This is a genomic window from Pseudosulfitobacter sp. SM2401, from assembly GCF_042932805.1.
GTDB lineage: Bacteria > Pseudomonadota > Alphaproteobacteria > Rhodobacterales > Rhodobacteraceae > Ascidiaceihabitans.
The window spans coordinates 2,113,200-2,169,330 of the sequence record NZ_CP170633.1; the positions used below are offsets into that span (position 1 = coordinate 2,113,200).

Annotated in this window: 55 protein-coding genes, 1 tRNA gene and 2 pseudogenes (2 of these 58 only partly in view); 38 read left to right on the plus strand and 20 right to left on the minus strand. The window is 54.3% G+C overall.

The genetic code is table 11. From position 1 onward, the window contains the following. From ACFIO0_RS10450 to ACFIO0_RS10475, 6 genes are all read left to right on the plus strand, one after another. On the plus strand, window positions 1-366 hold the end of the coding sequence (locus tag ACFIO0_RS10450) for a LysR substrate-binding domain-containing protein (RefSeq protein WP_390910341.1). Its footprint begins 576 nt before the window's first position; the window shows 366 of its 942 coding nt (coding positions 577-942); its start codon lies beyond the left edge, outside the window; it ends in the stop codon at window positions 364-366. Window positions 367-465: 99 nt separating this feature from the next. Continuing rightward, the gene (locus ACFIO0_RS10455; protein WP_390910342.1) at window positions 466-2,025 is read left to right on the plus strand and encodes an ABC transporter substrate-binding protein; all 1,560 of its coding nucleotides are present in this window, start codon (window positions 466-468) and stop codon (window positions 2,023-2,025) included. A gap of 79 nt (window positions 2,026-2,104) precedes the next feature. After that, on the plus strand, window positions 2,105-3,082 hold the full coding sequence (locus tag ACFIO0_RS10460; protein WP_390910343.1) for an ABC transporter permease subunit: 978 nt from the start codon (window positions 2,105-2,107) through the stop codon (window positions 3,080-3,082). Next, window positions 3,079-3,948, plus strand: coding sequence for an ABC transporter permease subunit (locus ACFIO0_RS10465; RefSeq protein ID WP_390910344.1), 870 nt, complete (start codon window positions 3,079-3,081; stop codon window positions 3,946-3,948). Before ACFIO0_RS10460 ends, ACFIO0_RS10465 begins: the two co-directional genes overlap by 4 nt. Beyond that, entirely contained in the window at window positions 3,945-4,919 is a 975-nt protein-coding gene (locus ACFIO0_RS10470) for an oligopeptide/dipeptide ABC transporter ATP-binding protein (protein WP_390910345.1), read from the plus strand. The genes ACFIO0_RS10465 and ACFIO0_RS10470 overlap by 4 nt, the downstream gene beginning before the upstream one ends. After that, window positions 4,916-5,875, plus strand: coding sequence for an oligopeptide/dipeptide ABC transporter ATP-binding protein (locus tag ACFIO0_RS10475; protein ID WP_390910346.1), 960 nt, complete (start codon window positions 4,916-4,918; stop codon window positions 5,873-5,875). The genes ACFIO0_RS10470 and ACFIO0_RS10475 overlap by 4 nt, the downstream gene beginning before the upstream one ends. Before the next feature lie 82 nt (window positions 5,876-5,957). On the opposite strand, the gene efp is transcribed toward ACFIO0_RS10475, so the two are convergent. Next, window positions 5,958-6,521, minus strand: a complete 564-nt coding sequence (gene efp / locus ACFIO0_RS10480; protein ID WP_390910347.1) for an elongation factor P — start codon at window positions 6,519-6,521, stop codon at window positions 5,958-5,960. A 218-nt stretch (window positions 6,522-6,739) separates the two neighbouring features. On the opposite strand from efp, the gene ACFIO0_RS10485 reads away from it, so the two are divergent. Further along, window positions 6,740-7,060 carry a DUF6280 family protein gene (locus tag ACFIO0_RS10485; RefSeq protein WP_008228933.1) on the plus strand — a complete coding sequence of 107 codons (321 nt, stop codon included), beginning with the start codon at window positions 6,740-6,742 and terminating at the stop codon, window positions 7,058-7,060. A 77-nt stretch (window positions 7,061-7,137) separates the two neighbouring features. On the opposite strand, the gene ACFIO0_RS10490 is transcribed toward ACFIO0_RS10485, so the two are convergent. The 4 genes from ACFIO0_RS10490 to ACFIO0_RS10505 all read right to left on the minus strand — a co-directional run bounded on the left by ACFIO0_RS10490 (window position 7,138) and on the right by ACFIO0_RS10505 (window position 11,006). Then, window positions 7,138-7,716, minus strand: a complete 579-nt coding sequence (locus tag ACFIO0_RS10490; protein WP_390910348.1) for a cobalamin biosynthesis protein CobQ — start codon at window positions 7,714-7,716, stop codon at window positions 7,138-7,140. An 81-nt stretch (window positions 7,717-7,797) separates the two neighbouring features. Continuing rightward, window positions 7,798-8,739, minus strand: coding sequence for a hypothetical protein (locus tag ACFIO0_RS10495; RefSeq protein ID WP_390910349.1), 942 nt, complete (start codon window positions 8,737-8,739; stop codon window positions 7,798-7,800). A gap of 136 nt (window positions 8,740-8,875) precedes the next feature. Next, entirely contained in the window at window positions 8,876-10,273 is a 1,398-nt protein-coding gene (locus ACFIO0_RS10500) for a TolC family outer membrane protein (RefSeq protein WP_390910350.1), read from the minus strand. Window positions 10,274-10,352: 79 nt separating this feature from the next. Further along, on the minus strand, window positions 10,353-11,006 hold the full coding sequence (locus ACFIO0_RS10505) for a methyltransferase domain-containing protein (protein ID WP_390910351.1): 654 nt from the start codon (window positions 11,004-11,006) through the stop codon (window positions 10,353-10,355). A 145-nt stretch (window positions 11,007-11,151) separates the two neighbouring features. On the opposite strand from ACFIO0_RS10505, the gene ACFIO0_RS10510 reads away from it, so the two are divergent. Then, a tRNA-Cys gene (locus ACFIO0_RS10510) sits at window positions 11,152-11,225 on the plus strand. Window positions 11,226-11,299: 74 nt separating this feature from the next. Here the strand turns inward: ACFIO0_RS10510 and ACFIO0_RS10515 are convergent. Beyond that, window positions 11,300-12,163, minus strand: coding sequence for a tyrosine-type recombinase/integrase (locus tag ACFIO0_RS10515; RefSeq protein ID WP_390910352.1), 864 nt, complete (start codon window positions 12,161-12,163; stop codon window positions 11,300-11,302). Window positions 12,164-12,475: 312 nt separating this feature from the next. On the opposite strand from ACFIO0_RS10515, the gene ACFIO0_RS10520 reads away from it, so the two are divergent. Beyond that, window positions 12,476-13,408 (plus strand): IS5 family transposase, encoded by a 933-nt coding sequence (locus ACFIO0_RS10520; RefSeq protein WP_390910353.1) that lies wholly within the window; start codon window positions 12,476-12,478, stop codon window positions 13,406-13,408. A gap of 467 nt (window positions 13,409-13,875) precedes the next feature. Here ACFIO0_RS10520 and ACFIO0_RS10525 read toward each other — a convergent pair whose 3' ends face one another. Both ACFIO0_RS10525 and ACFIO0_RS10530 read right to left on the minus strand, forming a co-directional pair. Then, window positions 13,876-14,103: a DUF1127 domain-containing protein gene (locus ACFIO0_RS10525; RefSeq protein ID WP_390910354.1), complete on the minus strand. Its 228-nt coding sequence runs from the start codon at window positions 14,101-14,103 to the stop codon at window positions 13,876-13,878. Continuing rightward, window positions 14,093-14,317, minus strand: a complete 225-nt coding sequence (locus tag ACFIO0_RS10530; RefSeq protein WP_390910355.1) for a DUF1127 domain-containing protein — start codon at window positions 14,315-14,317, stop codon at window positions 14,093-14,095. The genes ACFIO0_RS10525 and ACFIO0_RS10530 overlap by 11 nt, the downstream gene beginning before the upstream one ends. Window positions 14,318-14,448: 131 nt before the next feature. On the opposite strand from ACFIO0_RS10530, the gene ACFIO0_RS10535 reads away from it, so the two are divergent. Then, the gene (locus tag ACFIO0_RS10535) at window positions 14,449-15,360 is read left to right on the plus strand and encodes a LysR substrate-binding domain-containing protein (RefSeq protein WP_390910356.1); all 912 of its coding nucleotides are present in this window, start codon (window positions 14,449-14,451) and stop codon (window positions 15,358-15,360) included. 288 nt (window positions 15,361-15,648) lie between these two features. Continuing rightward, window positions 15,649-17,139 (plus strand): DUF1963 domain-containing protein, encoded by a 1,491-nt coding sequence (locus tag ACFIO0_RS10540; RefSeq protein ID WP_390910357.1) that lies wholly within the window; start codon window positions 15,649-15,651, stop codon window positions 17,137-17,139. 377 nt (window positions 17,140-17,516) lie between these two features. On the opposite strand, the gene ACFIO0_RS10545 is transcribed toward ACFIO0_RS10540, so the two are convergent. Then, window positions 17,517-18,374: a LysR substrate-binding domain-containing protein gene (locus ACFIO0_RS10545; RefSeq protein WP_390910358.1), complete on the minus strand. Its 858-nt coding sequence runs from the start codon at window positions 18,372-18,374 to the stop codon at window positions 17,517-17,519. 85 nt (window positions 18,375-18,459) lie between these two features. Between ACFIO0_RS10545 and ACFIO0_RS10550 the strand changes: the two genes are divergently transcribed. Further along, entirely contained in the window at window positions 18,460-19,482 is a 1,023-nt protein-coding gene (locus tag ACFIO0_RS10550) for a permease (protein ID WP_390910359.1), read from the plus strand. A gap of 26 nt (window positions 19,483-19,508) precedes the next feature. Here ACFIO0_RS10550 and ACFIO0_RS10555 read toward each other — a convergent pair whose 3' ends face one another. Continuing rightward, complete coding sequence (locus tag ACFIO0_RS10555; protein ID WP_390910360.1) at window positions 19,509-20,663, minus strand: alpha/beta hydrolase; 1,155 nt, start codon at window positions 20,661-20,663, stop codon at window positions 19,509-19,511. A 194-nt stretch (window positions 20,664-20,857) separates the two neighbouring features. On the opposite strand from ACFIO0_RS10555, the pseudogene ACFIO0_RS10560 reads away from it, so the two are divergent. The 4 genes and pseudogenes from ACFIO0_RS10560 (at window position 20,858) to ACFIO0_RS10575 (ending at window position 24,088) form a co-directional block, all read left to right on the plus strand. Continuing rightward, window positions 20,858-22,049: pseudogene (locus ACFIO0_RS10560) on the plus strand (IS3 family transposase). 342 nt (window positions 22,050-22,391) lie between these two features. Further along, window positions 22,392-23,132 (plus strand): hypothetical protein, encoded by a 741-nt coding sequence (locus ACFIO0_RS10565; protein WP_390910361.1) that lies wholly within the window; start codon window positions 22,392-22,394, stop codon window positions 23,130-23,132. Between the two features lie 37 nt (window positions 23,133-23,169). After that, the gene (locus ACFIO0_RS10570) at window positions 23,170-23,385 is read left to right on the plus strand and encodes a hypothetical protein (RefSeq protein WP_390910362.1); all 216 of its coding nucleotides are present in this window, start codon (window positions 23,170-23,172) and stop codon (window positions 23,383-23,385) included. 37 nt (window positions 23,386-23,422) lie between these two features. Next, entirely contained in the window at window positions 23,423-24,088 is a 666-nt protein-coding gene (locus ACFIO0_RS10575) for a hypothetical protein (protein ID WP_390910363.1), read from the plus strand. Here ACFIO0_RS10575 and ACFIO0_RS10580 read toward each other — a convergent pair. Then, on the minus strand, window positions 24,078-24,917 hold the full coding sequence (locus ACFIO0_RS10580) for an EamA family transporter (RefSeq protein ID WP_390910364.1): 840 nt from the start codon (window positions 24,915-24,917) through the stop codon (window positions 24,078-24,080). The two genes, ACFIO0_RS10575 and ACFIO0_RS10580, sit on opposite strands and share 11 nt — an antisense overlap. Window positions 24,918-25,669: 752 nt before the next feature. Here ACFIO0_RS10580 and ACFIO0_RS10585 point away from each other — a divergent pair. Continuing rightward, window positions 25,670-27,202, plus strand: a complete 1,533-nt coding sequence (locus ACFIO0_RS10585; protein WP_390910365.1) for a sulfatase-like hydrolase/transferase — start codon at window positions 25,670-25,672, stop codon at window positions 27,200-27,202. A gap of 22 nt (window positions 27,203-27,224) precedes the next feature. On the opposite strand, the gene ACFIO0_RS10590 is transcribed toward ACFIO0_RS10585, so the two are convergent. The 3 genes from ACFIO0_RS10590 to ACFIO0_RS10600 are packed head-to-tail and all read right to left on the minus strand — an operon-like array spanning window position 27,225 to window position 30,733. Then, window positions 27,225-28,694, minus strand: a complete 1,470-nt coding sequence (locus ACFIO0_RS10590; protein WP_390910366.1) for a M81 family metallopeptidase — start codon at window positions 28,692-28,694, stop codon at window positions 27,225-27,227. Window positions 28,695-28,715: 21 nt separating this feature from the next. Further along, entirely contained in the window at window positions 28,716-29,609 is an 894-nt protein-coding gene (locus ACFIO0_RS10595; protein ID WP_390910367.1) for an SIS domain-containing protein, read from the minus strand. Beyond that, window positions 29,606-30,733, minus strand: a complete 1,128-nt coding sequence (locus ACFIO0_RS10600; protein WP_390910368.1) for an FAD-dependent oxidoreductase — start codon at window positions 30,731-30,733, stop codon at window positions 29,606-29,608. The genes ACFIO0_RS10595 and ACFIO0_RS10600 overlap by 4 nt, the downstream gene beginning before the upstream one ends. Window positions 30,734-31,124: 391 nt before the next feature. On the opposite strand from ACFIO0_RS10600, the gene ACFIO0_RS10605 reads away from it, so the two are divergent. The 6 genes from ACFIO0_RS10605 to gabT all read left to right on the plus strand — a co-directional run bounded on the left by ACFIO0_RS10605 (window position 31,125) and on the right by gabT (window position 38,729). Next, window positions 31,125-33,164, plus strand: a complete 2,040-nt coding sequence (locus tag ACFIO0_RS10605; RefSeq protein WP_390910369.1) for an ABC transporter substrate-binding protein — start codon at window positions 31,125-31,127, stop codon at window positions 33,162-33,164. Window positions 33,165-33,280: 116 nt separating this feature from the next. After that, entirely contained in the window at window positions 33,281-34,285 is a 1,005-nt protein-coding gene (locus tag ACFIO0_RS10610) for an ABC transporter permease subunit (RefSeq protein WP_390910370.1), read from the plus strand. A 5-nt stretch (window positions 34,286-34,290) separates the two neighbouring features. Beyond that, the gene (locus ACFIO0_RS10615) at window positions 34,291-35,433 is read left to right on the plus strand and encodes an ABC transporter permease subunit (RefSeq protein WP_390910371.1); all 1,143 of its coding nucleotides are present in this window, start codon (window positions 34,291-34,293) and stop codon (window positions 35,431-35,433) included. Then, window positions 35,430-36,431, plus strand: coding sequence for an oligopeptide/dipeptide ABC transporter ATP-binding protein (locus tag ACFIO0_RS10620; protein ID WP_390910372.1), 1,002 nt, complete (start codon window positions 35,430-35,432; stop codon window positions 36,429-36,431). Before ACFIO0_RS10615 ends, ACFIO0_RS10620 begins: the two co-directional genes overlap by 4 nt. Continuing rightward, a complete protein-coding gene (locus ACFIO0_RS10625) occupies window positions 36,428-37,423 on the plus strand; it encodes an oligopeptide/dipeptide ABC transporter ATP-binding protein (protein WP_390910373.1) in 996 nt (331 codons plus the stop codon). The genes ACFIO0_RS10620 and ACFIO0_RS10625 overlap by 4 nt, the downstream gene beginning before the upstream one ends. Before the next feature lie 22 nt (window positions 37,424-37,445). Continuing rightward, on the plus strand, window positions 37,446-38,729 hold the full coding sequence (gene gabT / locus ACFIO0_RS10630; protein ID WP_390910374.1) for a 4-aminobutyrate--2-oxoglutarate transaminase: 1,284 nt from the start codon (window positions 37,446-37,448) through the stop codon (window positions 38,727-38,729). A gap of 132 nt (window positions 38,730-38,861) precedes the next feature. Here gabT and ACFIO0_RS10635 read toward each other — a convergent pair whose 3' ends face one another. Further along, the gene (locus tag ACFIO0_RS10635) at window positions 38,862-39,140 is read right to left on the minus strand and encodes a hypothetical protein (RefSeq protein WP_390910375.1); all 279 of its coding nucleotides are present in this window, start codon (window positions 39,138-39,140) and stop codon (window positions 38,862-38,864) included. A gap of 104 nt (window positions 39,141-39,244) precedes the next feature. Between ACFIO0_RS10635 and ACFIO0_RS10640 the strand changes: the two genes are divergently transcribed. Next, a complete protein-coding gene (locus ACFIO0_RS10640) occupies window positions 39,245-39,505 on the plus strand; it encodes a hypothetical protein (protein ID WP_390910376.1) in 261 nt (86 codons plus the stop codon). A gap of 247 nt (window positions 39,506-39,752) precedes the next feature. Further along, window positions 39,753-40,691, plus strand: coding sequence for an aldo/keto reductase (locus ACFIO0_RS10645; protein WP_390910377.1), 939 nt, complete (start codon window positions 39,753-39,755; stop codon window positions 40,689-40,691). Here the strand turns inward: ACFIO0_RS10645 and ACFIO0_RS10650 are convergent. After that, window positions 40,688-40,831 carry a hypothetical protein gene (locus tag ACFIO0_RS10650; protein WP_390910378.1) on the minus strand — a complete coding sequence of 48 codons (144 nt, stop codon included), beginning with the start codon at window positions 40,829-40,831 and terminating at the stop codon, window positions 40,688-40,690. The genes ACFIO0_RS10645 and ACFIO0_RS10650 overlap by 4 nt on opposite strands. 371 nt (window positions 40,832-41,202) lie before the next feature. Here ACFIO0_RS10650 and phnC point away from each other — a divergent pair, with 371 nt between their 5' ends. The 7 genes and pseudogenes from phnC to ACFIO0_RS10685 all read left to right on the plus strand — a co-directional run bounded on the left by phnC (window position 41,203) and on the right by ACFIO0_RS10685 (window position 47,484). Next, on the plus strand, window positions 41,203-42,018 hold the full coding sequence (phnC, locus tag ACFIO0_RS10655) for a phosphonate ABC transporter ATP-binding protein (protein WP_390910379.1): 816 nt from the start codon (window positions 41,203-41,205) through the stop codon (window positions 42,016-42,018). Window positions 42,019-42,113: 95 nt separating this feature from the next. Beyond that, on the plus strand, window positions 42,114-43,025 hold the full coding sequence (phnD, locus tag ACFIO0_RS10660) for a phosphonate ABC transporter substrate-binding protein (RefSeq protein WP_390910380.1): 912 nt from the start codon (window positions 42,114-42,116) through the stop codon (window positions 43,023-43,025). A 66-nt stretch (window positions 43,026-43,091) separates the two neighbouring features. Further along, on the plus strand, window positions 43,092-43,964 hold the full coding sequence (gene phnE / locus ACFIO0_RS10665) for a phosphonate ABC transporter, permease protein PhnE (protein ID WP_390910381.1): 873 nt from the start codon (window positions 43,092-43,094) through the stop codon (window positions 43,962-43,964). Further along, window positions 43,961-45,274 (plus strand): phosphonate ABC transporter, permease protein PhnE, encoded by a 1,314-nt coding sequence (phnE, locus tag ACFIO0_RS10670; protein WP_390910382.1) that lies wholly within the window; start codon window positions 43,961-43,963, stop codon window positions 45,272-45,274. The genes phnE (ACFIO0_RS10665) and phnE (ACFIO0_RS10670) overlap by 4 nt, the downstream gene beginning before the upstream one ends. Continuing rightward, complete coding sequence (locus tag ACFIO0_RS10675) at window positions 45,274-45,915, plus strand: SDR family NAD(P)-dependent oxidoreductase (RefSeq protein WP_390910383.1); 642 nt, start codon at window positions 45,274-45,276, stop codon at window positions 45,913-45,915. Before phnE (ACFIO0_RS10670) ends, ACFIO0_RS10675 begins: the two co-directional genes overlap by 1 nt. Then, window positions 45,912-46,541, plus strand: a complete 630-nt coding sequence (locus ACFIO0_RS10680) for a chloramphenicol acetyltransferase (protein ID WP_390910384.1) — start codon at window positions 45,912-45,914, stop codon at window positions 46,539-46,541. Before ACFIO0_RS10675 ends, ACFIO0_RS10680 begins: the two co-directional genes overlap by 4 nt. 70 nt (window positions 46,542-46,611) lie before the next feature. Next, window positions 46,612-47,484: pseudogene (locus tag ACFIO0_RS10685) on the plus strand (lysophospholipid acyltransferase family protein). A 44-nt stretch (window positions 47,485-47,528) separates the two neighbouring features. Here the strand turns inward: ACFIO0_RS10685 and arsJ are convergent. The 3 genes from arsJ to ACFIO0_RS10700 are packed head-to-tail and all read right to left on the minus strand — an operon-like array spanning window position 47,529 to window position 50,637. Beyond that, window positions 47,529-48,797, minus strand: coding sequence for an organoarsenical effux MFS transporter ArsJ (gene arsJ / locus ACFIO0_RS10690; RefSeq protein WP_390910385.1), 1,269 nt, complete (start codon window positions 48,795-48,797; stop codon window positions 47,529-47,531). Further along, window positions 48,794-49,792 (minus strand): ArsJ-associated glyceraldehyde-3-phosphate dehydrogenase, encoded by a 999-nt coding sequence (locus ACFIO0_RS10695; RefSeq protein WP_390910386.1) that lies wholly within the window; start codon window positions 49,790-49,792, stop codon window positions 48,794-48,796. Before ACFIO0_RS10695 ends, arsJ begins: the two co-directional genes overlap by 4 nt. Further along, window positions 49,789-50,637, minus strand: a complete 849-nt coding sequence (locus ACFIO0_RS10700; protein ID WP_390910387.1) for a helix-turn-helix domain-containing protein — start codon at window positions 50,635-50,637, stop codon at window positions 49,789-49,791. Before ACFIO0_RS10700 ends, ACFIO0_RS10695 begins: the two co-directional genes overlap by 4 nt. Window positions 50,638-50,867: 230 nt before the next feature. On the opposite strand from ACFIO0_RS10700, the gene ACFIO0_RS10705 reads away from it, so the two are divergent. Continuing rightward, window positions 50,868-52,085 carry a glycerophosphodiester phosphodiesterase family protein gene (locus ACFIO0_RS10705; protein WP_390910388.1) on the plus strand — a complete coding sequence of 406 codons (1,218 nt, stop codon included), beginning with the start codon at window positions 50,868-50,870 and terminating at the stop codon, window positions 52,083-52,085. 95 nt (window positions 52,086-52,180) lie between these two features. On the opposite strand, the gene phnF is transcribed toward ACFIO0_RS10705, so the two are convergent. Continuing rightward, a complete protein-coding gene (gene phnF / locus ACFIO0_RS10710) occupies window positions 52,181-52,903 on the minus strand; it encodes a phosphonate metabolism transcriptional regulator PhnF (protein WP_390910389.1) in 723 nt (240 codons plus the stop codon). An 81-nt stretch (window positions 52,904-52,984) separates the two neighbouring features. Between phnF and phnG the strand changes: the two genes are divergently transcribed. The 5 genes in view from phnG to phnK are tightly spaced (at most 1 nt apart) and all read left to right on the plus strand, a layout consistent with a single transcriptional unit that may run on beyond the window. Next, a complete protein-coding gene (phnG, locus tag ACFIO0_RS10715) occupies window positions 52,985-53,440 on the plus strand; it encodes a phosphonate C-P lyase system protein PhnG (RefSeq protein WP_390910390.1) in 456 nt (151 codons plus the stop codon). Then, window positions 53,440-54,042: a phosphonate C-P lyase system protein PhnH gene (gene phnH, locus ACFIO0_RS10720; protein ID WP_390910391.1), complete on the plus strand. Its 603-nt coding sequence runs from the start codon at window positions 53,440-53,442 to the stop codon at window positions 54,040-54,042. The genes phnG and phnH overlap by 1 nt, the downstream gene beginning before the upstream one ends. 1 nt (window position 54,043) lies before the next feature. Then, window positions 54,044-55,132, plus strand: a complete 1,089-nt coding sequence (locus ACFIO0_RS10725) for a carbon-phosphorus lyase complex subunit PhnI (protein ID WP_390910392.1) — start codon at window positions 54,044-54,046, stop codon at window positions 55,130-55,132. Further along, window positions 55,129-55,995, plus strand: coding sequence for an alpha-D-ribose 1-methylphosphonate 5-phosphate C-P-lyase PhnJ (locus ACFIO0_RS10730; protein WP_390910393.1), 867 nt, complete (start codon window positions 55,129-55,131; stop codon window positions 55,993-55,995). Before ACFIO0_RS10725 ends, ACFIO0_RS10730 begins: the two co-directional genes overlap by 4 nt. Further along, window positions 55,992-56,131: the beginning of a phosphonate C-P lyase system protein PhnK gene (phnK, locus tag ACFIO0_RS10735; RefSeq protein ID WP_390910394.1), read on the plus strand. Its footprint extends 631 nt past the window's final position; only the first 140 of its 771 coding nucleotides appear in the window; its start codon is at window positions 55,992-55,994; the stop codon falls past the right edge of the window. The genes ACFIO0_RS10730 and phnK overlap by 4 nt, the downstream gene beginning before the upstream one ends.

Here is a 56,131-nt window from a genome sequence, read left to right on the forward strand (position 1 = left end):
CCGATGGTTGCCTTGGATCTGCCTGCCGCCAAATCCTATTTCGAAGAGATGTTTCAAATTCAGGGGCTTGTGCCAAACGTGGCGCACACGACCCAGTCTTCAGCGGTTCTGCGCGGTATGGTGGCGGGGCAGTTTGGCTATTCGATTCTGAACATTTGCGGCCCGAATGACCGCGACAAGCATGCAGGATACGCCGCACTGCCCATAAATGGGGCAGTCAAGACGCAGACCTTTGGTCTTGCCTATTCGGCCGTGCTGCAACAATCCACGATCGTCGATGCTGTCATCAAAATTTGCGAAGTCCTTGCAGCGAAACAGAAATTTTCTCACTTGCTGTTGGAACCCACGTCAGAAGTTGACCAGTAAGCGCATATTTTGCCGCTTTACCCAACACAAAACACTGTTTTCTGTACTTAAGAGCCTCGCTAGCCTTTGTATTAATAAAAATTTAACGGGAGTTTAAACATGACAGTTATGACACGCCTGATGGGTGCCGCAGCGATTGCAGCCTCTTTTACAATGGCCGCACCGATGGTGCATGCCGAGGGTGGCACGCTTGTGATCGCCTCGACCCAAGTGCCGCGCCATCTGAACGGCGCCGTGCAATCGGGCATCGCCACCGCGATCCCGTCAACGCAGATTTTTGCATCCCCCATTCGCTATGACGAAAACTGGGAACCACAGCCCTATCTGGCGTCCAGCTGGTCGATTGCTGACGACGGCATGAGCGTCACGTTGAATCTGGTTCAGAACGCCACATTCCACGACGGCAAGCCTGTCACATCCGAAGACGTCGCGTTTTCGATCATGACCACCAAGGAAAACCACCCGTTCAAATCCATGTTTGACCCCGTCGAAACCATCGACACGCCGGACGCGCACACGGTTGTGATCAACCTGTCCAAACCACACCCTGCGTTGCTGTTGGCGCTGTCGCCTGCCCTCGCGCCGGTGTTGCCAAAGCACATTTACGGTGACGGCCAAGACGCCAAATCGCACCCAGCGAACTCGGCACCTGTCGGCTCTGGCCCCTTTATGCTCGAAGAATTTACCCCGGGCGAAGCGGTTGTGATGAAAAAGAACCCGACCTTCTTTATGGACGGGCGCCCCAAGCTGGACGAGATCATCATTCGCATCATCAAAGACCCGTCCGCATTGCTGATCGCGATGGAAAACGGCGAGGCGGATATGTACCCGTTCATGGCGGGCAGCCAAGAGATCAAGCGCATGGAAAAAGCCGACAACATCGGCGTGACCACCGATGGCTATGCCGCTGTTGGCCCATTGAACTGGTTGGCCTTCAACATGGCGTCACCCAAACTATCAGACGTGCGCGTGCGCCAAGCGATTGCCTATGCGGTTGATCGCGAATTCATCACCAAAGCGCTGCACCGTGGTGTGTCGACCGCGCAGCGCGGGCCGATCATCGAAAGCTCTCCGTTCTTTGACGAAACGATCCCCGCCTATGATGTCGATCTGGACAAAGCCAACGCACTGATGGCCGAGGCTGGCTTCGCTGACGGCATGGAACTGACGATTGACTACATTCCGGGCCCCAAAGAGCAGCAGCAATCGGTTGCGGAATACATGAAATCGCAGCTGAAAAAGATCGGCATCGCGATCACTGTGCGCGCCGCACCTGATTTCCCGACATGGGCGGGTCGCGTTGGTGGGCACGACTTTGAACTGTCCATGGACGTCGTGTTCAACTGGGGCGATCCGGTCATCGGTGTGCACCGCACCTACCTGTCCGACAACATCAAAAAGGGCGTGATCTGGTCAAACACCCAGCAGTATAAAAACGCCAAAGTGGACGAACTGTTGAATGCCGCCGCGGTCGAACTGGACCAGGGCAAACGCGCAGCGCTTTATGCGGAATTCCAGCAAACCGTTGCGACGGATCTGCCAGTCTACTGGATCAACGCGCTGCCCTACCACACGGCCTACGACAAAAAACTGCAAAATGTCCCGTCCGGCATCTGGGGCACAATGCACCCGATGGACATGGTGGAATGGGGCGAATAATCGCGACTTAAAAACACCTGCGGTGGCGTGATCGATTTGCGCCACTGCTGTGATCCTGGACCCGCATCAAGGACCAAAAATGACCATCTCCTACCTTCTGCGACGCATCGGATACGGGCTGCTGTTGATGCTGGGCGTCGTGATCCTGAACTTTTTCCTGATCCGTCTTGCGCCCGGTGATCCTGCCGTTGTCATTGCTGGTGAAATGGGCGGTGCGACCGAGGAAATGCTGGAAAGCATCCGCGAGGAATACGGGCTTAACAAACCGATCTTTACCCAACTCTGGATCTATGTGTCTGGCATCGCAACGGGCAATCTGGGCGAGAGTTTCTTCTTTAATCAACCGGTTTCGAAACTGATTGGCCTGCGCATCTGGCCCACCATTTTGCTGGTCATCACTGCGCAGATCCTATCCATTTCAATCGGCGTGTTTATGGGCGTGATCGCCGCGCGCAAACCCAACGGCATCTTGTCGGGGATCGTGTCGATCTTTGCGACCATCGGTTACGCCGTGCCGGTGTTCTGGACCGGTATTATGCTAATCATCCTGTTCGCCTCCGTCATCCCGATTTTCCCTGTTGAGGGTATGCAATCGGTCAAGCTGCGCGACGCTGGTTTCGTGGTCAAAACCCTCGACATTGCCCACCATCTGGTGCTGCCGGCGTTCACTCTGGCGATCATTTATCTTGCCCAATACGCCCGCCTGTCGCGCGCCTCGATGCTCGAGGTTCTCGGCTCTGATTACATCCGCACGGCGCGGGCAAAAGGCGCGTCCGAAGCGTCGGTTTTGTTCAAACACGCCTTGCGCAATGCCGCCCTGCCGATCCTGACAGTGGCCGGTTTGCAGTTCGGAAACCTGATCTCTGGCGCGCTGCTGGTCGAAACCGTGTTCAACTGGCCCGGCATGGGGCGCCTCGCGTTCGACAGCATCTTGCGCCGCGATTATCCGACCATTTTAGGCGTGCTGTTTTTCGCCTCCGCCATGGTGGTCGTCGCCAATATCATCACCGACATCAGTTATCGTTGGGCCGATCCGCGCCTTAGGGGCAAATCATGAACGACACACCCGAATTCAAACCCGAAAGCCCCGGTCTTGAGGCGTGGCGCATGTTCCGGCGCAACATCCCTGCGGTGTTCGGGTTGGTCCTGCTGATCGTGATTTTTCTGGCAACTTTGTACGGTGCCCTGATTTACAACGGCGATCCGTTTGACATCGTCTGGGCCCCCCATGAGATGCCCGGTGCGACGCCAGAGTTTCCGCTTGGGACCGACTATCTGGGGCGCGATATTATCGCAGGCTTGCTTACGGGTGGTGGACCGACGCTGGCGGTGGGCGCCGCTGCTGCGGCCCTCACCATGTTTATCGGCATCTCACTGGGCGCGCTTGCGGGTTACTACGGTGGTTGGGTCGATAACCTATTGATGCGGTTCACTGAATTCTTCCAAGTCTTACCCGCGTTGTTGTTCGCTATGGTCCTTGTCACGCTGTTTTCACCGTCGTTGTGGACCATCGCATTTGCCATCGGCGTCGTCAGTTGGCCGCAGACCGCACGGCTGACGCGGGCTGAATTCCTCAAGATCAAGGAACTGGAATACGTCACGGCCGCACGTGCCATTGGTGCGCGCAACAAACGCATCATCTGGAAGGTCATCCTACCCAACGCAGCCCCGCCTTTGATCGTGTCGGCGACCCTCACGATTGGCGTTGCGATCCTGTTTGAGGCCGGCCTTAGCTTTCTCGGTCTTGGCGATCCCAACGTCATGTCGTGGGGCCTGATGATCGGGGCCAACCGCGAATTCATCCTGGAGGCATGGTGGCCTGTCACCTTCCCCGGCCTCGCGATTTTCTTGACAGTTTTTGCCGTATCCTTGGTCGGTGACGGCCTGAACGACGCCTTTAACCCAAAGCTGAGACAACGATGAGCCCGCTATTAGAAATCAACGATCTGGCCGTCACCTTTGCGACGCGCCACGGCGAAGTCACCGCGCTGGATTCCGTATCGCTGCACGTGAACGAAGGCGAAACGCTGGGCATTGTCGGTGAATCGGGGTGCGGTAAATCGATCACGGCGCTGTCCGTCATGGGCCTGATCCCGCAACCGCCTGGCCGGATAAAAACCGGATCAATCAAGCTGGCGGGCGAAGAATTCGTGGGGGCCACCCCTGCCCGTTTGCGCCAAATGCGCGGCGCTGAGGCCGCGATGATTTTCCAAGAACCGATGACGTCGTTGAACCCCGTTTTCACCGTCGGGGACCAGATCGCCGAGGCGATAACCCTGCACCAGAACACCAGCCGCGACCGCGCGTTCAAGGATGCAATTGCCTTGCTGGACCGCGTCGGCATTCCTGAACCCGACAAACGTGCGCGTGATTATCCGCACCAGTTGTCCGGCGGCATGCGCCAGCGTGTGATGATCGCCATGGCCGTGTCGTGCCGCCCCAAATTGCTGATCGCAGATGAACCGACAACCGCATTGGACGTCACCGTACAGGCGCAAATCTTTGATTTATTGAACGAAATCCAACGCGATTTTGGGGCGGCCATTTTGTTGATCACTCACGACATGGGCGCAATTGCCGAAATGGCCGACCGCGTGTCGGTGATGTACGCAGGCCGGGTCATTGAAACCGCGACTGCGGATCAGGTGCTCGACACCCCGCAGCACCCCTATGCGCGCGGCTTGATCGATTGTATTCCGGCGCTTGGTAAATCCGAAACGGGTCTCAAGGAAATTCCCGGCGTCGTGCCGCCTTTGCACAGGCTGGGCGCGGGGTGCGCCTTTGCGCAGCGCTGCGATCACGCCCAAGCGCGGTGCCTGCGCGAAAAGCCGAAATTGATCAACCACGGCCACCACCCGGCGGCCTGTCACGGGGTCGAGGAGGCGCGCTTATGACCACTCTGCTCGACGTTCAGAACCTGACTGTACGCTTTGCTATGCCGCGCCCGTCGCTATTCGCGCCGCGCCCGCATCTTGAGGCTGTGCGCGCCGTGTCGTTCACCCTGCAAAAGGGTCGCGCGCTGGGTATCGTCGGCGAAAGCGGATCGGGCAAAACCACCGCTGCGATGGCCACGATCAGGCTGACGCAATCCTCTGCCGGCAAGATGCTGTTCGAGGGTGACGACCTGTTGCAGCTGGATGACGAAACAATGCGCCAGCGCCGCCGCGACATTCAGCTGATTTTCCAAGACCCTTATTCGTCGCTCAACCCGCGTGCCCGCGTTGGTGACATTGTGCGCGAACCGCTAGACCTGATGGACATTGGAACACCGGATGAACGTATGGCCCGCGTGCGTGAATTGTTCGCGCTGGTTGGTCTGCGCGAAGATCAGCTGAGCCTGTTTCCCCATCAATTTTCTGGCGGTCAGCGGCAGCGCATTTCGATTGCCCGAGCATTAACAACCAATCCAAAACTGCTGGTTTGTGACGAACCGGTTTCCGCGTTGGATGTCGCGATCCAAGCGCAAATCCTGAACCTACTGGCAAAGCTGAAAACCGATCTGGGCCTCAGCTATTTGTTCATCAGCCATGATCTGGGTGTCGTGCGCCATGTCTGCGATGATGTGGCAGTGATGTATCTGGGCAAGATCGTGGAACAGGCCCCGGTAGAGCAGTTGTTCGAGGCCCCGCAACACCCCTATACCCAAGCGCTGTTGTCTGCGGCCCCATCACTGAAACGACGCAAATCCCAAGGCTACACGCGGGCGCTCAATATCTCTGGTGACCCGCCCAGCCCGATCAATCCGCCCAAAGGCTGTGCATTCGCAGAGCGGTGCCCCAAGGCGCGCAGCCTGTGCCGTGATGACCGCCCGCAGATGACAAACGGCGTGGCCTGCCATTTTCCGGGCTAGGGTTTAAACCGCAAAGCTAGACACAAAAGTGGCCCATCCAAACGGACAGGCCAGATATCGTCACAGCAGATGTCAAAGCGATTTAGGCGCGCTCGGAATATTCCATGGTTTCGGTGTTTACGACGATGTCTTCGTCGACGCCCACAAACGGTGGCACCATAACTTTGACGCCATTGTCCAACACTGCAGGCTTGAACGAATTGGCCGCGGTTTGGCCTTTTACAACAGGCTCGGTTTCGACAATTTTGCAGATCACTTTCTGCGGCAGACGCGCGTTCAGTGCTTCTTCTTCGTGGAACTCCACAACGATGGTCATGCCATCTTGCAAGAACGGGCGGCGTTCGCCCAGCAGCTCTGCCGGCAATTGCACCTGTTCGTAGGTTTCCATGTCCATCACGGTTAGCAAACCGTCATCTTCGAACAAAAACTGTTGGTCTTTTTGTTCCAGACGCACCCGCTCGACTTTGTCAGCACTGCGGAATCGTTCGTTCAATTTCGATCCGTTGCGCAGATTCTTCATCTCGACCTGAGCAAAAGCGCCGCCTTTACCTGGCTTTACGTGGTCCACTTTTACAGCGGCCCAAAGACCGTCGTTGTGCTCCAGTACGTTTCCGGGGCGAATTTCGTTTCCGTTAATTTTGGGCATTGTGACAAAACCATGGCAAAAGGTTGATGAAAGATTGACGATCCCTATATCTGGGTAAGCGGCCTTGGGCAAGACAACGATACGGTAGGAAAACTACGTAAGATATGCATCAAATGCATAGGTGTCATGCAAAAACAGGGTATCCGAATCGGTTAGAATACGTCATAAGAAGCTTCACGCCGAAAAGACAAGAGCAAGAATAATTGAAAGGACGACGAATGAAAGACTTCGTTGACGGCACTGCCTTTAACAACGAACAAGGTAATCGTGCACGTAAACTATTTGCAGCTGTTGTACTGGCTGCATTGGACGACGCCATCGCCGACGACAAGAAATACGGCAATGGTCCAGAACAAATCGCCCGTTGGGCACGCTCGCGCGATGGTCGCGAAGTGCTTAGCTGCGCGGGTATCGACCCAAACGAGCGGGTTGTAACTGGTCTTATGGACTTTGTAGGCAAAGGTGTACGTACGTCCGTCGCCCTGTCACGCGAAGAAAGCGAACGTCGCAACGCCGCTCAGCAGGCTGAAGCAGCGTAAGACACACAGTTTAAGACTGCCACAGAAAACGCGCCCTCTGCTCGGGCGCGTTTTTCTTTTGGACCACGTGATTTTTTCTAGCTGTCTATGAAAAAGAACAGCCATTGGCGCACGATCCAAAGCTCTGCAAACAGTAGAACCGCGCACAGCACCAGTGCCCAGACGGGCAATCCACGCCGCCACAGCACCCATGTGCCGACGCACGCAAGCGCCGCTTCGATCGGGGCAAGCCAGCCCGCGCCGTGGTTACGGTCCCAATAGCTTAGCGGGCTTTCGAATATCCAAGACGTCGCCGGCCAGAAATGCGCACGCCCGTCGTCGTGGTGCAGCGGAAAATCCAACGCCAAATGCAGCAACGCGGCCCCGCACAAAGCAATGGCCCAAGTACTGCGTCGCCAGAGCGCGAAGGCAAGCAGCGCGCCCCACACGAACACAGAGTTGTCGATGGCAAAGACCGTTTGCCAGGCGCGTGAAAAATACAGTTCTCCGAAGACAATCTGCGGCGGAATATCCAGAAGAATCAGCGACACCCCGGCCATCACATACAGCGACAGATCAGGCAGCATCGCCCCCGCAAAAGCGGCCAACAAAATGCGCGAGGTTGCAGGCCGGCCAAAAACGGCTGCACCGATTAATAAATGTGCTGGGGTGTTCATCTGGAAAAAACGCGTCCGTGCTGTTCGTACAGGCCAACCCTGTCTTGCGTAGCACGCAAAGTCCATTGATGTCGTGCGGGGTTATTCCAGTTCTTGGGCGGCCAACGCGCGATGGATTTCGCGGCGCACAAGTTTGCGCACGTTGCGTGTGATCCGTTCGCCCAATGCGCCTTGCAGTTCTTCGCGCACAATGTCGCTGACAAGATCGCGCAAAGCGTCTTCGTCCAGAAAGTCTTCTGGTGATGCGAACACGTCGCTGTCAATTGCAGCATCTGCCGGGTCTTCAACGGTACTCGTGTCTTCCCACGTCATTGAAGGCGCTTCGGTGCCGGAATAGTCGCTGTCGCCGGTGTCGTCCGGTTCCCATTGATCATCGGTGCGCCCAATCACGGTCTCAAGCGCTGCGATCTTGGCGCTGAGCGTTGCGGCGCTGGAAATTTCTTGCATCGCATCGACGGGTTCGGCAACTGGAATGTCTTCGAATGTTTCTTGGGCCACGAATTCGTCGATGTTTTCGGCCTCGGGCGTGTTTTCTGACATCAGTTCGTCGGGCATATCGGGTGCGGTTTCGACATAATCCGGAACAAGCACCAGAACATCCGGGGTGTCTTGCTCGCCTAAATCCTCTTGGACGTGTTCTGCCACATCTTCGGATTGGGCATCATCATGTTCAACGTCACTTTCAGAGGCATCAAGCGCGTCAACTGCGTGTGCTTCATCTGATGTGTCATTGTCATCATCAGCGTCCGTAACCTCATGAAACTGGGCCGTTTCGAGGGTTTCATCTTCAACGGATGCAGGGTTTTCTGCGTGATCAGGTTCAACCTCAGGCGCGTGTTCAACATGGGCTTTTTGCGGGGCCGGTTTAATATGCTCGGCGACGCGCAGCGCTGGCGTCAGGACCAAACGATCGCTGGCATCAGGTTTTTCAACGGCAGCAGGGCTGCGTTTTTCTTCGGAAACCAAACGGCGGATAGACGAAAGGACGTCTTCCACTTCTGCATTGGAAACGGGATCTGACATATTATTTTACCACTATAGCCTCGCCTCCTTCTTACAGGGGGCAACAGATTCGAACAATGGGTCGTGAAAATTGTGGCGATTATTCTGCAAGACCGTTTCGACACAGATCAAAACCAGCCAAAATGCTGCCCGCGCTTTAGTCTTTTTGCAGCGCGCGCAGAACTTTATCCAGCTTTTGCCCCTGTTTGCTTCGTACAGCCGGCGCGTCTTTGACCAGATTGTAATAGGCGGTGGGGTCGTATTGCTGAACGTTCAAGCGCAGGCTTGTCGCGGTTAACAAACCCATCGTTGATAGAACGGTGTAGGCAGCGACGTATTCATCGACCTCGGCCGAAATACGCGCGGCTTCGGCGTCGAGCAGCTCTTGTTCGGCATCCAGAACATCCAATGTCGTGCGCGCACCAAGAGTGGCCTCTTCGCGCACACCGCGAAATGCGACACGCGCAGCACGGATTTGACGTTCGCTGGCTTGCAAGCGCGCACGTGCTGCACCTAGCGAGGCAATCGCACTCGCCACGTTTTGCTGGATATCGTGCCGCACAACGTGCAGGTTTCCGCGCTCGGCATCGCGTGACGCCATGGCCTGACGCATCGCCGCAGACAGGCTGCCCCCGGCGTACAAAGGACCGCCCACTTCGACCGCAACAAACCCGTTGGTTACGCCGTTGGACGCACCGGTGCTGTTGTTTGCCCGCAAGCGCCCGCTTAGGGTTATGCTTGGTTTCATGTCCGCCTCAGCGGCCAAAATCAGCAGCTCTGCCGCAGAAACGCTGTGTTGCACACTGATCATCTGCGGGTGGCGGCGCACCGCTTGCGCTTGTGCCGATGCCACGTTGGTCTCGACGTTTGGAACCTTTGGCGGCGATGACAACCGGCCAGGCTTATGCCCGACCACGTTGGTGTATTCCGCCTTGGCACGCAACAGATCCGCTTGTGCATCGGCCAAACCACTGCGCGCTTGCGCCAAACGGGCTTGGGCCAGTGCGACGTCTGTTCGCGTGACTTCGCCCACTTCAAACCGGTCGTTTGCGGCTCGCAACTCTTGGGTCAGCAGACGCAGGTTGTTTTGACGCAACGCAACAAATTCAGAGGCTTGGCGCACCCCCATGAACGCCTCGATCGCGCGCAGCAGCACTTGTTGTTCAATCGCAACAAGCGTCTGGCGGGTCGCAAGAACTGTCTCTTTGCTTGATTCAATTGTGGCCGCTGACGATCCGGAATCGTAAAGCAGCAGGCTGGCGGTCAGGGCAATATTCGACGTTCCGACGTCAACCGTCGAACTGGACGTTGCGCCAAGCTGGCGCCCGAAATCCCGTTGCGCCCCTGCGGACCACTGGATGATCGGCAACAGAGCGGATGCAGCAATTGCGACACCTTCGTCTGCGGCGCGCAGCAATGCGCGGTTTTGATCCAACAGGCCACTGTGATTATACGATCCGACCAAAGCGTCAGCCAGCGTATCCGCCTGCGATTGCACTGCACTGAACCCCAAGGCCAGAGCAAGCGCGCCGCCTTTTACAGTATGAATGAACATTGCTTTCATTGCCGTGCCCCCAAGGTGCGATTTTGTATCATTGTGCCGCCAGCCGCATCTCGTGCGATTGGCGATGCGTTCACAATTGGAACGCGCCGTGTTTTTCAAAGCCCGCCAGAACAGGTGCACCGGCGTTAAAGGCCATTCGCCACGTGACTTTGCCGTCCATTTTATAGCCGATACGTACTTCGCCCAGCGCACCGTCCATAAAGATGCACGCCGCGCGGCCACCGTCTTTGAGTTGTGCAAGCAATGCGTCAGGTACCTGGGCCACACCACCTTGGATCATCAAAACGTCGTAGGGCCCGTGTTGCGGGGCACCTTCGTTCAACGGACCTTGGTGAATGATGACGTTGTCGATGCCTGCACCGCTCAGCACGTCTTGTGCTTCGCCCGCCATGCTCTCGTCGTCTTCGACGCACACAACGGCCTCAGCCATATGCGCGATAACGGCGGACGAGTAGCCAAAACCACAGCCGACATCCAAGACCAGTTCGTCGTTGGAAATATCCACCGCATCGAGCATTTTGGCCAATGTGCGCGGCTCCAATAGCACGCGCGCGCCGCCCAAGGGCAGGTTTTCACCCATGTAGGCTGCCTCGCGTTTGGCTGTGGGCACAAAGTCCTCACGCGGCACGCTCAGCATGGCTTCGATGATTGGAAATTTGGTCACATCTGACGGGCGGACCTGAGTGTCCACCATCACGGTGCGGCGACTTGCGAAATCTGTCATTCACTAAACTCGTTCGTTCAGAATCTATCAAACCAAGATGTGCCACATCCCGACAGGCGCGGCAACGCCCGCTTGCGTCAAATTGCTGATACGAGGCCTTGCAGGGGTAAATCATTTGAGCTATCTGGTCCAAACACTGCCCGGCGGCGAGTTGGTAGAGTGGTTATGCAGCGGATTGCAAATCCGCGTACACCGGTTCGATTCCGGTACTCGCCTCCATTTAAAATCAATCACTTGGCTCACCTCATAGATTGCGCGTACTGCGCGGTTTACAGGGGCGTTTACAGTTTTGCTCACTGTCCGCCCCCTTTTGCTTGTGCCAGCTTCACCAGAACAGCATCGGTTTGATCCGGGGAAACGCGCGCGTAGTGTTCGATAACTTGCGCCGCGTATTTTACCGACCACCCCATATGATTTGCGATTTCAGATAGGCCTAGATTGGAATTAAGTAGCATTGTTGCCGCTGTTCCCCGACAATCCTGCAACCGGAGTTCATCGGACAATCCCGACTTACGACGATAGCGAGTGATCGCACTCGACGCGTTGCGAGGCTCTTTCATTGGTTTTCCGTTACCTCCTACCAAAATTACCATGCGGTCGGCTGGTGTAGAATCGGTCACCTCAGCCAACTCGGGTGTGATTGGGATGTGCGCGAGCCATTTTCGTTTGTTCGTAAGAACTCGTAAACGCCGCCCTTTCGGGGTGTTCTGCAAATGCCCGCGCGTCAGTTTGATGAGGTCTGCTGGGCGTAACCCAGTTTCGCAGGCCACACACAAGATACGACGCACCCAGTCAGGCGCGTTGGCATTGAATGTCTCACGATCCGCAGGCGGCCATACAATTTCCGAGCGGTCAACATGGAAGAGCCGGGATAGATCGTGGCAAGGATGTATCGCCAGCTTCCCCTCCTTCATAGCCCAGTTGAGGACACGGACGGCATGAGTACCCGCAGCATCATGTTGTTTCGGGGAATGTTTCCATTCTGCACGCCATTCATTCATCTCGCTTCGAGAACCGCGTTCCTCAAAGATTGCCGCCGGCGCATCATGAAATTTTTTGGCGAACCGAAGCGCCCACTTTCTCACGTCAGCTCTTGATCTAGGGCGCGGAGGCATCGCAGCACTATCCAAAAACTTATCTACTAATTCTGGTATCATCAGCGCATGGGGCGTAGGCCTCTTGACACATTCAGCATGGGCAAGAAAAAATTCCGGGTCCGTGGGAGTGTGCTTATCGTCAATCCAGAACTTTGGCGCACCTCGTCCACGCCATGCATAAAAGTGAAAACGACTTTTCCCAGAGACCAGCTTACGCCGGACGCGATGTACACTTTTAGGAAGCACTTTTCTTCGCCCTCCACTTCTCAAGTTCAGTCATGTCTTCATCAGCTTCGCGACCATAACGGGCTTTGTTGCACAAATCGGTTTGCTAGGATTCATGTTGTGAATCGAGCGTGTTAGCAGACCATCATGAGTAGCTGGACACCGACGACTTACAAGACCATGAACTGGTCAGATTACAATCGAGCCCTGAAGCAGCGGGGTTCGCTGTCGATCTGGTTTGACGCTGCTATGGCTTGGGATGCGATGCCATCTGGCCGACGGGGCCGTCAACAGGCGTATAGTGATGCGGCGATCCAAGCCTGTCTGACGATTAAAATGCTGTTCGGTTTGCCCCTAAGGCAGACGACGGGGTTTGTCGAAAGCCTCCTGGAATTGGCCGGGTTGGACTGGACGGTGCCAGACTTCAGTACCTTGCGTCGGCGGCAGAGAACGTTGTCGGTCATCATTCCCTATCAGGGCTCACCGGGGCCATTACATCTGCTCATTGATAGTACCGGCATTAAAGCTGAAGGCGAAGGTGAGTGGAATGCCCACAAGCATGGCGGCCCTAAACGCCGCCTCTGGCGCAAAATTCACATTGGTATCGATGAAGAAACACTAGAGATACGTGCCGTCGAGGTCACCAGTAGCGGCATCGGTGACGCACCCATGCTACCTGACCTGCTCGATCAGATCCCCCCGGACGAAGAGATTGGCAGTGTCACCGGGGACGGTGCTTACGACACCCGCAAATGCCACGATGCAATTGCAGAACGTAACGCCCATGCTGTCATTCCACTGCGTAAGAACGCCAAGCTGTGGAAGCCCGACACGTCCGGAGCCAGAGCGCGCAACGGAGCGGTCCGATACTCAAAGTACCTGGGTCGCGCAATGTGGCGGCAAGTCACTGGATACCACCGCCGAAGCCGCGTCGAAACAAAGATGCATTGTCTGAAACTGCTGGGTCAATCGCTCATGGCCCGCGACTTTGATCGCCAGGTCGCTGAGATCCAAATCCGCGCTGCCATCCTAAACGGCTTCACTGCACTAGGTATCCCCAAGACACAGGCTGTAGGCTAAATCGGTCCGGGGTCAGGGGAGGTCCGACCTCAACCCGATTTGTGCAACAAAGCCGGTGGAGTCAGTCGCCCGTACTGATCGAACTGGCGACCGTGTTTCGGGCCTTTGCAAAAGTTCGATAGAAAAGACGCATCTTCTACTCCGCTGTTTTGCAAATCAGGTTCTACAAAGTCGGGCCCGATATGACTGGAAATCCAAACGTATTTATTGGTCGAAAATTTCGACCTGATCGCTTGAATTAAGGCGACGGACTATCAAATCTTGAGGAAATTCGCGGTTACGCATCGTTCAGCACTCCCGCTGGACAGAATAATTTGAGCCAGCATCTTCGGGAGGAGGTGAAGATGCTGGCCCTGTGCGTTGGCGTTCCCTGTTGATTTTTTTCGCCGCCGCTCGCGCTGGCTTACTCTGGGAGGAGCGAGGACCAACACTTTTCGTGAACTCTTCAGACCTACCGGTCCGTTTCGTTATTCTTTTGCCATCAGTGTTTCGGCGTATTCGGGGATATCAGATCGTGAAATACCGATCTGCGCGAGCTGAATATCGCTCATACTTGAAAGTGTAGACATCATCCGGGCCACTTGGAGGGTCCTCAAGGCAGCATTTGCCTTTGCTCCGAATGTAGCCAGTAACGAAATGAGACAAGTGATTGCGTAACTGCTACCTGTCTCTTCCGGTTGAGTATTAAAAGTCATACGCTGCCTCCATTGCCATTCTCTTGATGTTGCTGCGTCGAATGCCCAAATCATTGAGATCCCGATCAGAGAGAGCCGCAAGTTCAGAATACGTGGCGCGATAGACTTTGCGTCTTGCCAACGCACGCTGCATTCCTTTGCGCTTTTGATGAAAGAATGTGCGGCCAGCTTCCAGAACGACATCTAGCCAATTGTTTGATCGTGTTATCGCCATGATATTATCTCGCCCCTTGCTGCAGTGCAGAAGTTATGCTGCAACGCAGAGATACGAGGTCTCGGTAGCGCTCACAATTGAGCGATTTGGCATAGGGCCCGTTCCAGTTTGGCACAGGCAGGTAACGTTAAATGGATATTTCCGCGCAGATGTTGATCTTTGCAAAAGTAGTTGAGCAGGGAAGCATCTCTGCCGCAGCGAGATCGATGGGGCAAACGCCCTCGGCTGTCAGCAAGCAGATTGGTCTGCTTGAGGATCATGTTCACCACCGCCTACTCAATCGAACGCGGACTGGCGTCTCTCCGACACAAGAAGGCCAAGATTTCTATGAAAAATGCAGTGCAATGGCCGATAAATTCAAAGAAGCCGAAGCGCTCATCCAAAACATGGACGGCATCCCGCGTGGCACTCTCAAGATCGCGTGTACTGTCGCGTTTGGAAAATCTCAGTTGATGCCAGCGTTGCCAAAGTTCATGGAAGAAAACCCGAGAGTGCAAGTCTCGCTGGACTTGAAAGACAGAGAAGTTGATCTGCAAGGAGAGGGTTTTGATGTCGCAATCTGCTTTGCTGAACAGCGTAAGAACCCTGATCTTGTGGTGCGGCGGATCATGCAGAGCCGAAGGGTTCTTTGCGCTACTCCCTGGTATCTAGAACGCTGTGGTACGCCGTCAGATTTTGCAGAATTGGCCAAACACAATTGTTTGAGGGTTGCAGGCAGTAGCGAGCGCAATTCTTGGAGCAGTGTTGAACCCGTCAATCAACACGCATTTGAGGCGCAAGGTAACTTTGAAGGGAACAGTACAGACGTCGTCTATCGGGCCACACTTGCTGGCATCGGAATCGCGCGATTGCCGTATTACATGGTTCAAGAAAAATTCCGTGTTGCTGAATTGGTTCACGTTCTACCGGAATATGCACCACCCAGTACGGATATCGTCGTGATGTTCGCCCAACGACGCAACCTCGCCCCAAAAACCCGCGCATTTGTTGACTTTATGGCTGCCGAATTCCGCAATGCGCCAGACCAACAGTTGGCCGGATAGATTCCGCCGGCTCAAGATCAAATTTCCAAGCAGGTATGAACGATGACCAAAACAACATTAGACATCGGAAGAGAGTTGTCCGAACACTTAAACCCCGGAATGGAAGACGCCTTGAACGCGCGGTAGGGGCAATTACTGCCCAATATGGCGGAAGACCACCTGAAATGCACATATTGCAGAGCTTCTTTCGCTTCGAACAAGAACCGACATGAACTTGACAAACTAAACGCTCAAAATGAACGCTTTCAGCAGCTTGAACTTGGGCATCAAAAGGGTGAGGTCGACAGAATGGCAAAGAGTTTACGCAGCACGTTGCGCAGTTACGTCATGATGGGCGTCGTAATTTGCTTCGTTGCGGCCATGGTCCTTTTCCTGATTTGGATTGAGGCCCCGTCGCGAGGCGCCCGCAGTTCCACGCACCTTATACCGCCTCATCTTGCCTTGATGGGGCTCAAATACGTCGGTGCCGTTTGGATGATCCTGATCGGCTTGGCGTATTTACTGCGTCAAAAGACGGACACTATCACAGCCGACACATTAGTCCGTGACATCATTGAAAACGAGGCTAAGACGGCGCGCATGCAAGACGAGGCGGTCAAAAATGCGGGTCCATCGGTCAGCTTGATACCTGTGTTGCCAAATCACGGCGCTGAGCAGGTCGGTTGGTTTGGAGGCGCACCGCGCCTTCCCCGTGCCACGGCTTGGCCAGAAATCGAAGGCACGCCACTGTGCTTTGTTGCGCAGATTGACCTTTCAAAGCTGCCGAAAAACATCTGGTCTGGGGTTGGACCCCGAACCGGCAGCATCGCTGTTTTTGTACATCCCGAAATGGCAGCGGTAAAAGTGCTGCATGTCGAGGGTGAAGTGCTGCGACGCGATGGTGTCAGCCCTGCGGAAACACGGTGGTTCCGTAACTCCTTTGGTGAAACCCCGAAAACCGGCGCGTATTTTCCGCAATGGCCTGTTGCAATCGAAGAGCATGTTGGAGCGCTGCCGGCACCGTCGGGTTACCCAAGCGGCAAGGCACCCGGTTTTCCGAACCCGTTCGAACATGAACGCTTAAGACTGAGCAATCCTGCCTACCACCCGTTTGACGCAGAAAGCTTAGCTTACTTACTGAGATATGCGGACGAAGGACTGACAAGACGCATTGCAAGCATCTCGGCTTTCCTGACCGAGAAAAAGCTCAAAGATGATACGCGGGCTGCGCTGGTCGATCTGGAACAAAAGGTTTTGCGATCGCGCGCGACCTTCGAAGAGATCAAGACAGAGCTGTTGCCTTGCCTACAAACCTTTAACCTGAACAGCGTAAGCGCCCGGATGCCTGATTTTGATCAATTGGATGTCGGCAACATACGCTACCTCAAGAATGATGCGGACGGCTATGCTGTGATTGAGGTGCAAGACGCAAAGCTAACGGACCCATTCGAGGAAAACGATCTTCGGTTCTCTTACCTCTATCTCCATCGGCTTAAGAAGGCCGCCATGACCGCCTATCTAGACGATCCTGCGTCACTCAGCCCCGAGGCACGGGACCGGTTTGAACAAATGTGGAGTTTTGACGCGCTGCATGAACGTGGGGGCATGTCGCACCCGCCAAAAGGGTTCATTTACACGCCTTATGGGCCGTCCAGCCCAAATGAAATCTTGCTCGAACTCCCAACCAGCGATCTGTTGGGGTGGATTTGGGGAGACATGTATTCCATCGTTCTGGCGATACCGCGCGAAGATCTTGCGAAAGGTGATTTCGGGTCAGTCATCGCTGACATCACGAACTAGTATGGCAGGCGAAGGGAGTAACGAAGCCGCGCTCTTCGGCATTACCCTGGCAAAGTTTCTAAGGCAGACATTGGCGCAGGCGCAGCGAAAGAGCGTTTCATCCGCAATGTGTGAATTTGCCGATCATTGCAAATTGCGCGTGCAGCGAATGTTGGCAATGTGGGCTGCTGCCGCTGCAACCTGGAGGTGGGGCGAAGGTCCGGTTCGTCTGCTGAGCCGACATCGGGCGAAGCCTGAGTTGCGACAAGAGCCAACTATCGAAGCGGAGGCAGGGTGAACGGCGCAGTTTTCCAGATTGGACACTGACCATGAGCGCGGCGAAGGGCTCAAGAGAGCCAATTTTGACGTATGCGCAAGGTGCCCGAGCGGCCGCTGGTCTAGACCGTGGTCAAATATGCGGCGCGGATAGCTGCTTTCATCGCATCCTGCGGACCGGTCTCCTGTGATCCGTTTGCTGCCATCACCAGTTTCGAGGCAGGCGTATTTCCGAAGCCAAGAACTTTGTTCATGACTGACAGGCCGGAGTGCAAAGATGAGCGGCCCAGCAGACCGACTGCGATCCCTGCTTCAACTGCTGCGATGACGCCAGAGACGCTTTGGCTGGAATAGACGATGCGGTATGGTCTTCCACGGGCTTTCAAGGAAGTGAGTGCGGCGTCGCGCCACCAGCAAGCGTGATCGAACAAGGCCACTGGCAAGCAATCATCAGCGGGGAATTCCCGATGCGCACACGACACCCAGCACGTCGGATCTTCAATCAACACTTCTTCATTTTCTTTCGGGCATTCCACCTCATAAATCGCAAGGTCGAGGACGCCCTTGTCCAGCGCAACAGGGAAATGCGTACTCAACGCGCAGGTCACATCCAACTCGACTTTGGGGTGGTGACGGGTAAAGGACGCGATGATCTCGGCCAGCTTGGCCCGGCCGTGATCGTCAGGAATACCCACCCGTAATTTGCCTGTCACAGTATTGTGAGAGATGTCTCGCAGCACGGTGTCCAGGCGTGCGGTAACTTCCAGTGCGACAGGCAGCAACTGGCGGCCAGTGTCGCTGAGGACAACGCCGCGCCCGTGCCGTTCAAAGACAGGTTGCCCGATGATGGCTTCTAGGCGCTTGATCTGAAGACTGGTGGCGGATTGGGATCGATGGATGCGCGCAGCGCCATCCGTGACGCTGCCTGCTTCGGTTACGGCGACGAAGGTGCGCAGCAAATCGCTATCCAGATTTTCCATCTGTTTTTCCAATATCAGAAATTGAAGCTATTCATTTTGCGCATGCCATACTGACTGTTAGTTTTCAAGGCTAGAGGAGTATCCAATGTCCAAGCAGACAGTTGCCCGCCGACAATTCAACAAAAAATCCGTGCTGTGGGGCATATTCCTGTTCCTGTTGATAGGTATAAGCTTTGCTTGGCCGGAACACTCATGGAATGCTACCAAGTTTGTCCTGTGGGGTTTGGTCGCCGTTGCTCCTATCGTCATTCCAGGCATTCTTATTGCGGCGTGGATCATCGCCAGCGGAGCAGATGCGCACATTGCCGGCGCATTCGCAGGCAGGACGCTGCGAACGGTGGTGCTCGCCTCTTTGATTGGCGCGATTACGCCGGTCTGTGGGGTAACGGTATTGCCATTGATGGCCGGACTTTTGGCAGCGGGTGTTCCGCTCGCTCCGATCATGGCATTCTGGTTGTCATCCCCGATCACAGACCCAGCGATGCTTGCGACGACGGCTGCGACCCTTGGTCTAAGCTTTGCGATTGGCAAAACGCTCGCGGCTTTTGGGATGGGTATCTTTGGCGGTGCGATCACCGGACTGTTTGCCAAAACGCCTTGGGCATTGAGCGCGCTGCGTGACAACGGGCTGGCGCGCCAGTTGAGTGCTGCGCGTTGTGGAGCGCCTCAGGCTTTCGACCCTTGGGTTTGGAGAAAAGAGGCGCGTCGGCGGGCGTTCAGCACACAATTTTGGGCCACAGCGCGGCTTATCCTGATTTGCCTGATCCCTGCATTCACAGCCGAGTATGCGCTGAATGCAGCGCTAACGCCGGGATCGCTGGCGGCATATGTCGGGGAGGATCAATGGTGGGCCATACCTGCAGCCGTTTTTGTCGGAGCACCGGCCTATATCGATGGGTACGCCGCGCTTCCTTTGACCCGTGGTCTGATTGAAAGCGGCATGTCAGAGGGCGCCGCTATGGCATTTTTGATCTCAGGCGGTGTTATCAGCATCTGGGGCGCCTTGGCGATTGCCCCGGTCCTGAAACTGAAACCCTTTTTGCTATATCTCGCTTTGGCTGTTTTGGGCTCGCTGGCAGCGGGATATTTATTTGAGTGGGTGGTTTAGAGGGCTGTACCTACCCAGAGCCGCCTTTAGCGAACCCTCAGCGAATAACCGCTTCGAGCCCACACCGGACCTGTTGATTTTTTGCTGCGTGTGCGCGCAGCGTGAAAACTGCTGTAATAGCGTAGATACCCCTGCGGCGCACGAGCGCGGATGACGCCGTCTGGGCCAATGTCGAATTGCGACAGGTCAAGGTGCCCTTTGCGGTCTGATCGCACTAAGTCGCGCAAGACTGCGATGGCTGCGGGGGATGTCATCGGCACCAGATGGTCAAAGTTTGAGCCATCTGCCAGTGCTGTGAAATCAAACAGTGTGATGTTGAGGCCAGCCACGTCTTTAGCACGGCTTAGGTCGCCCACTTTTTGACGGCCAATGTTCAGGAAGGCCGACAGGTTCAGGGCGCGGTCTTGACTACTTGTCATAATGACGAACGGATCAGGAAGCGTGCCAATGGCCCTTGCCTGCGCGCGAAAGATATCCGGGTCGATGTCAGGAGCAAACAAGGCGACAACGCGTAAATCATCTAGCACGTCCCGCCTGCCGGTGATCGCAAGCTGGCGCAGCACTTCCATCGTCAGATGCGCGCCCATTGAATGCGCCATTAATGTGATTTCTTTATTCGTTGTCCTGCTGATCTGGGTCAACAGGTCCGCCAAGGGGTCGCGCGAAAACAACACGCTATCACGGTCATAGACATAACCCGTCGCCCTACCCGCAGAGGGCCAGGCGAACAAAATGCGCGGTGATGTGATTTCAAAGTCATGTCCGATTTGCGCAAACCGGTAAAGCGCCTCGGATGGGGTATTGTTGTAGCCATGTACAAAGATGGCGACCTCGTCATCGCGCTCGGCCTTGATACGATTGATGAAACCTGTGCTGTTTTCAAGATCATCGGTGCCAACGACGGCAAAGTCGGTATTGGGGTCGACTGTTTCATCTGGCCATTCGATCTGCCCAAGCGCATGGGTCGGAGGGATTGAAACAGCATATTTTACAAACCGCGTTTTCGCGTTTCTGTCCTGCTTTAGGTCAACCTCACCGGTGCTTGGTAATCGTCCAGTCGTCACATAAATATTCTGGAAACTGGCCGATGGGACCGCCGTCGAAAAGGCAACCCGGTCGGGCACCGGCGTGCAGGATGCAGCAAAGGCCAGGCCAAGGAGCGGCAATCGTATCGCTTTCATGTCACCCTCGCATCACGTTGCATACTGCCCTGATCAAGCCCCTATTCGGTCGCTGTTTCGTCGCCGCTTACGCGAAAGAAGATCGCATAAAGTGCTGGGACAACAATCAGGGTCAGGATAGTGGCAAAGCTTTGAGGTGCCCCTAGTATTGTAGACGCTTTGCTTGGTAATTTTGGAACCAAGGAGAGACGGTTATGAACAAGGGAATACGATTTACAGACGAGTTCAAACAGGACGCCGTGGCGCAGGTTGTTGAGCGTGGTTACGCTGTCAGCGAAGTGGTCGAGCGGTTGGGTATCAGCACCAAATCCTTGTACACTTGGAAGGCGCAGTTTGTGAAGTCACCACGCGCCCGATCTGAGGTTGCGGAACAGGCTGCTGAGATAAGACGGTTGAAGCGCGAACTGGCCCGGGTGACCGAGGAACGCACCATCTTAAAAAAGGCGACCGTCGCGCTGCCCGGCAGGGTATTGCGCAGCAATGCACGAGAGGGAACTTCGCGCGAGAGTCTCAGTGAAGTACGCATTTATTGAGGCTCATCGGGCGGAGTTTTCGGTGCGGTCAATGTGTCGTGTGCTGATGGTGCATTTCAGTGGCTTTTACGCATGGGTTAAAGAACCGTTGAGCCAGCGTGCGCTTGAAGACGCTCGGCAAACTGATCTGCTGCAACAGGCATGGACGGACAGCGGCAAGGTCTACGGCTACCGCAAACTGCACGATGATCTTTTGGATCAAGGCGAGACCTGCTCAGAGAACCGTGTTGCACGTTTGACCAGCTTAGCAGGCATCTCGGCACAGATTGACTACAGACGCCGTCCAGGGCGCTATGGCGGCAAGCCTGCTGTTGTTGCCGACAACACCTTGGACCGTCATTTCGAAGTTGATGCGCCCGATACGGTATGGGTGACAGACATTACCTACATCAGAACGCATGAGGGCTGGTCGTATCTCGCTGTGGTCATTGATCTGTTCTCGCGGCGTGTCGTTGGCTGGTCAATGCAGTCGCGCATGACAACTGATCTTGCTTTGCAAGCACTGTTAGCTGCTGTTTGGCGGCGCAAACCAAAGACCAAGGTGATGATCCATTCTGATCAAGGATCGCAGTTCACGGGCAAAGAGTGGCAATCGTTCCTGGACAAACACAATCTGGATGCCAGCATGAGCAGACGTGGGAACTGCCATGACAATGCGGTGGCTGAAAGCTTCTTCCAGCTTTTGAAACGGGAACGCGTCAGGCGGCGGACATATGTCACACGCGATGCTGCAAGGCAGGACGTGTTCGACTACATCGAGATGTTCTACAACCCGACCCGCAAGCACACCAACAACGGCATGCTGTCGCCAGTTGACTATGAAACAGAACAAGGCAGGCGTCTAGGAAACTAGGGGCACCTCAGAGCCCAATCTGCTCGATGCTGCATCTTACATGAAGGTCGGCTTTAGCAGTGGTGACAGTGTATCAGGTTAATGGTCGTTTACTTGATACACATTGCCTAAAATCCTATGCGCGGTCAGTTTTCGAAAAAATATTTCAAGAGGCACTTTTAGGACATCACCCGGTCGCTTTGAGGGCGGGATGGACAGAGTGCGGAAATCTTCTGCAAAACCCTGATTTTGCGCAAGTGGCACATTCTAAAATATTTGTGCTTCCGAAGCAAATTCTGGGCGCTCTTGCCAACAGCACCTTCTGTTGATAGCGAGGAATACAACCATGGAGGGTGCGTGGTTATGTTGCGTAAGTCGTTTAGCATTTTAGCACTTTCAATTTGTATCCCAAGTTTAGGGTTCTCTGAGCCTCTCTTTTCTCAGCCGGACTGCATTAAAGAACTTTGGGGCAGGAAAGACATTCCGACAGCAAATAATTTTCCCAGAGTGAGTGCAATCTTGGGAAAGCATAATCTGTCAATTTTGGACATGCGCAGTATTGGCGATGTGCCTGCTACAGGTGGGGATAGTAGAAATACTGATGTCATGGCACAAGCAATCCCATTGGAAATACTGTCTTTAACGCGCCGCGCGCTAAAGCAATCCGCATGTCTAAATGCGCCGATTGCATATCCGGAAGGCACTTCTCAAGTGACACTCAGACCTGTTATTCGAGAACGGTTTGTTGCACAGACCGAAGAAGGCATCATTTTTGGGTTTGATCGTGTTTCGAATTTGCCAACCTCAGTTTTTGATACGCACATTTCAAAGAATCTGACATGGTTTGATGCGCCTATCTTGATGCACTGTGAAAGGCCTCTTAACCCTTTGAGAGATTTTAAAGAGGAGCAGTATTGTTACCTCTCGATACAAACACCAGACGCCATGGACATCAGGGTTCAACTTTTAGTCGGCAAAATCCCTGCATTTGGCGAAAATACGCTTTGGCCACCCTTGTCGGTGTTTTCTGAGGCCGACTGGCAAACGCGACTTGACGCCCTTGAAAGTATCGTTCGCTTCACTCTTGAATACCAACGAAAGTAAATTTACTTTCACTTTGAATTAGATCCGAGTTGCTGAATTGACGGCAATTTTCAACAACGACACATCTCACGCAGCGGTTACCGAAGCAGTGACACATCCGCGCGCTGCGTTCTATCGACGCCTGGCTGATATGGGCGAAGGACAAGAGGGTGTTAATCCGTATTCTATTATCTGGCTGAACGGTGCTGCTGATGTGAATGAAAATTCTGGTCCAGAAAGTGCGTTTATTCGGGAATATAACAAGCAGCAATAACCTGACGCGGTTTGGCGGTGATCTAAGTGACGCGAGTATGGATGCCCTTTCTAACAAAATTACCGGTTTGATTTTCGATGAAGTGATCGGTGGAGCAGAAGCCACTTTTACGATCCCACCCATTGCGCTACTGGCAGAAAACGATGCCACTCCTGCCGCAAATGACTTGTTTAATGGAGATCCAGGAGGATGGGCTGGAAACCCATTGTTCATGGGGTTGGGCTATAGCAGGTCTTTCACCAACAACATTATAGAAAACGAAAGCGATACATACGACGCTTTGGCCATGATTAAATTCACCCGTGAAGGGGTTGGAATTGACTTGAGTCTTTCTGCTTTTAACCGATTCATTGACGGGGAAATTAACAGTGCTACTGCAGTGGGTGCGATCACCGAGTTAAACACATTCTTTACGGCCGCCTATGGATTTACTGGGGGCAGTTTTGTGACTTACGCCGCCCTTTCAAACATCTATCTGGGGCGTTTGAACGCTGAGGACATAATTTTCGGGAGTGAAAACAATGATGTCATCCACGGCAGTGTAGGCAACGATTTTATTGTTGGCACGCTTGGTAATGATCTGTTGGACGGAGGCCAAGGTCTAGATGACGTTTCCTTTGAAAGCGAAGCGATACACAATCATACAGCACTACATCCTTCGACGATCGAGAGTTTTCCTCTGCGAGAGCAGGTCACGCGTTAAACCCTATCATCGCTATGCCAAAAGCCATCAAAATAGCTGCGGAAAACCGGCGTTTCCAATTTCCTTCTTTAAGTACGAAGAAGCCGATCAATGTCGCAAAAACTACTGATGTTTCTCGCAAAGCCGAAACAACTCCGAGGTCAGCGAAATTCTTAGCGTAAAGCACGAGACCGTATGCCGTCATGGACACCATGCCTCCAGCGATCCCTACCACCCAAATTCTTACCGGCAATTGCTTAAAGGTATTGCGCCTACGCCAGCCAACAAAACCTGCAATAAACAGATGTAAAAATGCGCCCCAGGCCCAATAACTGAGTGTATTTTCTGACAGGCGAACGCCGACCCCATCAACCAAAGAGTAAACTGAGATGCAGAATCCGGTACCCAGAGACAACAATAAAGCTGACTTTTGGACACCAGACGTGAGGGCTTTCCAACTGCTCAAGAAGATGCCTGCGATGATCAGCCCGATCCCAACCCACACCAGAAACGGCAACACTTCGCCCAACAACAGCCATGCCCACAGCGTTACAAGAACTGGCACAATACCTCGGGCAATGGGATAAACAACGCTCAGATCACCATGTTGGTAGGCGCGGCCCAATAGGTAAAAGTAGCCAAAATGAACTAAAGTCGACAATCCTATGTAGATAAAACTTTCGGCGCTTGGCAGCGGCAAAACAGACACCATAATCGCGCTTGGCAACACATGACCAAAAGCGACAAGACCAAGCGTTGTCGTGCGATCAACAGCGTTTTTGACGATGGCATTCCAGACAGCGTGCATCAAGGCAGCCGACAAGATTATCGCAATGATCGACGGAGACATGGCTGACCTTTAAAACAGCAGTACCGCAAATGTTGTAATCCGCAGGTCCACAAAGTGATACGATGGCAAAGCGTTACCCTCAAGCGATATTGCAGCGTCATGGGCCCGTCTGCATTATAGGCGTTTGTAATGTCTTTTACGATCGTCGCGCTCCGCACGCTTGCTTCCCGTTTCTCCATATTCAGCAATCGCGCGTTTTCTACCACACTGAGATCAAAACATTTGACGCCAGTTTGGCGTTGGCCAGAACATTCTCATGCATTCCACATAATTCGGACCATCCCTCTTCGGAAAATCTACCCCGCTTTTTCCAAACTTCAACCAACACCGTCAAACGCCCTGCAACGACATCTCCCGCCGTTTTTAAACATACGCATATTTCAACATCTCAAACGCATCTCTGCCATTTTCACGGCCTATCGTTTCGATGGCTAGCCCTACGCCTGACAGTTTCTTCACAGACGTCCAAAGTTATCGTTAGCTCGGCACTTCACGCCGACCCGCCCAAACGATGGAGAGCACCAAGCAGCTCAACCTCTAGATAAGTATTTTCGGTGATTTGTTCTTGATCGCGATCATAGGCAACCCAGAATTCCGCCACAAACATCCACATATCTGAGCGAATACTGAAACACACTCACAGCATCTTCTTGGACATTCCGCATATTTAACGTTCATCCGCTAAGAAAGGTCTTTTCAGAACGAATTTTTACGCGTTATTCAACTACAGGGCAAAGGAAAGGGTTTCCATCATGCGCAGCACCAAAAACGTTCTGTTTATTGTGATTGATCAGCTTCGAGCCGATTGCGTCTTTGGTAAACTGGCCCAACACTTAGACCTGCCTAATCTAAGGGCGTTGATGGCGGATGCGGTGACGTTTCAACGTCATTATTCAGTGGTAAACCCATGCGGCCCCTCCCGTGCGTCACTTTTGACAGGGCAATACTCGATGAACCACAGGTCCGTCAGAAATGGCACGCCGATGCGACATGACATTCCAAACATTGCCACTGAAATGCGCCAAGCAGGCTACACTCCGATGCTGTTTGGGTACACCGACACGCCGCCAGACCCACGTGTCTTTCATGGTGATGACCCAGCACTACAAAATCATGAATATCCCATGAATGGTTTTCAGGAAGTCGTCGAAATGCAATTTCAAAAGTCATTGCCATGGCGTTCGCATCTTATCAATCAAGGCTATACGTTTGAGACCCACAACGATGTTTACCGCCCTGTTTCGCAGACTGATGCTGCGCCAAAAATAAACGATCCGGCCCTGTATCTCGCAAAGGACAGTGACACGGCATTTTTGACCGACCGGTTTCTAGCGATGATGCCTGCCTGTCAAAATGAGAACTGGTTTGCGCATCTAACCTATATTCGCCCACATCCTCCGTTGGTGGCCCCAGCGCCATTCAACAGCATGTACGAGCCAGACCAGTTACCGTTGCCCAAACGTCTTGCTGACCCGTTAGATGAGGTCGCAAACCATGCGTTTTTCGGGCCAACGATTGTAAACAATCCACCAGCAAAAAACGTCATTGGCCTTGCTGATCTGGAGGCCACGGATGAAACCACACAGGCACTGCGCTCTGTTTACTTTGGGCTCATTGCCGAAGTTGACCTACACATTGGGCGGGTGATAAAATTCCTAAAAGATACAGGACAATACAATAACACTATGATTGTCGTCACCTCGGATCACGGCGAGATGCTGGGGGACCGACACACTTGGGGCAAATTCACGGTCCACGATGCCGCGTACCACACACCACTCATCATTCGCCAACCAGACAATTCCGCGCAGGCTGGCATGATCCGCAAAGAGCCTGTGGAAACGATCGACATAATGCCGACTATTCTCGATTGGGTTGGACAGCAGATCCCAAATTCCGTGGACGGTAGATCACTATTGCCCCTACTGCGTGGCGAAGTACCGGCTGATTGGAGAACCTTTTCATTTTCTGAATTCGATTTTGCCCGACCAGAAAAACCGACACTTTGGGAAACCACACTTGGAACCGGACCCAGTGATTCATCACTGGCGATCCTACGCGAGGCGCGGTTTACTTTGGTGGAATTTGCCGCCGACCTGTCCCCCATTCTGTATGATCACGACGCCGACGGTGAAGCAAGGAACGTGGCCGATGACCCTGACTACCAGAAGGACCTGAACAGATTAACAAGGCTGATGCTCAAGCATCGAATGAAGAATATGGACCACACATTGTCCTTGAACACGATTACCGACGACGGCCCGCACCTTAGGCTTCGCCACTAAACACGTTGGAAAAGAAAACAGTTCAATCCAATGGAAAGATAGGTCGCGGGACATTCTTGTAGCCCAATGATGCGTAGTCGAGCGTACAAAGCGCGCCGCTGTCACAAACGATAATGCGCCCCGCGATGGGCGAAAATGCCGCGCGAAAATGCTGCATGGATTTCAATGCGACAATCGACTTTTCGGCTGGGTTGATCCCGAATGTTTCGAATTGCTTTAAGTCCAATATCTGATGGGCGATGCTGACTATAAGGATCTCAATTCCTGCGACCTCAAGAACTGCTGTCGCACCAAAGCTACGCTCTAGGCCGCCCATCATGGGCCCGCTGCCGACAACGCGACCGTCGCCCGTCCACTTGACATTACCCGTAACGCGAAGTGGTTTGCCGCCAATTTGTGGTGCCGTCGCACCACCGATGTCTAATGTCACCTCTGCCCCTAGTGGGTAACTATTCAAGGATTTGGCAGCTTTCGGATCGACCAACGCGCCAAAGCACGCGTTCTTGACCTCAGCCCCGAGCAATTCGGCCAACAGGTTGGTCGCATCACCATAGGCACCCGAACCGGGATTGTCGGCGTAATCTGCAATGACCAATGGACCTGCGTCCCCGTTCCATGCATTTGCAGCCTTCGCAGCCTCGGCACTGGTTAAATACGTGTTCATTGCTTCGCAGCGTCGGTTCCATATGTCATCGGCAAGCGCTTCAGCGATAGACCGATGGGCCACGGTATCACCGTCACAGGTGACCAGAACCGTCGGGCCAACTTCGGCGATGTCCGCACAAGGAAATGCGCCGTTGATGCTGATGGCATAAACACCTTTGCGCGCCTCATAGGACCGTGCCAAAGCGTGTCGTTCAATCATTGGGCCAAGGTCTGTGCGTCCTGCATTTGCTTCTTCTAACATTGGTCTGTGCGCACGCAGCGTTTTAGGCTTAATGTCACCTAACATGGTGCGTTGCAAAAGTTCACCGCAACGCCGCCCCGTTGCGCGAAAATCGACATGAGGATAGGTGGTATACGACACAAGGATTTGCGCGAGTTCGCACATTGATGCGGTCACGTTTGCATGAGGATCAAGAGTTACAGCGATCGGCACATCTGGCCCAACAACCGCGCGAAGCCGACCAAGTATCTCCCCCTCACCATCCTCGCAAAAATCAGTGACCATCGCGCCGTGAAGCATCAGGAATATGCCGCCCCAGGACCCTTGCGCGGCGCTGATCAAGGGCGCGGTCAATTCATCAAATGCTTCTCGTGTTACAACACCGCCGGGCCCCGCAGCTGCGCTTATGACATGGTTTATCTGCCAATCATGATCGCGACCTGTGTCAAGCAATCCGGCAAGTTCGGTATTTTGGTCCCCGCGTGCAGAAATCGCCTGTTCCCCATTCAAAAGATAGCGATCCTGAAAGCACTGTATCGTCGTTGGATGTATATTGAAGGTATTGGTCTCATGTACAATTTCGGCGCTTAGAACTTTGAAACTCATGATATGAATCCTACGCCCATCTTATGTTTTTGGTTCTGTTTTGTTTTGGGTGGTTCCATCAACATGGCCGGTAAACTTGCCATAAAGACGCGCAACTTTGTTCATCCGGGCCTCAACCTCGGGCCCAAGTTCCATAAACACACCGTTCACCAAAAGATTGGCAAGACTGGCCATCTGCGCGGTCGAATTCCAAAACAGGTTAAACGACGTAGGCACAACAAAAACCTCGTCCGCACATTTGTGGCCCCAATCGCAGTAAGGGTCAGTGATCAGCGTTACCGGTATGCCCTCGGACTTGGCTTCTTGTGCGAGTAACAGCGCGTTATGCGAATATCTACGGGCCTCAAAAATCACTAATGCTGTATCGTTATCTTCCGCAGCCAGTAGATCTGCAAAGTTTCCACTCGCCAAATCAAGCAGATGCACCTTATCTCTTAGATACTGCAATTGATGGGTGAAAATCTGCGCTATGCCACGTTCCGTTTGAAAGCCAACAACAAAGACCGAATGTACCCGCGCTAATCTTTTGACCACGCGGTCCCACTCAGGCGTGTGCGCAGCTTCATACACAGCGACAAGTGCTGCCATCTCTAACTCAAGACCGCGCGTTAACTGATCCTCACCGGCTCGGTTGCGTTGTTGTAAATCACGCAAACGATCACCGATTAACCAAGGCTGATCACCGATGTCATTGCGAAGGTTCTTTTTGAAATCCTTAAAGCCATCATACCCAATGGCGCGGCAAAACCGGCCGACAGTGGGTTCACTAACCCCAACTTTAGCCGCCAAACTCGCCGCCGTCTCAAACGGTAGACTGCCCAATTCCGCCAACATGTAGGCCGCCAATGCACGGTCCGCCTTTGAAGAGGAGGACATCGCATCGTTCAAACGCTCACGCAGGGTTTGATTACTCATTGATCGCCTCCATAAAGTTGGGTCGTGCGTTCAGGTGCGAGAGATTGCGCAAAGGCTTTGGAATGCGCGCCCACGGTTGCGGTACACAACTCCGCAGTCAACTTGGCCAAAACCGGAGCCATCATGATCCCGTACCCCCCCTGTCCTGCCAGCCAAAAGAAATCGGGGACATCGGGATCAAACCCAACGACCGGAGCCTCATCCGCAACAAAGCTACGCAGCCCTGCCCAACTGTGTTCTATCCGCGCAACCTTGATCTTTGTCTCGCGTTCAATCCAATCGACCAGAACGGCGATATCCATATCATCCGGCCAAGCATCATAAGGTTCGCTTGGCGTCGCATCACCCGGGGATGCCATAATCCTACCGGCATCAGGTTTCAAATAGGCGGCGGTTCCCGCAAAATCTATTGAAGGTAGCGCTGCGCAATCTAGCCCCGCTGGCGCTTTTACAATGATGGCCGTTCGCCGTTTTGGGACCAACCCGATGGACCGCGCGCCTACCATTGCACCGACTTTATCAGCCCAAGCCCCCGCCGCATTTACGATACATGCCGTCGAGAAACTTTCACTGGCAGTGTTGACGCGCCAAACACGATCTTCACGCAAAACAGACAAAACACGATGCTTAGTTGCGATTATGGCACCACGGGCTTTTGCCCCATTGATAAAGCCAAGGTGAAGTGCTGCCACATCAATATCGCTGACGCCTGCCTCAAAAACTGCATCCGCAACCCGCTCAGAACGTAAAAACGGAGCCATTTCCAAAGCATTTTGGGGGGCGATCCGACATACGCTGTCCGAAGGTTCCGACCTAGCAAGCAAAGCATCAAGTTCACCTTCTAGACCACCAGAGGCCACAGTGAGGCACCCACGTGTGGTCACCAAAGGTGTTTCACAGAATCCTAAAGGCGGCGACTGGAAAAAATGCGCGCTGGTCGCATTGATTTGCATAACAATTGGGCAGCCATAATTTCGTGTAAACAGCGCAGCTGACCGGCCCGTGGCATGATATCCGGTCGTGTCTTCTGCCTCTAGCAGCAACACGGACGCATCTGCCGCCAGCTCATACGCCGCCGATGCACCAGCGATTCCTCCGCCAATCACTAGAAAATCATAAATCATCGAGATAACCTTTGTCAGGACAGTGGGACGCGGAACCGGCCAATTCCTGTACATGGCTGTTTTCTGGCTGCTACTGCAAGAAAAACAAAATTTATTGACTCCATGCAAGTTATATTACTTACTTTAGATAGCTGCGGGGAAATTACATGACTACACAATTGTGCGACTGCCCTCACCTAGGGGTGCCTACCACGTTACCAGACCACGCATGCGCCAAGCACATCGACCCAAAACCTTCAAAAAATAGCACCCCGTTTTTAGGCTGTTACAAAACGCATTTAGCAACGCATTGAGTCCAAATATTGGATCATAATTTCGAACACGAACAATGGCCTCTAGCTCAACAATCTGTTTGCCGACACACGGCAAAAACCCAACAAGGAAAGACATCATGAAAAAGATACTTTTATCTAGTGCGGCGCTGACAGCCTTTGCTGGTGCAGCGATGGCGGCCTGCCCGGCTGTCACCGTATCAGACCCGATGGGTGTTGGTGCGGGCGCGTTCCCCCAACAGTACGAGTTGGCAGAATTCCAAACACTGGCAAATTGCACGCTAGAGGTTTCTGAAAACCCTGACATCGCAGCAATGAACGCACGCATTCGTGGCAACCCTGACATGCCCGCACTGGTGGATCGCTTACCATCAGAGCCGTTGGTTGTTGCCCCATATGACACCATCGGCAGCTATGGCGGCATGTTCAACGCGCTGTCCAACGCGACCGAGGCAGGCACATCCGACTTTATGTCTGTGCGCCACGTCAATCTGGTGCGTTACGCCGATGATCTGACAACAATAGTACCCAACGTCGCTAAAAGCTGGTCATGGAACGATGATTTCACGCAGCTGACATTTGTTCTGCGCGAAGGCCACAAGTGGTCTGACGGTGCCCCGTTTGGTGCAGAGGACGTCGAGTTCTGGTACGAAAACCTGCAACTTGATTCCAACGTGATCGAAAGCCCGAAAGACTATGTTTTGGCTGGTGGCGAAGCGATGACCGTTGACGTGATTGATGCGCTGACTGTGCGTTTCAACATGCCATCGCCAAAGCCGGGGTTCTTGGCCCACTTTGCGAACCACTACGCGCAGGGTTTCCAGCCCAAGCACTTCCTTGGTCAATTTCATCCTGACGTAAATCCTGATGCGGATGCGCTTGCCCAATCGCTTGGGTTTGAGAACGGTTATGATCTGGTCAAAGCGTATTACGGCAGCTCTGATTGGATGGACACGCCAACACCAATGCTGGCCCACCCAGACAAAGTAGCGAACCTGCCGCTGGATGCGGCGCCAACTTTGGAAAGCCACATCGTAATCTCGGAGAGCACCGAAGGTCGCCAATTTGTCGCCAACCCGTATTTCTACATGGTCGACACGGCTGGCAACCAGTTGCCTTATATCAACGAGATGGACGAGATCTTTGTTGGTGAAAGCGAAGTGCGTTTGCTGAAACTGGTCAACGGTGAGGTCGATTATAAGGCGCAAGCCCTACAGATCGATTACGTGCCATTGCTGCTGGAAAATCAAGAAAAGGGCGGATTCGTTGTCGATCTGAAACCCGACATCACGATGCCAACCTTTGCCTTCAACGTCACGTCCGATGACCTTGAAAAACGCAAAGTTTTTGGCGATCTGAAATTCCGCCAAGCGATGTCTGTCGCGATGAACCGGGACGAAATCAACGAAGTCGCGATGTTTGGCCTAGGGACGCCGCAGCAATATGTCGGTTTCTCACCAACGCCTGATTTTGTCCCTGCACAATGGGAACAGCATTTCGCACAGCATGATCCAGAGATGGCCAAAGCGTTGCTGGACGAAATCGGTGTCGTTGACACGGACGGTGACGGCATGCGCGAATTGCCAAATGGCGACCCGCTGACGCTGAACCTGCAAGTTGCTACCCAAGGCATTTCAATCAAGATCGTTGAACTGGTTGGGCAAAGCTGGCGTGACGTTGGCATCAACAACACGGTCAAAGAGGTTACGTCGGACGAATACCGCTCGGCACAATCCTCGAACCAGCTTGATGTGACATTGTGGGAAAAATCTGTGCCGCTGGCAGTTGTCCTTGGGAATGGTGAAATCTTCATCCCGCCATATGACAACTACTTCAATATGCGTACTGCAATGTTGTGGGGCGAATACGTTGAATCCGATGGCAGCGCAGGCGTGAAACCACCAGAGTATGCCTACCAAATGATGGCAGACGTCAAAGCGTTTCAGGCCGCCCAAGTCGGCACACCTGAATCTGATGCGGCGGGTCTACGCTTGGTCGAAACCATGACCAGCAACCTGTTGTTTATCGGAACCGTGAAAGAGCAAAAGCCGATTTATTACGCGGCCGCGCTCAAGAACGTGACGCAGTTCAAAACGGCGTCTTATGCCTACTACCGGACGTACCCTTACCGTCCATCGCAGTGGTATCTTGACGAATAAGATCGATACTTAACGACTAAATTCAAGTTGCGGGCTACACGTTAGGCCCGCAACACACTGTAAAAAAAACGCGAACCCAAAAATGGGTCGTATATGTCTTCGGGGCGGAAACACAGATGGTCCAGTTTCTACGATTTGCGATAATCCGTGCAGCGCTCGCTTTTTTCACACTTTGCCTTGTTTCCTTCATCGTCTTTTCCTTGATGGAACTGGTGCCCGGTGACTGCGCCGAACGCTACCTTGCCTTTAAAAACAGCCAAGGTGCGATGATCTCTATCGCTGATATCGAGGTCGAGCGCGTCCGTCTTGGGCTAGACCGCCCTTATCTTGAACGATGGACAAAGTGGATATTCAACGCCTTTCAGGGCGAATTTGGCGACAGTTGTATTCTGCGCCTCAACATCAGCCAGCTTCTGGGTCAAAAGGTCTGGCTTAGCATCGGTATCTGCCTTGGCTCGCTGCTGGTCGCATATGCCATCGCAATTCCAGTCGGCATCATCGCTGCCACGTCACGCAACCCTTACCTGAACAACAGCCTGCGCCTTGTCAGCTACCTTGGTTTGGCCTTGCCGAACTTCTTGCTAGCCTTAATGATCATGCTGTTTTCCACCGTCATGTTCGGCGACAGTCTTACCGGATTGTTCTCGGCTGAATACCGCGATGCACCCTGGAATTGGGGCAAGATCAAAGATTTCCTGAGCCACGTTTGGCTGCCCGTCTTTATCCTAGGTTGGTCGGCCACTGCCTTTGCAATTCAAACCGTGCGCGCCTTGATGTCTGATGAAATCAGCAAGCTATATGTAACTGCCGCCACCGCACGTGGGGTATCAGGACGCCGGTTGCTGATGCGCTACCCTGCGCGCCATGCGCTCAGTCCGATTATCAACTCACTGGGCTTTGATCTGAACCGCATTTTTAACGAACTACCCATCGTCGCATTGATCCTGACCTTGACCGAAGCCGGATCGTTGCTGATCGAGGCCCTCGCCCGCTCGAACGATCAACAGCTTGCAGGCGCGATCATCTTTTTCCTGACGGGCAGCATCGTCGCCATCAACTTTATCACTGATATCGTGCTGGCCCTGATCGATCCGCGTATTCGTCGCAGCATATTGGGATAACAGATATGACCGAAACCAATATCTACACAGCCTCAATCGATCAAAGCGCCAAGGATGCTTATTTCACCGCATCGCAGGGACAATTGATCTGGACACGCTTCAAGAAACAAAAGGCTGCGATGGTCGGCGCATGGGTTCTGGTGTTCTTGGTTCTGTCGGGTGTCTTTGCACCGTTTCTGACCCCCTATGACCCGACGATTGCGGGACGCGACAAAGCCTACCTGAACGGCGCACCAACAGTTCCACATTTCTGCGATGACAATGGGTGTTCTTTGCGTCCGTTCATCTATGCGGTTGAACGGGAACGTTCGCTTAAGACCAATTTTCGATGGGTCACAACGATCAACACAGACAAGCGACAGTATGTTCAGTTCTTTGTTGAAGGATCAAAATACAAGTTCTTTGGCATGACGTTTGAAACCCATTTGTTTGGACTGGATGAAGGCTACATTCACCTGTTTGGCACTGATTCAACGGGCAAGGATATCTTTTCGCGCACCTTCCACGCCATCAACACCTCCCTTGCGGTTGGAACAATCGGTGTGTTCATCGCCTTTGTGTTGGCCCTAATTATCGGCGGTATATCAGGGTATTACGGCGGCTGGATCGATTCAATAATCCAGATGGTGACAGACGCCGTGCGCACCATCCCCGCCATTCCCCTGTTCATGGCGCTCGCCGCCTTTATCCCTGATACGTGGAGTGCTGAGGAGAGGTTTTTCTTTATCTCGATCATCCTGGGATTCATCGGTTGGCCAACACTTGCAAGACGGGTGCGCACCCACTTGCTAACCGAACGAAATCAGGAATATGTTCTGGCCGCGCAACTGTGCGGTGCCTCTTCGGGGCACGTAATTCGCAAGCATCTTCTGCCCAGTTTCACCAGCTACATCATCGTCGATCTGGTGATCTCGTTCCCTTACATGGTGCTGTCTGAAACCGCGCTTAGCTTTATTGGCCTTGGCCTCAAGGACCCCGTAAATTCGCTGGGCGTCATGTTGCAAAACGTCACCAGCGCCGATGTGCTGCTGAACTATCAATGGTATTTCATACCGGTCATTTTCTTCATCGTTTTGGTCATGGCCTTTGTGTTCGTGGGCGATGGATTGCGTGATGCGGCTGATCCCTACGGAGACACCAAAAAATGAGCCGCCTGATTGATGTTGAAAACCTGACCCTGCAATTTGATACCGACGAAGGACGCATTACTGCCGTCGACGACGTGTCATTCAGCTTGGAAGCAGGCGAGATTATGGGGCTGGTCGGTGAAAGCGGATCGGGTAAATCCGTCACCGCAAAATCACTGATGAAATTGAACCCGCGCAATGCAATCTACGGGCCAGAAACCAAAATCACGCTGCACCTTGATGATGGTCCGGTTGATGTCATGTCACTGCAAAACGATCACGAAATGAAGGTTGTGCGCGGTGGTGCCATTTCGCTGATTTTCCAAGAGCCGATGGCCAGCTTCGCCCCCGCCATTTCAATCGGCGACCAGATGGTCGAGCAGCTGTTGATCCACACAAATTTCAACAAAACGCAGGCCAAAGACCTGTCAATAGAAATGCTAGACCGCGTTGGAATTTCGGACCCTAGCACCCGCTTTGGACAATACGCGTTTGAGCTGTCAGGCGGCATGCGCCAGCGCGCGATGATAGCGATGGCTCTGTCGACCAAGCCCAAATTGCTGATTGCAGACGAACCCACAACCGCGTTGGATGTGACGATCCAAGCGCAGGTGATCGATCTGATGAAAGACCTCGTATCGGAGTTCGGGATGGGCATCATATTCATCACCCACGACCTTGGGGTGATCGCCCAGACGGCGGATAAAGTCGCCGTGATGTACCTGGGCAAGCTGGTTGAACAAGGCACCGTGCGCGATGTCATTCGCAAATCTGCACACCCGTATACGCGCGGATTGCTCGCGGCCCTACCGACATTGGATGACATCGACGCCCCGCTAACCCCGATCCCCGGTGATATTCCTTCACCGTTGGAACGGCCACCTGGCTGCGTCTACAACACCCGTTGTCAAGAAGTTGTGGGGCCACAATGCTCGACCCAAGTGCCTGCCTTTGCCGCGGTCGAAAATGGGCATGTGGCGGCCTGCCACATTTATGATCCAGCGGGAGGATCACAATGAGCCAGAAACCTCTGATCACAGCGCAAAACCTATCGGTTCATTATGCGTTGCGCGGCGGCATCATCGGCCCTGCCCCGTTCGTGCGCGCGGTTGATGACGTCAGTTTAGAAATCGCACTGGGCAGCTTTTTCGGTCTCGTCGGAGAATCCGGATCAGGCAAAACCACGCTCGGCCGCGCCATGTTGCGCGCCGCCCCGATCAGCAAGGGTGACGTGAACTTTGATGATGGAGAGGTCGCTTATTCGCTCAAGGACCTCGGCAAAAAAGAATTGAAAGACTACCGCAAGCGCGCACAGTTAATCTTCCAAGACCCCTACGCCGCCCTTAGCCCGCGCATGACCGTTCGCGATATCATCGCAGAACCGCTCGAGGTTATGGGGCTGACAAAATCCCGCGCCGAAACCGACGAACGGGTCCGCGAAATCGCAGCAAAATGCCGTTTGAATGTCGAACACTTACGACGTTTCCCGCATGCGTTTTCTGGCGGCCAACGCCAACGCATATCTATCGCACGCGCCTTGGTGTCGGGGCCAAAATTTATTGTGGCAGATGAAAGCGTTGCGGCCCTTGATGTGTCAATCCAAGCGGATGTGCTGAACCTTCTGAAAGCTATCCAACAAGACATGGGGCTGACATTTCTATTTATCAGCCACGACCTGAGCGTTGTCGCCCATGTCTGCGATCATGTTGCTGTCATGTATTTGGGCCGCCTTGTCGAAACGGCACCAACCCGCACACTGTTTTCCGGCCCGAAACATCCCTACACAAAGGCGCTGCTGTCAGCGATCCCGTCCCTTGATCCGGATGACCGTGGCAAGGCGCAAAAACTAATCGGGGAGATCCCGTCACCCACCAACCCACCACCCGGCTGCAAGTTCCAAACGCGCTGCCCCGCCGCGATTGATCGGTGCCGCGTTGAAGAACCGGTTTTGGAAACCGCAGGCAACGAACATCACGTGGCCTGCCATCGCTGGAGAGAACTCTCAGCCTGAAGCCGACAAAAGCGAGACCAAGATGAGCAATCAAGACCTTGAGGCCAGGCGCAATAATGCGGTCGCACGCGCGATCAGCTTTTCATCGACATTCGTCGCGCAAAGGGCTGAAAACGCCGAAGTCTGGGATGTTGAAGGCAATCGATATATTGATTTTTGCGGCGGCATCGGGTGCCAAAATGTTGGCCACCGCAATCCACGAGTTGTCGCGGCGATCAAAGACCAACTTGATCAGCTGACCCATACCTGTTTTCAGGTCACACCATACAAATCATACATCGAACTGGCGGAGCGGCTAAATGCGCTACTTCCCGGTGATTTCGCCAAGAAATCGCTTTTCTTTTCGGCCGGCGGTGAAGCCGTTGAAAACGCAATCAAAATTGCGCGATATTACACGCGTCGTCCTGCGATGATCACCTTCACAAACGGCTATCACGGGCGGTCATACATGGGCATGGCGCTAAGTGCGCGTATGGTTCCATTCAAGGAGGGGTTTGGCCCTTTCCCCGGTGAAATTTACCGGTTGCCTTTCCCCGATGACTTTCACAACGTCACGCTGGACGACACCAAACGTGCGTTCGAGACCTTGTTTCGCAGTGACTGCCCACCCGATCAAATCGCCGCGATGTTTTTTGAACCTGTGCAAGGCGAAGGTGGCTATAACATCGCCACGCTCGAGTTTCTTGAATACCTGCGCGCGCTTTGTGACGAGCATGGCATCGTTCTGGTCGCCGATGAAATCCAAACCGGCATGGGGCGCACTGGAAAGATGTTCGCGATGGAACACTATGACATCAACCCGGACCTGACTTGTATCGGCAAAAGTATCGGCGGCGGGCTGCCCATTTCTGGTGTTGTTGGTAAAGCCGACATTATCGATGTCGTCCCTCCAGGGGGCTTGGGCGGAACGTTCGGCGGCAATCCTATGGCCTGCGCGGCCGCCCTTGCTGTGCTGGATGAGATTGAACAAGAACACCTGCTGCACCGTGGCCTCGAAATGGGCGCTCAGATTGATACGCGATTGCGGAAAATGGCCGAACGAAACTCCCTCCATTGCATCGGCGATGTGCGTGTGCTTGGCTGCATGAATGCTATCGAAATAGTCACGGACCGCGACAGCCGCGAACCTGATGGTGACTTAACCGCCCGCATTGTGACAAAGGCCCTGAACAACGGGCTTATCCTTCTCACTGCGGGACCTGCGCGTAACGTTATCCGCTTGTTAGTCCCGCTTACCGCGTCGCCCGAAATCATCCATAGTGGTTTGGATATTCTTCAGGCATCGTTGGAAGAAGCGCTGGCCTGATCAGATCGTCGCTGCATAAAATGCAATGCAGTTAGGTAAACTTCCTGAACAATTTTGTCTGGTCAAACATATCCTCTAGTATTATTAAACCGTTCTTTGATTTCGTCATAATCTGGATTTAGAACCACTCAATCAAAGCGGCACTGCGTTTTCGTTAGTAGGCTTGCCTGGTTTCCAGATATTTTTCATGGTTGAAGTGGTTGTAAATCTGTCCGTGACAACTGACAAACCTTGTAGCGTCGCAGCCGATTTACAACGCTGAGATCGCGAAACGCAGCTCAGTATGAAGGCAACTTGTCCGATTTCTTTGGCAAACTTCGCGCCAAATCGCGTCACCCAAAATCGAACCATTTCGTCGAAAATATCAATTCCGCGCTCATGCAAAACGTCTTCGATCTGCCAAAAACTCATCGGATATCGCACTTAGTACATTACCGCGAGGTGATTGATTTCAGGGTTAGTTTCGAAGTATTCAAACGGATTTTGAGTGGCCGTTGAACAAAATCGGAGATCACATGATCGATCGCCAAACTTATCTGACAACGCCCGCGATTTCCGTAAAGCAGCCATTCGATCTCATTGCAGCATCGGTCAATATGGATTCAAACGAGATTTTCGCTGCAATTGCGAAGGCCGCATCGAGTGCTTGGGCACGCCGATGGCGGCTCTGCGGACGAAGCGCCATTTCGCTGCGTTTGCGCAGGAGTCTGCTTTCGTGCGCTTTGCGGACCTTCACCTTGGAATGTTCCGAAGTTGCACAGATACACTGGCTGTGACATTGGTTCAAACGGTCGGCTTGTCCACTCCTCTATCGGTAAGGACCTGGGTGAAGGGTTCCAACAGAAAACCGCGGAAAATGCTGGCGTCGAGTTCAGTTGTTGATCCGCCATACGACACCCAAATTACGGAGGGTCTGTCCTAAGGAGGTATTTCAAAAGACTGACAGTTCTCAGGGCCGTCACAAAACAGTCATGCAAAAGGTCTAAGGGTTTCTGCTGATTACTGTACACTTGGAGCGATCTATTGAAAGAAATCAATGCGCAAGATGGCTCAAAGTCGTCTACACTCTGTTTCGGATGCATGCAATTTGGCGGCACGGCCGATGCTGCGGCAAGCCAAGCCATGTTCGAAGCGTGCAAAGAGGCGGGCATTAATTTCTTTGACACCGCCCATACCTACACGGGCGGCTCCTCTGAGCGGATGTTGGGCCAGTTTGCAAAACTAGATCGCGAAAAGCTGATCGTGGCAACCAAGGCTGGCTATACCGGTGGTAGCGGCCGCAACAACATTATTCGGCAATTCGATGAAAGCCGCTTACGGCTTGGCCTCGACACAGTCGATATCCTCTATTTGCACCGCTGGGACCCGGAAACACCATTGCAAGAGACTTTCGAGACTTTGGGCGCTTTGCAGCGATCAGGCAAAATTCGCTATATCGGCGTGTCGAACTTTGCTGCGTGGCAGGTGATGAAAGCTCAGGCGGCGGCAGATATTGCGGGAACGCGTATCGACATAACCCAGCCAATGTATTCGCTCGTCAAACGTCAGGCAGAGGTTGAACTGTTTCCAATGGCACTCTCAGAAGAGATCGCCGTCGCCCCTTATTCCCCCCTTGGTAGTGGATTGCTGACGGGCAAGTATTGTTCAGGCGGGACGGGGCGTCTTTCGACGGACAAACGCTATGCCGCCCGCTATGGCCAAAAATGGATGCTCGAGGCGGCACGTTCGTTGTCAGAACTGGCTGCTGAACAGGGCATTGACGCTGCCACGCTTTCCGTCGCCTGGGCCGCACAGAATGCTGCTGTAACAGCTCCGATCATCAGCGCACGCAATGTTGAGCAATTGAAACCTTCTTTGGACGCTAAAGACGTGATGTTGAGCGCGGCAGTTTATGCGCGCATGGAAGCTTTGTCACCAAGACCTGCCCCAGCGACGGATCGGCTTGAGGAAGCCAACAGTTAGGCTGGTCCGGGAATTTCGCCTTCCCAATGTTCGCCCATAGCGACAATGCACGATGTTCCGTTTGTGTAATTCTGTACGATGATCCAGTCACCGTTTCTTTCGGTAACCCAGATTTCTAACAGGGTTTCAGGGTCCCGCATGCCCCTTCCCTGCCGCTTTGCACCCAATGCATTCTTCAGCATATGCGTCATGCGCGCGCTGTCATCACAACTAACATCAGCTATTTGCGCTTCCGCAAGCGCAGGAAACGAGAAGCAGAGAGACAGAGTGAGCGCATAACGAAGAACCATACGAGAAACCTAATCGCCTGATATTCAAAATGTAACAGCTTTATGAAGCCTTGTGGATAAATGTGGCGTTGAGGTAATATGTGCCAATCATTGCAAAAGCTTGCGCTTTACGTCCCTTGGAAGGGTCATTTTTCTTTTACTTTTATGTAAAGAAACTGACTCGAAACCGTCATCAAACCGTAGCATCAGGCGTTTACGCCCTCACCAAACATGGGGGCGATATGCTGAAGATTGATAAGCTGACCAAGCGGTTCGGGGATAAAACGGCTGTAGATGCTGCCAACATCCTGGTGGAAAAACCGTCGATGATTGGGGTCATTGGCCGTTCTGGTGCGGGTAAGTCAACGCTCTTGCGGATGGTCAATTGTCTAAGCGATGCCTCGCAGGGCACGATTATCTTTGAGGGTGAAGAGATCACTGGGCTGCGGGGGGCTGCGCGGCGCAATTGGCAATCGCGATGCGCCATGATTTTCCAGCAGTTCAACCTCGTCCCCCGCATGGATGTCGTTTCAAACGTGCTGCACGGCACCCTGAACAAGCGGTCGACCTTTGCGACAATGTTCAACCTTTACCCGCAGTCAGATATCCACCGCGCCATCGAAATCCTTGACCGGCTCGGTATTGCCGAACAAGCCCCGAAACGGGCCGAGGCCCTCTCGGGTGGGCAACAACAGCGCGTGGCGATTGCGCGCGCTTTGATGCAGGACCCGAAAATCATCCTTGCCGATGAACCGATCGCCAGCCTTGATCCGATGAATGCGCAAGTTGTCATGCAAGCCCTGCGCCGCATTCACGAAGAAGATGGGCGCATGGTCATCGCAAACCTTCACACGCTTGATACTGCGCGGCGCTATTGCGATCGCGTAATCGGGATGCGCGATGGGAGGATCGTCTTTGATGGCACGCCAGAGCAGCTGACCACCGGGGTCGCACGTGACATCTACGGGGCTGGCGCGGATTTTTCCGAAGCCGCCACCTCCACCGAAATCGAAACACTGGACAGGTCAGAGGTCCGCGAAGTGAAAGCCTACGCCTGATCCAGTTTCAGCCTGTGCATCCGCAGCAGGCCACCTTAATCAACCTGCCCGCAATTAGCCGCAAAGCGGTAGGGCAACAAACCACGGAGATAACAATGAAAAAGACCCTCGCACTGGCGCTTGCCGCCACCACAGCCCTCAGCACGGGCGCTTTTGCCCAAGAGATCACTGAATTCCGCATCGGTATCCTCGGCGGCGAAAACGCGCAGGACCGGATGAACAGCTACCAGTGTCTGGCGGATTACACGACCGAAGCGCTCGGCGTTGAAACCAAGCTGTTCGCCCCAGCCGACTACAATGGCGTCATTCAGGGCCTTCTGGGTGGCACCATCGACATGGCATGGTTGGGCGCATCTTCCTACGCCGCAACATTCCTGCAGGATCCGGACGCGGTTGAGCCTGTTTTGATCAAGGTCAACCTTGATGGCTCGGTCGGCTACCATTCTATCGGCTTTGCCCGCGTCGATAGCGGCGTCACATCGCTTGATGACATGGCAGGCAAGGTGTTTGGTTTCGGTGATCCAAACTCCACATCGGGCTTCCTTATCCCTTCCATCGAGATTCCGCAGTACAAGGACGGCATCACCATGGAATCCGGCGAATACTTCGGTGAAGTCAAATTCACAGGCGGTCATGAGCAGACCATCGTCGCAGTGAACAACGGCGATATTGATGGCGGCGTGACGTGGGCCGATGGTCAGGGCAACTGGGAAGACGGCTATAACTCCGGTGCGCTGCGCAAAGCGGTTGATGCAGGTCTCGTCGACATGAACGACATGGTTCAAATCTGGAAATCCAACGTAATCCCCGAAGGCCCGGTCGTTCTGCGTCAAGCCTTACCGGACGATGTCAAAGCTAAAATGGTTGCACTGGTAGATGGCCTTTACGAAGCAGACCCTGAATGTGCCTACGGCGTCGCTGCGGGCGATACGCTGGGTTTCCAGCCAGTCACGCACGCGATGTACGAAAGCATCGTAGCGGCACGCCAGTCCGTAATTGGAAACTAGGATAATTCTTTTGACGCATCCGGTAGCCCTTTGGGGCTGCCGGTATTTCTTTGTCCAGGGGTCAGGATGGCAGATATTTCACTGAGTGGCGAACACCACGTAGACGGTATTCAAGCCAACTATATGGCGCAGGTACAGCGCCGCAGGCTCTATGGCGGTCTTACTCTTCTGATTTTCGTGGTTCTGATGGTTTCCGGGTTCAATGTCGCAGATGACCGCAACGCTGGAGGTTTCTGGGATGGACTGCATCAGATCGGCGATTACCCAGCAGATGTTCTGTCTGAAGCGTGGGAAAAGCGCGCCGATCTGCCTGCCCTCATCGCCAAGTACTTTCCCGCCTTGGTGGAAACCATCAACATCGCCGCTGTCTCGACCCTGATCGGTGCAATTGGCGGCTTGTTCCTGTCGCTGCTCGGCACCCGCGGCTTGGCGAAATGGCCGCGTCTGATCCCCCTGTTCCGCCGCATCTCGGATATCATGCGCGCCGTGCCCGAAATCGTCATCGCACTGGTTCTGATCTTTGTACTCGGTGCTGGGCCCGTTCCCGCAATGATTGCAATTGCCATCCACACGGCCGGTGCACTGGCCAAGATGTTTTCCGAAGTTTCGGAAAACACCGACTTGAAAGCTGTCGAAGGGCTGGCCTCCACAGGTGCTACATGGTCGCAGCGGATGCTTCTGGGTGTGTTGCCACAAGTCGCGCCGAACTACGTGAGCTACACGCTGTTACGATTTGAAATCAACATCCGTGCCTCGGCAATACTTGGATTTGTGGGCGCCGGTGGGCTTGGTTATGAGTTGCGAAACGCTATGGCCTGGGGACCGGGCCGCTTTGATGAAGCCGCCGCGATTTTCATCCTCCTGTTCGGCACGATCGTATTCTTCGATCAAGTGTCCAGCCGCTACCGCAATCGTTTGACTGAGGGACAAGGCCAATGACCACTATTGATCTGGACGCGACCAAGTTTGAGGCCGAAAAGCTCTTTCAGCGCAAACGCTTGATTGGCTTTGGCATCCCGGCGGTCATCGCAGTTTATTTCGTCTATATCTTCTTCGCGTTTGACCTGCCTGGTCTTGCCGGACGCGCCAATATGAAAAACGCTGTGACGCTGGCTTCCGATAGCTGGTCCCACAAGGTGCATGTCACCAGGGACAATCGGTCGGGAGATGTAACCTATGCCGTCGAAGGCGAGCGCAAAGGTACCTACCCAGAAGGCCGGCGCCCCGATTGGGTGAGGGGGGACGAAGTCATCACCATCGATCTGGGCGGTGACATAATTGTGCGCTATCTGCCAGACAACCGGACCGAGATCGAAATTCCCGGCTTCCAACTGATCGAGGCGCAGGCCGAGGGGCGCACCGTCACGACCAACCTGCCCGATGATCTGCCCGATTGGATTTCCGCATCGGACCGCCGCGTTGGCATCACCTCGCCCGAAGGTCGCATTACCTTGACGGGTGCTCGGACCGAGGTTTTCAATTATTTCGCCGGTTGGGAGCTGTTCTGGTTCACGCTCGACAGCCCTTACTACGGACAGTCCTTGGCCACGATCCTGTTTGGCGACCAGATCGACCCTGCGCGCGGCAATATCACTGGCGCAGTGTCCGATTGGTGGAACAACGCCATGTGGCGGCACAAGGATGTGGCTTGGGCCATTGGCGAGACGATCCTGATGGCCTTTCTTGGAACGATGGGGGCAGCCATCATCGCCCTGCCGTTGGGCTTTTTAGCAGCCAAACGGTTCTCGCCGTTGATGTTGGTGCGCGCTGCCACCCGCCGACTGTTCGATTTTGTGCGCGGTGTCGATGCGCTGATCTGGACGGTGGTCTTGGCCCGCGCCTTTGGCCCCGGCCCGCTTACTGGCGCATTGGCAATCTTGATCACGGATACCGGCACCTTTGGCAAAATCTTCTCGGAGGCTTTGGAAAACGTAGATCAAAAGCAAATCGAGGGCGTCGCCTCGACCGGAGCCAAGCCGCTGCAACGCTATCGCTTTGGCGTCATACCGCAGATTGTTCCGGTGCTTCTGGCGCAAATCCTCTATTTTCTGGAATCCAATACCCGCTCTGCCACCATCATCGGCGCGATCACAGGCGGTGGCATCGGCCTTATGCTGACCCAAGCAATCCAAACCCAGAAAGACTGGGAAGAAGTCGCTTATTATATCGTCCTGATCATCGCCATGGTGATGTTCATGGACTGGTTCTCGGGCTGGCTGCGCGGCAAGCTGATCGGGCGCAAGGACTAGTGGCCTGCATCCTGATTACCGGAAGCAACCGGGGGATTGGCGCGGCACTGGCGGCACGTGCCGGGGATCTCGGACATGACGTGCTGCGCGCCACGCGCGCGGGACAGGGTGGCGATGTCATCTTTGATGTCAGCAATCCCCAGCAAGTCCAGGACGCGATATCAGCGATCGACCAGCCTATTGATATTGTCATCAATAATGCAGGTATTATCGGACCGGACAGCCCTACAACCGATATGGATTGGACTGCAATGGCCTTTACATTTGCGGTCAATGTCGCTGGTGCTCTGGCCGTCAGCACGGCCTGTCTGGATCATTTGCGGCGTAGCAGCAGGCCCCGTATCCTGACCGTTTCAAGTCAGATGTCATATATGGGCTATGCCAAATCGGATCGTATTGCCTACCGCGCCTCCAAGGCTGCGGTAAATAAGGTCATGCAAGGTCTGGCGACGGACTTGCACCCAGACGGCATTGCGGTCGTGCTTGTCGATCCCGGTTGGGTGCAAACCGATATGGGTGGGGCAGAGGCGGATCTTACACCCTGTGAGGTCGCGGCGGGGATTATCGCTTTGGCAGAGGGTCTTACGCTTGATAAAACCGGCAAATTCTTTCGCTGGACCGGCGAGGAGCGCGCGTTTTGAGTACGACCAGATTGAAACCGGATGTCCCCTTTATTCATCCCGATTGCGAGATCACAGACGCAACATTCGGACAGTATGTGGAAATCGGACGCAGTAGCCGCTTGGCGCATTGCGAAATGGATGACTATTCATACTGCGACCGATTTTCCGACATTGCCAATGCCTCCGTGGGCAAGTTCTCGAACATTGCAGCGTTCGTACGGATCGGCGCCACGGACCACCCGATGGAAAAAGCAAGTTTGCATCACTTTCACTATCGCTCGGCCGATTATTTCGAAGATGCAGATCACGATGACGCTTGGTTCGCCCACAGGCGCAGCCGTCGCACGGTGATTGGTCATGATACATGGCTTGGCCATGGCGCGCAGGTCCGGCCCGAAGTGAACATCGGCCACGGGGCAGTTATCGCAGGCGGTGCAATTGTGACAAAGGATGTGCCTCCCTACATGATCGTGGCAGGCATCCCCGCTGTCCCGATGCGTCCTCGTTTCGCACCACGGGTTGTTGACAGGCTTATGCAGCTTGCTTGGTGGGATTGGCCGCACGCACGCCTGCGCGGCGCGCTTGATGATTTTCGCAACCTCAGCGCCGAGGAATTTCTGGAGCGCAATGAGGGCACGATCTGACACCAGATATCACTAAGTTGTAGCGTTACGCCGCTAGGAAATGGCAGACTTATCATAAGGGTCAAAGCAGATGGATAGACGTGACCGTTCTCAGGTTTCCTATGCCAAGTCCGCACAATCACGCTCTGGTCAAGCAGTCATCAAGCTGATCGAGAATGCAACCGGCCCGCTTCATCTGATCCAGCGGGCGCAAGACTATGATGCCGAAATTGCGCAGGGCCGCAGTTTCTAAGAAGTCATGATCAACCGCTATGGGTTAAGCCTTGATGTGGTTTCGGGAGCAATCGCGGACATCCCTGCAGAGGGTCCATTGGTTGTCGTCGCAAATCATCCTTTTGGTATCTTTGACGGGTTAATAATGGGATACTTGCTGTCCACGCGGCGTAGTGATTTCCGCATTCTGGCAAATAGTGTGTTTCAGGATGCGCCGGATCTTAACCGGATTGTTCTACCCATCAGTTTTGACAACACTAAAGACGCTGTAAAGCTGAACTTGAAGACCCGCGCCAAGGCCTTGGAATTTCTTAAGGCAGGCGGCGCGATAGGCGTCTTTCCCGGTGGGACCGTATCGACCGCAGCAGAACCGTTCCAGCGGCCATTTGATCCCGACTGGCGTCGGTTCACGGCGCGCATGATTACCAAATCAAATGCGACCGTGGTTCCGGTCTTCTTTGAAGGTCAGAACTCACGATTGTTTCAGTTGGCCAGCCATATCCATTATAATCTGCGCGTGGCGCTCTTGCTCAAGGAATTTCGTCGCAGGGCCGACAACCTCGTAGAGATCGCAATCGGCAGGCCAATCCCGCCTGCAACGATTGCCACATTCTCTGATGATGCGCAGGGGATGATGGACTTTCTCCGAAACGAGACTTACGGGCTTTCACCCCGAAGTAGTGCCCATTCGACCTATGGTTTCGAGTTTGAAGAGCGATACAAGGTCTGAAGGGCCCCAGCAATTGTGGGGCAAAGTCAATTTTCGTGGCCCTACTATGTCTGAGTGTTCTCCGGCTTCAAGAAACCCACCGTGATCGCCGACGCTGCAACCATCCCTGCCGCAGTACCCAACATCAGCGCCAGACCACCTGCCTGATAAGTCAGGCCCGACAGCAAGGTTCCAGCCAACCGCCCGCCTGCATTGGCCATGTAGTAAAAGCCCACATCCATCGTGACCCGCTCTGCCTTTGTAAAGGTCAGGATCAAGTAGGAATGTAGCGATGAGTTCACCGCGAAGACCGCCCCGAAGATCAGCAAGCCGATGACAAGCATGAGGGTGAGCCACATTTGCTGCTCTGTGGCGGTGACAGCCGCAAGTGTCAGCATTACTGGAACCGCGGCGAGGCCCCAGCCCCATGTACGGGCCGCGCCAATCAGGTCCGCCTCGGATCGCCCGTTTGCCCGCAGGATGCGTGGCGCGTTGGCCTGAACAAGACCATAAAGGATCACCCAAACGGCCATGAACGTCCCGATCATAAAAAACGCGGCGCGGTTCCCTTCGGTTGTGCCATCCGACAGCACAGCGTAGAAATAGATCGGAATGCCAACAACAAACCACACGTCCCGCGCCCCGAACAGGAATACCCGTGCCGCACTGAGCCAATTCACATTGGCCGACTTGGAAAAAACTTCAGAAAATTTCGTGCCGCGGCGCCCCTTCGGCAGCCCCGACGGCATGGCAATCAAAACGGCCAGCAGAATTGCGGCAAGGATCGCGGCCATGCCCAACACCGCCCAGACGAATCCAAGCGTTGCCAGCAAAACCGCGCCTAGCAGAAACCCTGCGCCCTTCACCATGTTCTTGGACCCTGTCAGAATGGCCACCCAGCGAAAAAGCGCTCCGTCCTGAGATGGCGCCAGCAATTTGACGGCGGATTTCGACGACATCTTGGCAAGGTCCTTGGCCACGCCGCTTGCACCCTGCACAAGCATAACAAAGACAACCGATGTGCCAATCACCCAAGCAGGATCAAGCTGCGCCAAGGCCAGCAGCGCCAGCACTTGCAACCCTAGCCCTGCATAAAGCGTCGATGTCAGGCCGAACCGCGCGGCAATCCAGCCTGCGCCCAAATTGGTGATGACGCCCGCGATTTCATACAGGACAAACAGATAGGCCAGCTGTACCGGAGAGAAGCCCAGCGTATGAAAGTGCAACAGCACCAGCATGCGTAATGCACCGTCGGTCAGCATGAACGTCCAGTAGGCCGCCGTGACCGCAATATAGGCCGAAAGGCCTTCGGGGCGCGTGGCGCTTTCGGTCACAGACTATCCCCGACCATGCAGGCCACATCCACCAGCCGGTGCGCATAACCCATCTCGTTGTCATACCACGCGTAGACCTTCACCTGCGTGCCATTGATCACCATGGTAGAAGGCGCATCGACAATGCTCGATCTTTCATCATTGGTGTAATCAGTGGAAACGAGCGGGCGTTCCTCATAGCCCAAAATGCCCTTCAACGGCCCCTCGGCTGCGGCCTTGAACAGGGCATTGACCTCTTCAGCGGTGGTCTCACGCTCGACCTCGAAGACGCAATCGGTCAGCGACGCGCTAAGTAGTGGCACACGAACGGCATGACCGTTCAGGCGACCCGTCAGTTCCGGATAAATAAGCGTGATGGCGGTTGCACTGCCAGTGGTTGTCGGAATCAGGGAATTCAGGGCAGAGCGCGCACGGCGCACGTCTTTCGCCGGACGGTCCACAATGGTCTGTGTATTGGTTACATTGTGGATCGTTGTGATAGAGCCGTGTTTGATCCTCAGGTTTTCGTGAATGACCTTTACAACTGGCGCAAGGCAATTGGTCGTGCAACTTGCTGCGGTCACAATGCGGTGGCGGTCCGGTTCGTAGATGTCGTGATTCACCCCGTATACGATATTTGCGGCGTCACCGTCCTTGACCGGCGCAGATATAACCACCTTCTTTACGCCTGCGTCAAAGTAGGGGGCGAGCTTTGCCTCTGTCTTGAAGACACCAGTGCAGTCGATCAGCACATCAACACCATCCAGCGGCAGCGCGGCGATGTCGCGGGTGCCAATGAACGGCAGACGCTGGCCGTCAATTGTCACGCTACCCTCATCATGGGCGAAATTGGCCTTCCAGCGGCCGTGAACCGTGTCGAACTCAAACAGATGGGCATGCATCTCGGGATCACCCACTGCGTCATTGATCCATGCTATCTTTGCCCCCCGTTCCAGCAGCGGCTTCAAGGCCAGCTTGCCGATGCGGCCTAGGCCGTTGAGTGCGTAAACAGTCATATCTGTGATCCTTTGTCAGTAGATTGGCCAATCGCGTCGACAGCTTTTTGCAAAGACAACCGGTCCAACGAAGCAAGGGGCAGCGCTAAAAAGGCGATCATGCGGTTCCGCAACGCGCCGTAGGTCTGGTGAAAGGCGAGACTCTTTTCTGCATCAGAACCATCAACCTTCACCGGATCAGGCAGCCCCCAATGCGCGCTGGTGGGCTGGCCTTGCCAAGAGGGACACTCTTCATTGGCCGCCTGATTGCAGACGGTGAAGACGAAATCGAAATTTGGGCCATCCGCCCCTTGGAACTCAGAAATGTTCTTGGAACGAAGGACTGATACATCATGCCCCTTCTGTTCCAACACCTCGAGTGCAAACGAATTCAGTTCCGAGCGAGGCTTGGTGCCTGCCGAGTAGGCAATAAAACGATCACCGGCGAGGTCGCGCAAGATGGACTCGGCAAAGATGGACCGTGCAGAGTTGCCTGTGCAAATGAACAGGACGTTGTATTTTCGGTCGGCCATTTGAGTGTCTCTGTGAATGGCGGAATAGGCATTTGGGGCGCAAATTTCAGGCCTCCCCCTGCAACAGTCGTGTAGAAGGTAATCGATGGTCTCGCGGGTGGCATCCATGTCGATTCCATAGCGCAAGGACGTGCCAATACGCTCTTGGCTGATCAAACCGGCTTGCATCAGCGCGTTCACATAAGTCGACAGAGTATTCGGCTTTAGTCCAAGTGCCTGCGCCAATTCCGTCGCTGGAACGCGATCGGGATAGCGTCGCATCAGCAGCCGGAACAGCGCCAGTCGTTGGGGATGGCCAAGTGTCGAAAGGCGGTTGGGTATCAGTGTTTCCATAATTCACGAATACATGAATTATAGAGATCTAGAAAGTGAAGGTTTTGTAACACTGCGGTTGGATCCTAACCGGTAAACTACCGCAGACGGGCTTTAGTCAGGCTGACCGGCGGGTTGTGAGGGATCAGGCCTGCGAATTCCGGCAGATGGAATAATAACTTTCACAGAACTATCACGGCCCTGTCACGTTCGTTCCCGTAGATCGCCTTAACGTGACTATGGAGAAGAAAATGCGAAATACAGCTGTTTTTATTTTGACTTGCTGCGCGGTTCTGCCCGCCGCGGCGCAAACCGTTGAAAACGTGGAATATGGTCCGCGCCCCTACTACCTTATTGATCAGATGAAGGAGGGTGCCCTCAAAGACAGGCTCAGCCAATGCATGGGTCAAGAAGGGCAAACTTCGTTGTTCTCAATCGGGCACCGTGGCGCGCCTTTGCAGTTTCCCGAACATACCGTCGAATCCAATGTTGCCGCCGCACGGATGGGCGCTGGCATACTGGAATGTGACGTAACTTTTACGGAAGACTTGGAATTGGTGTGTCGTCATGCGCAAAATGATTTGCACACCACCACGAACATTCTGACAAGCCCCTTGGCGGATACTTGCGTGCAGCCCTTTACACCTGCCAACGGTGATACCTCGGCCTCAGCAGAATGCCGCACGTCCGAGATTACGTTGGCCGAGTTCCAGACACTGACCCCGAAAATGGATGCGGCTGACGCAGCTGCGACCACGCCAGAAGCTTATTTGCAAGGAACAGCAGATTGGCGCACGGATCTCTATTCAGCAGAGCCTGCAACGCTAATGACCCATGCCGAGTCGATCGCACTTTTCCAGTCTCTCGGTGCAAAGTTTACGCCAGAGCTTAAAGCACCTTCCGTCGAAATGCCGTTCAACGGGTTTACCCAAGCCGACTATGCGCAAAAACTGGTCGATGAATACAGGGCAGCGGATATTCCACCGTCCGATGTCTGGCTGCAGTCCTTCAATCTGGAAGACGTGCTGTATTGGATCGAAACGGAGCCGGAATTTGGCGTTCAGGCTGTTTATCTGATGGATGAGTACGACACCGAAGGCTATTCCCCGATGGATGCGGGCACGTGGCCGAACACCATGGAAGAGCTAAAATCGATGGGTGTGAACTACATCGCACCTCCGACATGGATGTTGGTGACCACATCTGCGGACGGGGACATCGTCCCGTCAGAGCTGGCTGTGCAAGCCAAAGTAGCAGGGCTTGAGATCATCACATGGACGATCGAGCGGTCTGGCCCGCTCAAGAACGGCGGCGGATGGTACTACCAGACGATCTCGGATCTGACCACCAACGATGGTGTCATGTACGAATACATCGACGCCTTGGCGCAGGATGTGGGCGTTGTAGGTATATTCTCTGATTGGCCTGCGACGGTAACTTACTACGCAAACTGCATGGGGCTTGAATAGGCTGATTGCCTTTTTCTGATACAGTGGTTCTCCCTCCGTATGTATCACGCGGCCCTGCGGGCCCTTGCCCTTTCGGGCAGGGGCGTTTCGATCACTTATTGGCCTTCTAGCGTCAATGTGACCCGGTCCCCTGCAAACCAGGTGCGACCGTATTCTACTGGCTTACCGATCGCACATGTATTGACACTTGACGATTTCAGCAAAGGATCGCCTTCGTCAACATTCAAAAGCAGCGCATGTGTTGCGGTAGCGCGAACTGCCGTCAGGCGGGTTGAAGCACGCGTATAGTCGTCGATACCGGCAATACTCAGCGCTCGGGTGACGCTACTTGTTTCTGTCAATGCCGCGGTAATTTCTGGGAGCCTCAGGATCGGGAACAGGCTTTCAAATACGGCAATTGGCTGACCATCTGCCAATGAAAGCCCATGATAAGCACAGACCGGATTGCCCGCCTCGATCTGCAACGCCTGAGCCTCGCCAATCGTCGCAGCGCGCTCGTCCAACGCGAGCATGCGCTTTTCGGGTCTGCGGCCTGCGGCGATCAGATTTTCGTGGAACCGCACGCGATTGCCAATCGGATAGTCGGTCGGCGTGGCCGCGACAAAGGCCCCTGCACCGCGACGGGTGCGCACCAGCCCTTCCTCAACCAATACCGAAATCCCGTGGCGTACCGTGTGGCGGTTCACGCCAAAGCGGTCTGCCAACGCAGCCTCGGTCGGCAGCTTGTCACCGGGGTTATAGCGCCTTTCGGCCAAGTCGCTGCGCAATGCGTTAGCGATGGCCTTCCAGATCGGGGTTTTGTCAGAACTGTCACGCAAATTTCACAAATCTCTTCTGTCATGAGGACATCAATATGATAAGGTATGTATAGTTGTATAGGAAAGAGACAAGTTGTCGAGATGAAAGACACTGTGAGCGAAAATAATCCCCGCAAGGCGTGGATGGGTCTGCTGGCTAAAGCGCCCGAAGGCCGTGTGGCCGCACTGTTGGATGCTGAAATATCGCGCCCTGACTTTACGTGGCTGCGTGCGCCGGAAATTGGCAGCACGATGGTCCGCGCTCGCGCCGGTGCCACTGGCGCACCCTTCAATCTGGGCGAGATGACAATAACCCGCTGCGCCTTGACGTTGGAAACCGGCGAAGTCGGGCACAGCTATATTCAAGGTCGTAGCAAAGCAGATGCCGAGGCGGCCGCTCTCGTCGATGCGCTTATGCAGACCGCAATGGCAAGTAGGCTGCGCGAGACCGTCCTTGAGCCTCTGGAAGCAAGGATGGCCGCCATGAAAGCCGCCCGCGCGGCCAAGGCAGCCGCGACAAAGGTTGATTTCTTTACCATGACCCGAGGAGAAGACTGATGCAGGCAAACACCCTGTCCGGCGGCTTTGCCGATCCAGCCACCCAGTCAGCCCACGCCTTTCGCAGCGTGATGGAGGCCATGGCGCGTCCGGGCACCATTCAGGATATCCGCGGGGCTGCACCCCCAGCCCCGCTGTCGCCCGCGATGGGCGCCGTTCTGCTGACACTCTGCGATACGGAAACACCGGTTTATCTTGCTGGCGACATGGATTGCGACGCGGCGCGGGCGTGGCTGGCCTTTCACACAGGTGCCCCTTTTGTTGGCCCCGCGCAGTGCATGTTTGCGGTTGGCAAATGGGACGCGCTCGCGCCGCTCGCGGTCTACCCGATCGGCACGTCCGAGTACCCTGACCGCTCCGCCACGCTCATCGTCGAATGTTCAGAGCTTGCCGCCTCAGGCGCAACATTGACGGGTCCCGGTATCAAAGAAACGGCAACGCTTTCCTTGCCAGAATTGGAAGCGTTTCAGGCCAACCGAACCCTGTTCCCGTTGGGGCTGGATTTCATTTTCACTTGTGGCGACCGCCTCGCGGCTCTGCCCCGATCAACCGAAATCTCGCGCTCAAGTAGCGAAGCGATAGCGCAAGCAGGAGCATTCTGACATGTATGTAGCCGTCAAAGGCGGAGAGCGGGCAATCGAGAATGCCCATGCCTGGCTCGCCGAAGAACGCCGCGGTAACACGGATATCGCGGAGCTCAGCATTGCGCAAATCCGCGAGCAACTAAGTCTTGCCGTCAATCGCGTCATGGCCGAAGGATCGCTTTATGATCCGGACCTTGCGGCACTTGCAATCAAGCAGGCGCGTGGCGATCTGATCGAAGCGATCTTCCTCATTCGCGCCTATCGCACCACTCTGCCGCGCTTTGGTGCGTCCGAGCCTGTCGATACCGGCATTATGGCCTGCGACAGGCGGATCTCGGCCACGTTCAAGGACTTGCCCGGGGGGCAGATCCTGGGCCCAACATTTGACTACACGCACCGTTTGCTTGATTTCAAACTGGCCGCTGATGGCGAGGTGCCCAAGGCTCCTTCACGTGACGCCGAGACGGGCACTGTCCCGCATGTCACCGAATTCCTGAACCGCGAAGGGCTGATCGAAGAGGCCCCCCATGACGACACACCGCCCCCCGACCTGACCCGCGAACCACTGGAAATGCCCAGCCCCCGCGCCCTGCGCCTGCAAGCGCTGACCCGCGCGGACGAAGGTTTTACCCTTGGCCTCGCCTACTCCACGCAGCGCGGCTACGGGCGCAACCATGCCTTTGTGGGCGAGCTACGGATCGGGTCGGTGCCGGTTGAGATGGACATCCCCGAACTGGGATTTGCCGTTGAGATCGGCGAAGTGACCCTGACCGAATGCGAAACAGTCAACCAATTCACCGGCTCGAAAACCGAGCCGCCACAGTTTACGCGGGGCTATGGGCTGGTCTTTGGCCAGACCGAGCGCAAGGCAATCTCCATGGCCTTGGTCGATCGCGCGCTACGCTGGGAAGAATTGGGCGAGGATAACGTTGGTGCACCTGCACAGGACACAGAATTCGTTCTGTATCATGCCGATAATATTCAGGCGACAGGGTTTCTAGAGCATATCAAACTGCCCCATTACGTCGATTTTCAATCTGAATTGGAACTGGTGCGCAAGCTCCGTCGCGAAGCGGGTGCGCAACAGGTGCAGGAGGCAGCGGAATGACCGAGTACAACTTCGCCTATCTGGATGAACAAACCAAGCGCATGATCCGCCGTGCAATCCTTAAGGGGCTTGCCATTCCCGGCTATCAGGTCCCTTTCGCCTCTCGCGAGATGCCAATGCCCTATGGCTGGGGAACAGGCGGCGTGCAGGTGTCGGCTGCGGTGCTGACGCCCACGGACACGTTCAAGGTTATCGACCAAGGGGCCGATGACACAACGAATGCGGTTTCAATACGGACTTTCTTTCAACGGACAGCAGGTGTTGCGACGACCACTGCGACAAGTGATGCCACTGTGATCCAGACCCGGCACCGCATCCCCGAAGAGCCGCTGCACGAGGGTCAGATCCTTGTCTATCAGGTGCCGATCCCCGAACCGCTGCGCTTTCTGGAGCCGCGTGAAAGCGAGACACGTAAGATGCACAGCCTTGAAGAATATGGACTGATGCATGTGAAACTTTACGAAGATATCAGCCGCCACGGTCATATCGCGACCTCTTATGCCTATCCGGTCAAGGTCGAAGGGCGCTATGTGATGGATCCCTCGCCGATCCCCAAATTCGATAATCCCAAGCTGGGTGATATGGCCGCAATCCAGCTTTTTGGCGCAGGCCGCGAGCAACGTATTTATGCGCTGCCCCCATATACCCAAGTGATCAGCCTCGACTTTGAGGATCATCCGTTTGAGGCGTCCAAGGCTGACTACCCCTGCGGGATGTGCGGTGCGACCGACAGCTACCTGGATGAGTTGATCATTGATGACGCAGGTGGGCGAATGTTTGTCTGCTCTGACACCGATTATTGCGAAGTGCGCAAGGCGGCCGGCCACATCGGTAAAGACAATGGCGGAAAGGACGCAGCATGACACCTTTGCTATCCGTTCAGGGCATCACCAAGCGATATGGCACACATATCGGTTGCGCGAATGTCTCGTTCGACCTCTATCCCGGTGAGGTTATGGGGATCGTTGGCGAAAGCGGGTCAGGCAAATCCACCTTGCT

Excerpts from the sequence above, each read along its gene's own strand:
- ACFIO0_RS10545 (WP_390910358.1), bottom strand. The coding sequence starts at position 18,374 with ATGGAAAATCTGGATAGCGATTTGCTGCGCACCTTCGTCGCCGTAACC.
- phnC (WP_390910379.1), top strand. The coding sequence starts at position 41,203 with ATGCTGAAGATTGATAAGCTGACCAAGCGGTTCGGGGATAAAACGGCT.
- ACFIO0_RS10590 (WP_390910366.1), bottom strand. The coding sequence starts at position 28,694 with ATGAGTTTCAAAGTTCTAAGCGCCGAAATTGTACATGAGACCAATACC.
- ACFIO0_RS10595 (WP_390910367.1), bottom strand. The coding sequence starts at position 29,609 with ATGAGTAATCAAACCCTGCGTGAGCGTTTGAACGATGCGATGTCCTCC.
- ACFIO0_RS10550 (WP_390910359.1), top strand. The coding sequence starts at position 18,460 with ATGTCCAAGCAGACAGTTGCCCGCCGACAATTCAACAAAAAATCCGTG.
- ACFIO0_RS10500 (WP_390910350.1), bottom strand. The coding sequence starts at position 10,273 with ATGTTCATTCATACTGTAAAAGGCGGCGCGCTTGCTCTGGCCTTGGGG.
- ACFIO0_RS10505 (WP_390910351.1), bottom strand. The coding sequence starts at position 11,006 with ATGACAGATTTCGCAAGTCGCCGCACCGTGATGGTGGACACTCAGGTC.
- ACFIO0_RS10605 (WP_390910369.1), top strand. The coding sequence starts at position 31,125 with ATGAAAAAGATACTTTTATCTAGTGCGGCGCTGACAGCCTTTGCTGGT.
- ACFIO0_RS10730 (WP_390910393.1), top strand. The coding sequence starts at position 55,129 with ATGACCGAGTACAACTTCGCCTATCTGGATGAACAAACCAAGCGCATG.
- ACFIO0_RS10465 (WP_390910344.1), top strand. The coding sequence starts at position 3,079 with ATGAACGACACACCCGAATTCAAACCCGAAAGCCCCGGTCTTGAGGCG.
- phnH (WP_390910391.1), top strand. The coding sequence starts at position 53,440 with ATGCAGGCAAACACCCTGTCCGGCGGCTTTGCCGATCCAGCCACCCAG.
- phnE (WP_390910382.1), top strand. The coding sequence starts at position 43,961 with ATGACCACTATTGATCTGGACGCGACCAAGTTTGAGGCCGAAAAGCTC.
- ACFIO0_RS10515 (WP_390910352.1), bottom strand. The coding sequence starts at position 12,163 with ATGATACCAGAATTAGTAGATAAGTTTTTGGATAGTGCTGCGATGCCT.
- ACFIO0_RS10575 (WP_390910363.1), top strand. The coding sequence starts at position 23,423 with ATGGATGCCCTTTCTAACAAAATTACCGGTTTGATTTTCGATGAAGTG.
- phnE (WP_390910381.1), top strand. The coding sequence starts at position 43,092 with ATGGCAGATATTTCACTGAGTGGCGAACACCACGTAGACGGTATTCAA.
- efp (WP_390910347.1), bottom strand. The coding sequence starts at position 6,521 with ATGCCCAAAATTAACGGAAACGAAATTCGCCCCGGAAACGTACTGGAG.
- ACFIO0_RS10635 (WP_390910375.1), bottom strand. The coding sequence starts at position 39,140 with ATGAGTTTTTGGCAGATCGAAGACGTTTTGCATGAGCGCGGAATTGAT.
- ACFIO0_RS10615 (WP_390910371.1), top strand. The coding sequence starts at position 34,291 with ATGACCGAAACCAATATCTACACAGCCTCAATCGATCAAAGCGCCAAG.
- ACFIO0_RS10555 (WP_390910360.1), bottom strand. The coding sequence starts at position 20,663 with ATGAAAGCGATACGATTGCCGCTCCTTGGCCTGGCCTTTGCTGCATCC.
- ACFIO0_RS10640 (WP_390910376.1), top strand. The coding sequence starts at position 39,245 with ATGATCGATCGCCAAACTTATCTGACAACGCCCGCGATTTCCGTAAAG.
- ACFIO0_RS10520 (WP_390910353.1), top strand. The coding sequence starts at position 12,476 with ATGAGTAGCTGGACACCGACGACTTACAAGACCATGAACTGGTCAGAT.
- ACFIO0_RS10490 (WP_390910348.1), bottom strand. The coding sequence starts at position 7,716 with ATGAACACCCCAGCACATTTATTAATCGGTGCAGCCGTTTTTGGCCGG.
- ACFIO0_RS10650 (WP_390910378.1), bottom strand. The coding sequence starts at position 40,831 with ATGCGGGACCCTGAAACCCTGTTAGAAATCTGGGTTACCGAAAGAAAC.
- ACFIO0_RS10470 (WP_390910345.1), top strand. The coding sequence starts at position 3,945 with ATGAGCCCGCTATTAGAAATCAACGATCTGGCCGTCACCTTTGCGACG.
- ACFIO0_RS10540 (WP_390910357.1), top strand. The coding sequence starts at position 15,649 with ATGGCAAAGAGTTTACGCAGCACGTTGCGCAGTTACGTCATGATGGGC.
- ACFIO0_RS10525 (WP_390910354.1), bottom strand. The coding sequence starts at position 14,103 with ATGACTTTTAATACTCAACCGGAAGAGACAGGTAGCAGTTACGCAATC.
- ACFIO0_RS10695 (WP_390910386.1), bottom strand. The coding sequence starts at position 49,792 with ATGACTGTTTACGCACTCAACGGCCTAGGCCGCATCGGCAAGCTGGCC.
- ACFIO0_RS10475 (WP_390910346.1), top strand. The coding sequence starts at position 4,916 with ATGACCACTCTGCTCGACGTTCAGAACCTGACTGTACGCTTTGCTATG.
- ACFIO0_RS10705 (WP_390910388.1), top strand. The coding sequence starts at position 50,868 with ATGCGAAATACAGCTGTTTTTATTTTGACTTGCTGCGCGGTTCTGCCC.
- ACFIO0_RS10580 (WP_390910364.1), bottom strand. The coding sequence starts at position 24,917 with ATGTCTCCGTCGATCATTGCGATAATCTTGTCGGCTGCCTTGATGCAC.
- ACFIO0_RS10530 (WP_390910355.1), bottom strand. The coding sequence starts at position 14,317 with ATGGCGATAACACGATCAAACAATTGGCTAGATGTCGTTCTGGAAGCT.
- ACFIO0_RS10600 (WP_390910368.1), bottom strand. The coding sequence starts at position 30,733 with ATGATTTATGATTTTCTAGTGATTGGCGGAGGAATCGCTGGTGCATCG.
- ACFIO0_RS10535 (WP_390910356.1), top strand. The coding sequence starts at position 14,449 with ATGGATATTTCCGCGCAGATGTTGATCTTTGCAAAAGTAGTTGAGCAG.
- gabT (WP_390910374.1), top strand. The coding sequence starts at position 37,446 with ATGAGCAATCAAGACCTTGAGGCCAGGCGCAATAATGCGGTCGCACGC.
- ACFIO0_RS10485 (WP_008228933.1), top strand. The coding sequence starts at position 6,740 with ATGAAAGACTTCGTTGACGGCACTGCCTTTAACAACGAACAAGGTAAT.
- phnD (WP_390910380.1), top strand. The coding sequence starts at position 42,114 with ATGAAAAAGACCCTCGCACTGGCGCTTGCCGCCACCACAGCCCTCAGC.
- ACFIO0_RS10610 (WP_390910370.1), top strand. The coding sequence starts at position 33,281 with ATGGTCCAGTTTCTACGATTTGCGATAATCCGTGCAGCGCTCGCTTTT.
- ACFIO0_RS10625 (WP_390910373.1), top strand. The coding sequence starts at position 36,428 with ATGAGCCAGAAACCTCTGATCACAGCGCAAAACCTATCGGTTCATTAT.
- ACFIO0_RS10455 (WP_390910342.1), top strand. The coding sequence starts at position 466 with ATGACAGTTATGACACGCCTGATGGGTGCCGCAGCGATTGCAGCCTCT.
- ACFIO0_RS10725 (WP_390910392.1), top strand. The coding sequence starts at position 54,044 with ATGTATGTAGCCGTCAAAGGCGGAGAGCGGGCAATCGAGAATGCCCAT.
- ACFIO0_RS10565 (WP_390910361.1), top strand. The coding sequence starts at position 22,392 with ATGTTGCGTAAGTCGTTTAGCATTTTAGCACTTTCAATTTGTATCCCA.
- ACFIO0_RS10620 (WP_390910372.1), top strand. The coding sequence starts at position 35,430 with ATGAGCCGCCTGATTGATGTTGAAAACCTGACCCTGCAATTTGATACC.
- ACFIO0_RS10460 (WP_390910343.1), top strand. The coding sequence starts at position 2,105 with ATGACCATCTCCTACCTTCTGCGACGCATCGGATACGGGCTGCTGTTG.
- ACFIO0_RS10700 (WP_390910387.1), bottom strand. The coding sequence starts at position 50,637 with ATGGAAACACTGATACCCAACCGCCTTTCGACACTTGGCCATCCCCAA.
- phnG (WP_390910390.1), top strand. The coding sequence starts at position 52,985 with ATGAAAGACACTGTGAGCGAAAATAATCCCCGCAAGGCGTGGATGGGT.
- ACFIO0_RS10585 (WP_390910365.1), top strand. The coding sequence starts at position 25,670 with ATGCGCAGCACCAAAAACGTTCTGTTTATTGTGATTGATCAGCTTCGA.
- ACFIO0_RS10495 (WP_390910349.1), bottom strand. The coding sequence starts at position 8,739 with ATGTCAGATCCCGTTTCCAATGCAGAAGTGGAAGACGTCCTTTCGTCT.